This is a genomic window from Acinetobacter sp. ANC 3929, from assembly GCF_000369405.1.
Classification (GTDB): domain Bacteria; phylum Pseudomonadota; class Gammaproteobacteria; order Pseudomonadales; family Moraxellaceae; genus Acinetobacter.
Map to the genome: position 1 here is coordinate 238250 of NZ_KB849998.1, position 57671 is coordinate 295920.

Consider the following 57671-nt stretch of genomic DNA (forward strand, 5'->3'; position numbering starts at 1 on the left):
CCCCAGCTTATCATTTAATGAACGACATATCTTTCAGATTTGGTGGGTCTGACAAGACTTGAACTTGTGACCCCACGCTTATCAAGCGTGTGCTCTAACCAACTGAGCTACAGACCCTCAGATACATCTTCGAAGAACAACTTGTTGTGGATTCTTACCGATCGTCAATCTTTCGTTAAGGAGGTGATCCAGCCGCAGGTTCCCCTACGGCTACCTTGTTACGACTTCACCCCAGTCATCGGCCACACCGTGGTAAGCGTCCTCCTTGCGGTTAGACTACCTACTTCTGGTGCAACAAACTCCCATGGTGTGACGGGCGGTGTGTACAAGGCCCGGGAACGTATTCACCGCGGCATTCTGATCCGCGATTACTAGCGATTCCGACTTCATGGAGTCGAGTTGCAGACTCCAATCCGGACTACGATCGGCTTTTTGAGATTAGCATCCTATCGCTAGGTAGCAACCCTTTGTACCGACCATTGTAGCACGTGTGTAGCCCTGGCCGTAAGGGCCATGATGACTTGACGTCGTCCCCGCCTTCCTCCAGTTTGTCACTGGCAGTATCCTTAAAGTTCCCGACATTACTCGCTGGCAAATAAGGAAAAGGGTTGCGCTCGTTGCGGGACTTAACCCAACATCTCACGACACGAGCTGACGACAGCCATGCAGCACCTGTATCTAGATTCCCGAAGGCACCAATCCATCTCTGGAAAGTTTCTAGTATGTCAAGGCCAGGTAAGGTTCTTCGCGTTGCATCGAATTAAACCACATGCTCCACCGCTTGTGCGGGCCCCCGTCAATTCATTTGAGTTTTAGTCTTGCGACCGTACTCCCCAGGCGGTCTACTTATCGCGTTAGCTGCGCCACTAAAGCCTCAAAGGCCCCAACGGCTAGTAGACATCGTTTACGGCATGGACTACCAGGGTATCTAATCCTGTTTGCTCCCCATGCTTTCGTACCTCAGCGTCAGTATTAGGCCAGATGGCTGCCTTCGCCATCGGTATTCCTCCAGATCTCTACGCATTTCACCGCTACACCTGGAATTCTACCATCCTCTCCCATACTCTAGCTGACCAGTATCGAATGCAATTCCTAAGTTAAGCTCAGGGATTTCACATCCGACTTAATCAGCCGCCTACGCACGCTTTACGCCCAGTAAATCCGATTAACGCTCGCACCCTCTGTATTACCGCGGCTGCTGGCACAGAGTTAGCCGGTGCTTATTCTGCGAGTAACGTCCACTATCCTAGAGTATTAATCTAGGTAGCCTCCTCCTCGCTTAAAGTGCTTTACAACCAAAAGGCCTTCTTCACACACGCGGCATGGCTGGATCAGGCTTCCGCCCATTGTCCAATATTCCCCACTGCTGCCTCCCGTAGGAGTCTGGGCCGTGTCTCAGTCCCAGTGTGGCGGATCATCCTCTCAGACCCGCTACAGATCGTCGCCTTGGTAGGCCTTTACCCCACCAACTAGCTAATCCGACTTAGGCTCATCATTTAGCGCAAGGTCCGAAGATCCCCTGCTTTCTCCCGTAGGACGTATGCGGTATTAGCATTCCTTTCGGAATGTTGTCCCCCACTAAATGGCAGATTCCTAAGCATTACTCACCCGTCCGCCGCTAAGTGATTGTGCAAGCACAATCACTCCGCTCGACTTGCATGTGTTAAGCCTGCCGCCAGCGTTCAATCTGAGCCATGATCAAACTCTTCAGTTTAAAATCATTAGTAGCTTATGGCTACAAATCTTGGCTCATCAATTTTCTGACTAAAAATTCGCTCAAATAAACTTCGAGAAATTCTTACCATTCAATCAATGAAATATTTTCGATTGATCAACCAGTAAAAATCCACACAAGTTGTTCTTCTATTCTCTTAATGATCTTCTCGATGATTCGTCATCATCAAGCTAGGTCGGCTATATTACTCTAAATTTCTTTAAAGTCAACAGGTAATTTAGATATTTTCAAAACTTATTCTCAAACCCAAAAATTTAACCCTTAAGCCAAATCCTTGTTTCTCAACAAGTTTTTATCTGCATCACCGCCGATGGATGTGCATTCTACAGCATTTCCAACCAGACACAACCCCATTTTTCAAATTCTTTTAAATTATTAATTCAAGCGACTATTTTTTGAACTGAACAGTTACTTTTAATGCCTTTTCTTTGTGTTTAAGAACTTTTTTTAAACAATTAAGTCCAGTAGAATATGTCTCTTGCTTCACATTTTTTGGCACTTTTGATTGAAAATACGGTTTGGTCGTAAAAAAGCTCGTTCTATATTACTTGCTGCATTATTTGTTGTGAGCCCGCTTTGCTATGCCATTTCAACGCATAACTTCTATGAGCTGGCTTTATCTATATTAAGTTATAGTAAATGGTCGAACACCAGTCGCCCAACAATTTGTGTGATTGACAATCAAGATGCGGCAAATCAGTTTCAAAGTAATATTCGTCAGCTTGCTTATGAGTATCAAGTTCAGGCTGTGACTGCTAAAGACTTTCCCAAAACAGATTGTCATGTTGCCTATTTCACAGTAACGTCGCCGCAGCAGCAGCAAAATTTAATTCAGGCGTATCCGTCTCGCTCATTGCTTTCATTAAGTACCAATAACCCAGCCTGCGAAGTTGGTAGTATTTTCTGCTTATACAATAAGAAGACCTTTTCTACATTTAAAGTAAACTTGGATGCATTGAGCTATTCCAAAGTACATATTGATCCTCGTGTTTTACTCTTAGCGAAGAATGCGGGGTAAGCATAGTGATTTCAAACTTATATCAATCTACTTCCTTACACGCTTTATTCCGTAAATCACAATTTGCGATCTTTGCAATTACGTTTGTCATTTGCTCTTTTACTTTTGCCACCATTTCTATGTTTACAATGGAAACCTATGCAAAACAGAATTTGCAGCTCTTGAGCCAAACTGTCTTGGAACGCGTACAACCTGCTGTCGTGTTTAAAGATAAAGGGGCAATTGATCAAATCCTTGATGACTATACGAGTGAACATGCGATCCGTAGTATTCATGTGTATGATCCTCAGCAAAAATTATTGGCTGAAAGTACCAAAAAAGTCGCGCATACCTCAGTGATGCAGGATTTAATGGATCGATGGTTTTTACATGATCCAATTAAATTAATGATCGTTCATCATAAAAAGAAAGTTGGAGAATTGGTACTCTATGGTAGTTCAGAGAATATTTTACATTTTCTAAAAACCATTATTATTGGTCTTGCGATTTCAATGTTTTTTATTGTCATTGCTTTACTTTGGTCAGTAAACATTACTTATCGCCAAATTATGCAAGCGATTAAGCCCTTGACCCATATTGCGCAATTGGTCAGTGATCAAAAAGCCTATAATTTACGCTTTCCCAATAATCACATCCATGAATTTCAAAACTTAAATACGGTGTTTAACGAACTTTTAGAAGAAATTCAAATTTGGCATACGCATCTGCAAAAAGAAAATCGGCAGCTTTCATTCCAAGCACATCATGATCAGCTCACCAGCTTGCCGAATCGTCATTATTTTTACCAAGAATTATTTAACATTTTTGAAAACCCACAATACCGTCACAGTTCAGCTTTATTATTTATCGACAATAATAAGTTTAAAGTGATTAATGATGAATATGGACATTTAGCTGGAGATGCCGTTTTAAAAGAAATGGCGTCTCGCTTAAGGCTTTCTGTTCGCTACGAAGATTTTATTGCCCGTTTAGGTGGCGATGAATTTGCGATCATTTTGCATTCAATTCACCATACAGATCATTTAAGGACAATTGCTGAAGGGGTGCTCGCAAGTTGCGAACAACCTTTAGAGTTTAACGGACAAACGATTCATTTCGGTTTTAGCTTAGGGGTTGCTTTTTCTCAGTTTGCAGAGAATCCAGAGGATTTGATTATGCAAGCCGATCAAGCCATGTATAAAGCTAAGAGTTTAAATCCACATTGGTTTCTTTATAAACCAGAAATTTAGGACATGTTATGCGCGCTCACACCATTAAAATTTCATTTATAGCGTTACTCTGCCTAACATTGGCTGGCTGCTTGAGTTTTGGCCCGTTAAAGTATCGTCAGGTCAAAATGCTTAAGAAAGAAGGCTTCGTTCTAACAGATGAAGGCTGGACGCTTGGTCTTCCTGAACGTTTGTTATTTGACTTTAATACTTCAGAGATCAAACCTGAACATCAAAAAGAAATTGTTCGTTTGGTAACTCAATTGAACAAATATGACCTAGAGAAATTAAAAATCGTAGGCCATACCGATGATATCGGCAATCCAGAGTACAACCAAAAACTCTCTGAGGAACGTGCTCAAAGTGTTTCAACCATCTTTATTGCTCAGGGTTTCAAGCAAAATAATTTAACTGTGGTTGGTCGTGGTTCTCATCAGCCTTTTGTTCCAAATACCTCCGATGAAAACCGTGCCAGCAACCGCCGCGTTAATGTCATCATTATCCCATAAGCAAATCGCTTCAATAAAAAAGCCGACTTCATCTAGTCGGCTTTTTTATTTAAATCAATTCAATAATATCGATCGTTGGTGGAACACGAAAACGGAATGGCACACCAACCATCCCCGTCCCTACCGTGACAAAAACATCCGCATGTTCGTGTGTATAAAAACCTTTTTTGTGTCCCAAAATAGACACCCGTTTCATAATATAACTGGTAATCCATGGCAGCTCGATCTGCCCACCATGGGTATGCCCCGAAAGCATCAATGGACGCGTTGGTAATTCAGGTACCATATCTACCGTGTCTGGGTTATGTGACAAAATCAGCCAAGGTTTGTCTTGGGGTAACTCTGGCATAAAGCGCATGTTCGCCTTCCCTGCCCATAAATCTCCAATCCCAATCAAACGGAACTCATCAAAATCAACAATTTTCCCCTCAATATCTATGACATTGTTTTGTTCGAGTGCCTTACTCAATAAAGCCTGAATGGGAGGACCTGGATATTGTTCATCATGATTGCCAGGTACTGAATAAACAGGTGCCTGAATTTGCTTTAAAATCTCAAGCTCCTGTACCAAACGATTTTCAGGTTCATAGGTCCAATCACCAGCGACCACAACCAAATCAGGTTGTTCCTGATTGAGTTTCTTCACAATACTTTTTAATTGGCGCTCATGTCCTGAAAATAACCCAACATGCATATCTGCAACTAAAGCGACTTTAACTGGCTGGGTAAATTCACGTTTAGGATCTAAACGATATTGATGGTATTTAACATGAACTTGATGAGGTTCTATAAAACGCGCATAGATGAGTACACTACTGAGTAGCCCAATAAATGCGGCTTGATGTAAACTGTAATATCCAACCCAACCCGCAAAAATGCTAAAAAACCAAAGTGGGACTAATAAATAAGACAGATAAAACGCCAGTAAATGTACGAAGGCTTTAAAAGGATGTATGGTTTCGGTCCGTGCTTGATGAACCCAAGCTTGAATAAATGCCCAAAATGCCAGAACAGCAAAAATAAGGTAAAAACCAATAATCATAGTATCTGAATTCGACATTACAGCCCTCATTAACTTCACTTTAGGGACATACATCTCATCTTATATTTATCTTTTTCGATGAAATGGTATACTCGAGCCCAACTTTTAATCAGTAACGATTATGACGCAATTTTCTCATTTAAATAGCAAACATACAAAGATAAGTACAACCGCTTACAATAAAAATATGCTTGCGATTTATATCACAATTGCGCTCACAGCGACTGGTTGCAGTACCTTACCTAAACATAAAATTGAACCTGTCATACAAACCACCACACAAATTGACACCTCGCAAACGTCCTTAGCGCAAGTGATCAAGCCCTTACAGGAACAGCATCCTGACCTGACAGGCTATCATGTTTTATATGAGCCATTAGAAGCGCTGGCAGCTCGTCTGCGCCTGATTGACAAGGCCGAAAAAACCTTAGATTTACAATACTATATTTGGGACAACGACAAAGTAGGTGCATTGGCACTGCATGCCTTAATTCGTGCAGCGGATCGTGGTGTTCGAGTTCGGTTACTCATTGATGATAATAATGCGAAACATACCGAAGGCATTTTCTTCGCTTTAGCTCAACACCCAAATATTGAAGTGAAACTCTTTAATCCTTATCGCTTTCGCAAATATCGTGCCATTGATATGGTATTGGACTTAAAGCGAATCAACCGTCGTATGCACAATAAGAGTTTTATTGCCGATCATCAGGTCGCTTTGATTGGTGGTCGCAATATGACCAACCAGTATTACAATGTCAGTGATACGTATCAATTTTCTGATGTCGATGTCATGCTGTTTGGCACCGCAGTCAATGACATCTCTCAATCATTTGATGATTACTGGAATCATGAATATGCTTATGACGTCAAAGAAGTGGTTAAAGAAAAATCTCATCGCTTAAGTTATGAAAGTTTAAAACAGCAGCTTGATGAACACTATAAACGGATTACGGTACAAAACTATTTAGATTTAACCAGTCGTTCCCAAGCTGTTGATGCCCTTATGAATCGTGATATTTCTCTCGACTGGGTCAAAGCGGAAGTGGTTAAGGACTCGCCCGATAAAATTAAATCAAAAGCCAAAAAAGAAGAACATCTTAACTTCCAGCTCATTAATCATTTGGAACAACCTGAAAAGAACATCGATTTAATTTCTGCTTATTTTGTTCCTGAGAAGAAAGGGACAAAAATTTTAAGTGATTTGGCACAAGATGGTATCGAAGTCAGGGTATTGACCAATTCATTCAAAGCCAATGATGTTGCAGTCGTGCATGCATTTTATGGTAAATATCGCCAAGAATTGCTTGAAAATGGCGTGCAGCTTTATGAGTTCCTACCTGCTTTAGATAAAAATGATTTAGATAAACATACCGAAGATTTGGCGAAAAAAGCCAAGGTCAACCTTAAGGGATTGAGCCGTTCAAGCCTGCATGCCAAGTTGATGGCCTTGGATGAAAAACAAGTGTTCATTGGCTCATTTAACTTCGATCCACGCTCGGCCTATTTGAACACCGAAATCGGAGTACTACTCAACAGCCCGCCATTGGCACAAGCTGTACATACCACAATGGATCACAATCTAAAAACTTACGCCTATCGCTTGGTATTGGATGCCAACAAGAACATCACTTGGCAGCGTGAAACGCCACAGGGTCCTTTGGTCTATACCAAAGAACCGAAAATGAAATGGTGGCAAAGAGCGGGGATGAAAATCATCTCATGGTTACCCATTGAAGGTTTTATGTAGTTTCAGGTGTTTCTGGCAATACCGTCAGTACTTTTCGTTGTAATTGCGCCAAACCTGCTCGCATCTGGCGATCCACTTCTTTGGTTAGACTCTCGACAGTATGACCTTCTACAGGAATGGCAGGCAATGTCATTAAATGTGCCGTCACTTGAGGCATTTCCAAAACACGTTGTACATGTTCTGCAAAGGTCATCTCGCCAATAAACGGTGCAACCAAATCCAGTTCACCTTGTTGATTGACATAGCAAATCACACAAATCTGTACCGGTCGTTGCGCTTCGATTGCAGCACCAAGTAACCGCCCATGTACTTTCTTGACTTTGCTACCATCAGTTGTGGTTGCTTCAGGAAAGAATAGAACTGGAATATCTTGTTTTAAAAACGCTGCAATTTGCTCACGAATTCGGATTGAATCACCAGAGCCACGCTTAATAAACAGAGTACCGCCACCTTTTGCCAAATTGCCTAAAATAGGCCACTTTTCGACTTCGGCTTTGGCCAAGAAAAAGATCCGTGCGCCCGACCCCAGAACTGCGACATCCAACCAAGAAATATGGTTACTGACCCATAATGCAGGTTCTCGTGGAATCGTCCCATGAACCTGGACTTCAATATTAAATACTTCACATAAGCGACGACAGAAATACTGCACATAGCGTGTATTTACAGGGTTATTCGGATCTTTATATAAACCATGACGGTAAATGAGATAAAAGCCTTCACCGATCGTCTCCAGACCAGAGGCTAATTTTTTACTGTATAAACTAAATTTCGAAAACAAACTTAATGGTGTGTTATTTACTGCTGTTGCATGTTGAGTCATAAATTATTAAAACCGTACGCATATATGCACGAATGCATTGAATTCACCTGTTATATCATGACCATATCAGCTTGTAGAAGTTTCCACGATAACAAAAAACGAATGTGAGCATAATTTTTTTCAATTTTAAAAGATTTATCAGATCAAATATTGTAAATAAATCGAATTAATAGATTAATAAGGTGATGTGATGAACCCACAAACCACGACATCTGAATCCCAAACGACGATTCCATATGGTTATGCTTTGAGAATGTTTTTGGGATGGTCAATTTTATACATGGGAACCTTGGTCGGATTCATAGAGCTTTTACGTCGTAATGTCATATAAATCGAGTAAGTCTTTGCCCTTTGCTTGAAGTTTATTCTAGAATAAGACTTTAAGTATCAGGATTACAGAACAGCGTGGAAAATTTTGAGCAGCGTCAAAGTGGTGAACGGGCAATATTAGTCAGTGTGTCTGTTCAACTGCTCGATGATCTTGATGCTGAAGAGTTTCGATTGCTCGCTCAATCCGCAGGCGCTGAAATCCTTGAACATATTTCTGTGCAACGCAATAGGCCTGACCCTAAATTTTTTATTGGTTCAGGTAAAGTCGATGAGATTGCTGAGTTAGTCCAAGATCTCGAAGCAGAATTGGTTATTTTTGACCATTCCCTTTCCCCTGCTCAAGAACGAAACTTGGAACGTATCCTAAAGTGCCGAGTAATTGACCGTACGGGCTTAATTCTGGATATTTTCGCCTTACGCGCCCGAACCCATGAAGGTAAATTGCAAGTTGAATTGGCTCAACTCAAACATTTATCAACTCGCTTAATTCGTGGTTTTACAGGCAACCTTGAGCAACAAAAAGGGGGGATTGGGTTACGTGGTCCAGGTGAATCTCAGTTGGAAACAGACCGCCGCTTAATTCGAGTGCGGATTACTCAGCTCAAAGATAAACTGGTTAAAGTACAACAGACGCGTTTACAAGGACGCGCCGCCCGACAAAAAGCCGCTATTCCAACCATCTCGTTAGTCGGCTATACCAACGCTGGAAAATCAACTCTATTTAATATTCTAGCCAAAAGTGATGTCTATGCTGCCGATCAACTGTTTGCGACACTCGATCCAACCTTACGTCGTTTAGACTGGGATGGTATCGGTACGGTAGTACTGGCAGATACCGTAGGCTTTGTGCGTAATTTACAACATGACCTAGTTGAATCTTTCAAAGCAACCTTAGAAGAAACCTTAGAAGCAACCTTGCTGTTACACGTTATTGATAGCAGTAGCCCCAACATGTCTGAACAGATTGAAGCGGTAGAATCTGTACTTAAAGAAATTGGTGCTGATGCGCCTATTTTGCATGTCTACAATAAAATTGATCTCAGTGGTGATACTGCCAAAATTATTTATAAGACAAAGGACTTGCCTGATCGAGTCTATGTTTCAGCCCATGCTGGGCAAGGGCTTGAACTGCTTAGCCAAGCGGTACAACAATGTCTGATGGGGCAGTTACAAGCGTTTGACCTAGTGCTCAAACCTGCTTACGGTAAACTACGCACACAGCTTTATACGCTGAATGTGATTCAGTCTGAACATTATGATGAGCAAGGCGACCTGCATTTATCGGTATGTATTGCTCCACATAAATTAGAGCAACTCATTAAACAGGCACATTTGCCATTAGACGAAATTCTTGGAAAAAAAGCTTCCCAATTTCAGCGACCTTTGGAAGAATTTGAGATCGATCATCCAATATCTTAATTACGATCAGCCATCGTTCGAATAGACGAGAGTAAAAAGAAAATGAAACATATTGATTGGACAGCTTGGTTTGGCACGATTTCATTAATCATCGTCTATCGTGAAGGGGCTGTCGCAATCACAAAAGCCTTGGGTCACCCTGAACTGGGTAATTTGGTAGGGCTTATAGGCTTATTGCTCACCTTATTAATTTGGAGAAGATTCAGAAAAATCTCTAATCGTCTAATTGATACCAACAACAAAATTTTGAAAGAAAGTGCCTTTGCCTTTCTACCCATTTGTGCAGGTTCATTAATTATGCTGGTACATATGGGCAAAGAAATTCCTGCATTTTTGTTTATCTTAACGTTCAGTACATTATTGCCATTATGGATTTATGCCAAAATGGCGAAGCGTTGGTTATAAGGAGCTGATCTATGTCGATGGTTATCTACGGCTTCATCATTACGTTTATCAGTTATCTTATTGCCAAACCACTCAATCAAAAAATGCCTCAGGTTCCACTGATTGTGTTCGGCATGTTTATTGTCATTGCCTTGTTGGCTATTTTGGGTATTCCATATCAACAATACATGGATAACGTCAATGGGGTTTTCAATCATCTACTTGGCTATGTGACCGTTGCTTTGGCAATTCCTTTAGCCGCTATGCGCTATGATGATCTACCACTAAAATCGATGATCGGCATTCTTTGCTTTGCCAGTATTAGTGCTGTTGCCCTGCCAATGGGACTGGCTTATTTGCTGCATATGTCTGAACCTACCATTATGGCTTTTGCAACCCGTGCCGTGACCACACCAATCGCTTTAAACATTGCTACCCTACTCCATGCCCCTTTGATGATGGTAACACTGATTGTGATTTTATCAGGTGTGATTGGTGCAGCCTTCTCTCCATGGATTCTCAAACATATCCATGATGAGCGCGCTTCGGGTCTCGCTTTAGGTTTGGCTGCACATGCGATTGGTACAGCTCAGGCTTGGCAACGCGGACCTGTCACTGGCCGTTATGCAGCCTTCGGTATGGCAGTAAATGGTGTATTTACAGCCATTTGGCTCCCGACCTTTATTCTATCTTTATCTTAATATTTGCCTCAAATATCACATAAAGATTGAACTAGTTGTCAGATATCCTCCATAATGTAAGCTTAAACGTTAAAAGGATTTTTAATGATGAGCAAACAATTATTAGGTGCGTTACTTTTATCTGCGGTGAGCAGTTTTACTTTTGCAGAGGATATTACGGGGCTCTGGCAAAGTATTGATGACAAGACGGGGGCGCCTAAAGCATTGGTTGAAATTCGCAAAGAAGCAAATGGAACTTATGCAGGCAAAGTAGTTAAAATCACGCCACGCACAGGCTATACACCAAAAGAAACTTGTGTAGATTGTCCAGCACCCTATACCAACAAACCAATTATCGGTTTAGACGTAGTTACAGGTTTAAAATTTAGCGAAGGCTTAAACTATACCAATGGTCGTATTTTAGATCCGAATACTGGAAAAATTTACAGTATGAAAGCTAAATTAAGTGCAAATGGTAAACGCTTACATTTACGTGGCTATTTAGGGGTATCTGCATTGGGTCGTAATCAAATTTGGATTCGCGCAGAGTAAAATAAATTCTGTACCTGTAGTACGCACCTCCCTTTGATCAATTTGACCTCGGTTCTGTATCAAAAGCTTCTTCATTCAGTGAAGAAGCTTTTTTCATTATCAGTATAAAAAATTATTGAAACTTCAATTATTAAAAATTTACAACTGTAAAATAATGATTGAATCTGTCATTAGAAATCCGAAATAATAGGTCAACAATGATTGCAGCATGGATGCTTGAGCATGTCGACCAAACTAATTTCTTTTTTATTCTTAATTACCCTGAGCCATTTTACTTTTGCCCAAGACATTACAGGTATTTGGCAAAGTGTTGATGATGTCACTGGTGCACCGAAAGGACAGGTTGAAATTACCCAAGAAGCAGATGGTTCTTATACAGGTAAAATCATCAAAATTACGCCGCGTACAGGCTATACACCTAAAGAGTTTTGTACTGGCTGCCCTGCCCCTTATACCAATAAACCGATTTTAGGTTTAACTGCTATTACCAAACTGAAGCATAAAAAAGATCTGACTTATACGGGTGGGAAAATCTTGGATCCAAATAGTGGGCGTATGTATAGCTTAACTGCAAAACTCAGTACCAATGGACAACGTTTACACTTACGTGGTTATGTCGGTGTCTCTGTATTAGGACGAAGTCAAATCTGGATTCGTGCCAATTAAATTGAATCAATAAAAAAAGCCCTGTATTTCAGGGCTTTTTTTATTGATTCAATGATGTAAGGCTTAACGACCTTGCAACTTTGAATAGTCTAACAGTACATTTGCCGCTTCATTAATAAAAGTCTCTTCTTCAGGCAATGGTGGACGCAAATGTGCTTTCATTTTGGCACGCGACTCGACTAAGGCATCGATAGAAGCTTGATAGCTTTCCCAATTTGCATAAGGAGCTAAATTTGTTGCTATACGGCGTTGGTTTTCAGCATTCAAGGTTTGCTTCTCGAGATCAATCAACTCGGCACGACGTTGATTAATATCCAACACTACTTTCTTCTGGTCAGAGGTTTTTTTCGCAATCGCTTTACGCGCTTCTAAATATTTAAATTGAGAGTCTGCCGCAACACGTTGCTCCGAAGATTGGGACAATTTTGCTACATATGGCAGTACTGAACCTTCACGTTTAAATGGTGCGGTTGGAATGGTATCCCACTTCAAAGCATTCTTCGCTTTACGCTCACCGAACTCTTCATTGTAGATATCAACCAGTTTGATATCTGGAATTACACCTTTGTTCTGGGTACTTCCACCCGTAATTCGATAGAACTTACGCTGGGTTAACGTCGCTTGACCATAAGCTAGCGAATCCAACTGAACCTGTGCTGTCCCTTTACCTGTGGTGGTACTACCAATAATAATCCCGCGCTCATAATCCTGAATTGCCGCAGAGTAAATTTCACTTGCAGAAGCAGAGGCTAGATTGACCAATACCGCCATTGGGCCTGCATAGATTTGCTCACCGCCATCGGTATCTTCAAATACATTGACATTACCGTTACCATCACGGATTTGTACCACTGGTCCAGACTTGATCACCTGACCAAGCATACGTGCCACTTCTTCCAAAGAACCACCTGGATCGTTACGCAAGTCGACCAAGATCCCTTCTACTTTTTGTGCCTTGAGTGAATCTAAAGCTTTCGCTGTATCTTCAGAGACAGAGCGATACTCTGTTCCTGCACGACGTGAGCGATAGTCAAAATAGAAAGATGGGATTTCAAGTACCCCAAATAGATGTTTTTTACCATCACGCGTGATTTCAACCGTACGTGAACGTACACCTGCATCTTCTTCTTGAATAATGTCACGGGTTAAAGTCACATTACGTGCTTGGCTCATCGATGCACCAGCACCTAATAAACGCACCACCACTTTAGTGCCACGTTTACCACGAATCAGTCCAACAATTTCAGAGCTCGGCCAACCAATCACATCCACCATTTTCTCGCCATCTTGAGCGACACCAATGATACGATCACCTGATTTTACCTGACCAGATTTACTTGCTGGCCCACCTTCTACGATGGTTTCGATCTTAGTGTAATCTTCATTGCCACGTTCTGGACGAATCGATACCCCAATCCCTTCCAATTGCAAGGTGGTTTGACGATTCAACTCCATCGCATCAATTGGTGGATAATAGTTACTATGTGGATCATACGTTGCCAACATTGCATTCAATGTTTTATCGAGCACATCATCACTTTTCACACGACCAATACGCTCTAATTGACGGGTATAGCGTTTAGTTAATGTCTGAACTGGCGTTAAATCTTCTGGCCCTGTTAAATCCTGACCATTGGCAAGCGATGGATCTGCTTTTAAGGCTTTTTGCTTCGCCTGCTCTTCCTCTTTGCTAATGGTTAAATTGATCAACTGCGACACTAGCATTTGCTGCCAATGTTTTTGTTGTTCCGCCTCAGTTTTGAAATATGGCGCTTTTTCACGATCGGTATCGAGATAGACATCTTTTTGGTTTAAGTTCTGCGGCTTTTTCAGCTCAGCCAGCATAAACTCATAGAATTGTTTTAAACGGTCACGATATTGCCCATGAATCAAAAAAGGTCCTGTTAAATTACCCGCTTTTAATGAGCTACCAAAATTCGAACCATATTTCTTTTGATATTCTTCAACTTCACCACTTAAAAATAATGAATGATCTGGATCAAGACTATCCAAGTACATATTCAAAATACGGTTTGAAGTTGTTGCGTCTAGGCGCATATTTAAATAATGCTGGCGATCAACCAAGGTGGCTAACTGACGTGCGACCAATGCCTGCTCTTGTGATGGTTTGATGACGGTTGAAACGACAGGTGCTTCCGTCGCCGCAAATGCCTCATTCATAGTATGAGAGAAAAACAAACCACCAGTCGCAATTGCAACTGCACACGCTATCATTTGAAGTTTCATAAAATTTTGGTACTTCCTTGGATATGGCAATTATTACACGCTGATACTGTCAATATGAACACATTTCATTCGATACTTTACCAACTTGTAGAACTCATTGGTCGTCATAAATAAATGACCAACAAGCACTTATCATCAATATCATGTAGTTTTATCATATTCTGTACTGACAAAATGTAGCAAATCATTGCACAATTTAGCTATCGTTTTTTTCATCAAATTTTTCATCAAAATTCAAACGGAATCCTTATGATCGGCGCGTTGATGCTGGATATTGCTGGCACAGAACTTACTCAAGAAGATATTGAACTATTACAAGCTCCGCAAGTCGGTGGCATGATTTTATTTGCACGAAATATTGAATCCCCTCAACAAGTTCGTGCTTTAACCGACCATATGCGTCAAGTCCGTCCAGATATCCTGATTGCAGTGGATCAAGAAGGGGGTCGTGTACAACGTTTAAGACAAGGTTTTACTTTACTTCCAGCGATGGGCCGTCTAGGCGAGCATTACTTGGCTCAGCCAGAACAAGCGATTGAATTGGCTGAACAATGTGGTTGGTTGATGGCAATCGAAGTCCTCGCAGTCGGCATTGATTTTAGCTTTGCCCCTGTGTTAGACCTGAATGATGTCAGTGATGTGATTGGTGATCGTGGTTTTGCCAAAAATATGCAAGACATCGTACCGCTTGCAGATGCCTTTATGCGTGGTATGAAAAAAGCAGGCATGGCGACTACAGGCAAACATTTCCCTGGTCACGGTTCAGTCAAAGCTGATTCACATGTTGCTGCTGCAATTGACAGCCGTTCATATCAAGAAATCTATGACAAAGACATGCAAAGCTTTATCAAGCTGATGCCTCAGCTTGATGCGCTGATGCCTGCTCATGTGATCTATGATCAAGTCGATCCAAATCCCGCAGGTTTCTCACCGTTCTGGTTACAAGAAATCTTACGTAAACAACTTAAATTTGACGGTGTACTCTTCTCAGATGACTTGAGTATGCAAGCTGCATGTGTTGCAGGCGGTGCGGATGCACGTATTCAAGCAGCTTTAAATGCGGGTTGTGATATGGGCTTAGTCTGTAATGACCGTGCAGCAGCCTGTACTGCATTGGATGGAATTCAAACCTTGGCTTTACCAAACCAACAACGTTTAGAACGTATGCGCGGTAAAATTCCAAATATCCAAATCGGTACGACATTGACTTTAGACGATGAAAACTGGCACAACGTCAGAAAAGTCATTGAAGAATTTAAGAATTCGTTCTAACTTACTTCACATTAAAAAATATTTTTGCCGATATACGATACTCGGTAATGTCATCCGCAACCTGCGTGATTTCAAAAAGATAGATATAGTCTGTCTATATGCTGAAATTAATCACATGCAAGGAATGAACAGGTTTTGCGGATGACAATGCCTTTGGTTACTTTGGGCGAAACCAAAGTAACTCCAGCTGAAAGCTTATCCTGATATCAGATGAGGACTCGGCAAGACACCGTTATAGATATCGTTAAAAATAAGAATTAGGGAAAAGAGTCTAGGACAGATGACACAACAACTTTCGAAACATCGCCACATTTCATTTACAGCACACTATACAGGTTACATCTGGTATCAAATGGGGATCTCACATCCGGCACTGGCAACAGCAAAAGGAAAAACGCTGGCGGCTTTAGTTCATCCAATTGAAAGCTGGGCAGAGAAATACGTCGGTGGCAGCATGCGTAGCACACTGAAACAACGCCACAGCATGTTGGATAGCCACTTAAAAGAATTAATTGAGCAACATCTTGATTTACAAGTGCTTGAAATTGCATGTGGTCTATCGCCACGCGGTTGGTGGTTTAGACAACACTATCCAAGCATCACCTATCGTGAACTGGATTTGCCTGATATGGCAGCTACCAAACAAGCTGCACTACAACAAATTGAAAGCAATGTAGATGAAGTTCTTTCTGTCGATTTATTTACCGATGCTTTTGCAGCGGTATTTGAGGTATTTGATCCTCAACGTCCACTGGTGATTATGAGTGAAGGGCTGATCAATTACTTTGAAAAACCCATGTTGCAGCAACTGATTCAAGCGATTGCCACCTACGGTCAAAACTTTAAAGAACTGCATTATTTAACAGATATTTACCCTGAACCCACTCAGAATAAATTGGCAACCATTATCTGGAACAGCAGCCGTTTACTAAAATGGATGTCACGCAGTGCATTTAGCTTTCATTTTAAAACACCTGCCGAAGTCGAACATTTTTTCCATGAAGCAGGCTTTAATCAAGTTGAAGTCCTTCAACCGAAGCAATTCTTTGAACACACCACTTTAGAAAACAAACAGCAGCATTTAGGTGATTTAGTTTGGGTCATCCAAGCCAGCAATAAGTAAGCTCAATAAAAAAGGGAAATGGTCAATAACCACTTCCCTTTTCAAATCTTCGGTTCTCACTAAGCTTGTTTTTGACGCTCAATAAAACGCGTTAAACGATCCGCAATATCAAAGCTACCATGTTTAAATAAGATGCGCAGTCCTTGCTCAGTTGCATCAAAAGTTAAACATTCAATTTTAAACTCACCTTCTTCATCAGCTAAATGTAGCGCTAAATCACGTGGATGCCGGCTAACAAAATCAAGCTGTTCAATATCTTTCAGTTTTAAATAAACACCAAAGAACGTGATATCGACAACATTCACTGCCGCTTCAGTCGCTAAATGACGGTGGGTCAATTTAGTCTCTGGATGCAAAACAGCAATACGTTCTTCACCACGACGTTCGATTTGCTGCATTTGTTCACGCGTCATCGGGATAATGCCATCCAGATTATCGATAGATTCCCCTTTTAAGAAAGAAGTGAACAAGTTCATGGTTTCTTTACGGCGCTGCAATTGTGGCACATGATCTGCGTTGGCAATCAAAGCAAACTGCATATCTTGGCATTGCAAAGCAAAATCGGCATTTTCGTGTGGCAACGTAAAGCTGTCATACTGCCCTGCAGCCACCAATGTTTTACATTGTGGTACTGGCACATCACTTAAGCGCAATAAACGGTTGCAGTTAATTTCATAACGTTCACGCTCAGTTGCACTAAATTCTGCCATTTGTTTGAAGAACAAACGCTTAGCTGTCGGTGACATGCGGGTTTTATCAAGCTTGGCATGATTGACTAAATACAAAATCACAGCTTGACCAAACTCATCCATGCGATCTTCACGCATTAAATGCAAAGATTCTTCCAGCAGCATCCGCCAACTTTTGCGTGTCTTCTGCATGACGCCCATCAATACCATACGGTCAATCAATTCTGGACGTTGGTGTGCAAATGAAGATGCAACCACCGAACCCAATGACATGCCCATCATTGAAACTTTATCCAGTCCAACAATATCGAGCCATTGACCAAGCATTTTAGATAATTCTGGGAGTTCCAAAATTCCAGCAGATTCACCCGTATCAACATTACGAATCTGTTGATTCGCCCCCATTGACGGTAAATCGATGAGAATAACGGGTCCACTCTCAAAGAGTTGCTCAACACAATACTTATAAGAGTTAAAATTTTGAAATGCGCCCCCGACAATTACAATCGGCGTATTGTAGATCGTTTTCGGATCTGCAATTGCCATATATTCAATTTTCCAACCATCGATCCATGTGGTGCGCGCTGGCTGTTTAAAACTGTTTTTATTGTAAATGTCGAAAAAACCAAAGCCTGTGTAGGTATGATTTATATCCGAGTCCATTTGGATAATGGAATTCATGTCCTTCCTCCATCCTTGTTTATTTTTTTGTTGCAAGCATCTCATTTTCAGCGAATTCAACTTGCAAGTTAACAAATTTATAAAATTTGTATTACATTTATCCTATACTTTTTCATTCTATACATATGCACGTTTTATACGCAATCATTTCCTTAACCACTTATCTTGTTTAAAGCACTAATCTTTTGCAAAATATGTAATCTTGACTTTATATTCAATATCTTCATCACACTAAAATAAAAACTTTTGTGCCAATTAACGCTTCATAATTTTTTGAATTGTCAGTTCAGCCTATTCATTGTTCAGCATTTGACTGTTACTATCTTTATAAATACATGCAAATATCAAAATGCTATGCAAGACTCTATTCAAGACTACATGCAACACGTTGGTACTCAAGCACGTCAGGCATCTCGTGTTTTAACGAGTGCATCGACTCATTTGAAAAACCACGCCTTGTCTGCAATTTATACGGCTTTGGAAAATAATCAAGCACAAATTTTAGCAGCCAATCAAATTGATATGGACAATGGTCGTCAACGTCAACTCGACAGCGCTTTGCTCGATCGTTTAGAACTAACGCCAGCTCGCTTCAAAGGTATGCTGCAAGGTCTGAAAGATGTGATTGGATTGGTTGACCCAATTGGTGAGATTACAGATCTTGCCTATCGTCCATCTGGCATTCAACTTGGAAAAATGCGTGTGCCTTTGGGTGTGATTGGGATGATCTATGAATCAAGACCGAACGTGACACTAGAAGCAGCATCATTAGCCTTAAAATCAGGGAATGCCATTATTTTACGTGGCGGTTCAGAAGCCCTTGAATCAAACAAAGCCATTGCCATTGCCATTCAGCATGGCTTACAAATTTCAGGCTTGCCTGAACATGCTGTTCAAGTGATTGATACCCCTGACCGTGCTGCGGTTGGTCATTTGATTACCATGAGTGAATTTGTCGATGTGATTGTGCCACGTGGCGGTAAAAGCTTGATCGAACGAATCAGCAATGAAGCACGTATTCCTGTGATCAAACATTTAGATGGCAACTGCCATGTGTTTATTGAAGCACAAGCGGACTTACAAAAAGCGCTGCCGATTGCACTTAATTCAAAAACGCATCGCTATGGCGTTTGTAATGCCATGGAAACCTTATTGGTGGATGAAGCGATTGCGGAAGAGTTCTTGCCACGGATTGCTGAACTGTATGCTGAAAAGCAGGTTGAACTACGTGGTTGTGCTGAAACACAGCGTATTTTAGGAGTCTCTGTGAAGACAGCGACGGAAGAAGACTGGTATACCGAATATCTCGGCCCAATTCTTGCGATCAAAGTAGTTACAGGTATGGATGAAGCGATTGAACACATCAATAAGTATGGTTCACATCATACAGATGCCATTATTACTGAAAACTTTAGTCTAGCCCGTGAGTTCTTGGCGCGCGTTGATTCAAGTTCAGTGATGATCAATGCTTCAACCCGCTTCGCTGATGGCTTTGAATATGGTTTAGGCGCAGAAATCGGTATTTCAACCGATAAAATCCATGCCCGTGGCCCCGTTGGTCTTGAAGGCCTAACCTCACAAAAATGGATTGTTTTCGGTGATGGTCAAATCCGCCAATAACTAAAAAGCGGATTCTGACACACAAACACGATAAAGGTCATTTATTTGATCTTTATCGTGTTTTTATATATTTACATACAAAAAATAATGACAAATTCAACAGATCAATCAAAAGAACGACTCATTTCCAAACTATACTGAATAGGTTGATTTATAAACGGGTTGTATAGGCTAAAGTCTATCTTCGCCAATACGAGATCCCATGTTAAAACATTGCGCTTGATTCCACTGCCTCATGCGTTGCAGCAAGATCAAAGTGTTCATCATAAAATTTAAAATCTGTTAGGTGTTCAAACGTGGCTATATCTGTATTAGTAATTAACTGTGGTTCATCATCAATCAAGTACGCGCTCATCTCAGAACGTCGTGAAGACCGTATTTATGGTTTGGCAGAGAATTTAGGGGCAGCCGACGCTCGTATTAAAGGAGTTACCTTGGGTGGTGAACCATTAGAGCTTTCGATTCCGTATGCAGATCATGCCAAAGCCCTTGAAACCTTGCTGGCACGTTTAGCCAATTATAATCCACAAGCGATTGGACACCGCGTCGTACACGGCGGCAATATCACCAAAGCAGAGCTTTTAACACCTGAACTGGTTAAGCGTATTGAAGAAGCGACACCACTTGCTCCACTACATAATCCTGCACATTTGATTGGAATTGAAGCCACCCTACGTTTGTTCCCACAATTACCTCAAGTTGCTGTATTCGATACCGCTTTCCACCAAACCATGCCTGAGCGTGCTTATCGCTATGCACTGCCACAATATTTATATACCGAACATCAAGTGCGTCGCTACGGTTTCCACGGTACCAGCCATGCGTATGTGACCGAACGTGCAAGCGAACTCGCAGGTCATAAAAATCAGGGCGGCTGGCTCAGTGCACATTTAGGTAACGGTAGTTCGACCTGTGCCGTATGGAATGGTCATAGTGTCGATACGTCAATGGGCATGACCCCACTTGAAGGTGTCGTCATGGGAACACGTAGTGGTGATGTCGACCCAAGCCTACATTTATTCCTTGCCAGTAATTTAGGCTGGGATATTCAAAAAATTGACAGCATGTTAAATAAAGAAAGTGGCTTACTCGGCTTGTCTGGTTTATCTAATGATATGCGTACGCTGGTTGAAGCTTCTGAAAATGGCCACGAAGGCGCAACCCTAGCCATTGAAGTATTCTGCTATCGCTTAGCCAAGTCTTTATCGGCTTTAAGTTGCGGTTTACCGCATCTTGATGGTTTAGTATTTACTGGTGGTATTGGCGAAAACTCAGCCTATGTCCGTGAAAAAACCTTGGGCTACCTCGCGCACTTTGGTTTGCAGTTCAGTAAAGAGAAAAATAATGCATTGCCGCGTGGCACGGAAGGCCGTATCGACAATGGTTCAGGTCCACAAATTTGGGTGATTCCGACCGATGAAGAAGGTCGTATTGCCAAAGAAACACGCCAAGTGCTTGAACACACGATTTAATCAAAATATTAGATAATTTTAAGGTCACTATGAATACGATTTTACTCATCCCGACAGGTGAAGGTGTTGGCTTGACTTCAGCCTGTTTAGGCATGATTTACGCGCTTGACTGTAAAGGTATCAATGCCGGTTTCTTAAAACCTTACTCTCAAATTGCAGATACCACGGTTGACCGTACCACGACGTTATATCGTCATTTATTTCAGCATTCATCCGCTGAACCCATTACCTATGAAAGGCTGACGCAACTCATCGCCTTAGGCGAAACCGATGAACTTCTTGAGGAGGCAGTTGCGCTACATCGTCAAATTTCAGCGGATCATGATGTGATTATCGTTGAGGGATTGGTACCGAATGGACAAGATCATTTTGTCAGTGAAATCAATGCCGCACTCGCACAAGCACTCGATGCACAAGTGGTTTTGGTCAGCACAGCTGATTTAGCAGACCCGCGTAAAACAGCAGAAAGAGTTGACGCCCATTTACGCCAGTTTGGCGGCGCAGCATCAGCACGCACTACTGGTGTCCTGTTTATGCGCACCAAGGGACTACCAGAAGGCACTGCTGCAATTCCACTCACACTTGATCCAAGTTTACGTCTCGATCAGCAAATCGATGCATTTGCATTGGAATTACAACGCTATAACCGCTTCATGGGAACTGATGAATTACCGATTATTGGACTTGTGCCCTTTAGTAATACACTCAGCGTCCCGCGTAGTTTGGATATCGCATCCATTATCAAAGGCACTTGGTTACATCAAGGTGAAGCTAAACAACGTCGTATTTTGCATACCAGTTTAATCGCTTCGAATATTGAATCTGAACTGCATAAATTTGTTGCGGGCGAATTGATTATTAGCGCATCACAACGCACCGATGCGATCTTGGCTGCTAGTCTTGCCAGCAGCAATGGTACGCCTTTAGCGGGTTTAGTGCTGACTGAGCAAGCAGCTCCAGCAAACAATGTGCTTGAGTTCTGCCAAACTGCGATTAAACAAGGACTCCCAATCTTACATACGTCTTTAGATACCTTAGAAACAGCACAACTGCTGCATCGCTTTGGTAATGAAATTCCAATTGATGATACTGAACGTGCCGAGCAAGTCACGCGCTTTGTATCGAGTCATTTAGACAGCAATTGGCTGGATCAACATACCCAGAACAATCTGCACCCTCGTCTGTCACCTTCAGCATTCCGCTATGAGTTAGTACAAAAATCCATTGCTGCAAAAAAACGAATCGTCCTGCCTGAAGGTGATGAGCCTCGTACCGTACAAGCTGCTGTCATTTGTCAAACTCGTGGTATCGCACAATGTATTTTATTGGCGAAACCTGAATCGGTTGCCGAGGTTGCAAAAGCACGCGGTATTCAGTTGCCAGCAGATTTACAAATCATTGATCCAGACACTATCCGTGATCAATATATCGAGCCAATGGTGGAGCTGCGTAAAGGTAAACTTGATGCGCTACAAGCCAAAGCACAACTGCAAGATACCGTAGTGCTTGGTACCATGATGTTGGCTTTGGATCAGGTCGATGGTCTCGTTTCTGGTGCGATTCACACCACCGCCAATACCGTGCGTCCTGCATTTCAGTTAATTAAAACTGCACCGAATTATTCATTGGTGTCATCAATCTTCTTTATGTTGTTGCCCGATGAAGTCTATGTGTATGGTGACTGTGCGATTAACCCAGATCCAAATGCCGAGCAACTTGCTGAAATTGCGATTCAATCCGCAGACTCAGCCAAAGCCTTTGGACTAGATCCGCGTATTGCCATGATTAGCTATTCTACAGGTACTTCGGGTACAGGTGCCGATGTTGAGAAAGTGGCTGAAGCCACTAAAATTGCTCAACAGCGTCGCCCTGATTTACTGATCGATGGTCCATTGCAATATGATGCTGCTTCGGTTGAAAGTGTAGGTCGTCAAAAAGCACCGGACTCGCAAGTGGCAGGACGTGCCAATGTGTTTATCTTCCCTGATCTGAATACAGGTAATACCACCTATAAAGCGGTACAACGTGCTGCCAATGTCGTGAGTGTCGGCCCGATGCTACAAGGCTTAAATAAACCTGTGAATGACTTGTCTCGTGGTGCATTGGTCGATGATATTGTGTTTACCATTGCTTTAACTGCGATTCAGGCCAAACAACAAGATTAAACCTCCTATTCAATCGAAATTTAAAAAGCCCTTTTGATTAAAAGGGCTTTTTAATTAGCGGTATTGAGCCAACCAAATCGTATGTCCCGTACATTCAATATCTTCAGCAATCATTTTAATCAGCTTAAACCCATTGTCTTGCAGCAAAGTCTGATATTCCTCCGCTGAGAGACTGGCATGGTACAGTGGCTCTCCACATAACAAACCAATCGCCTCACCCTGCTCAGGACCACTACTAAACATTAAAGCGGTCCCTGATTGCGCATATTTGGCAAAACGCTTAAACATCTTACGTTGATCATCGGGTGTGAGATGAAAGAAACTATCCCAAGCTAAAATCCCTTGGAACTTGTGTCCAGTGAGATATTCCCGAAAATCCTGCTGCACCCAGACCTGTTTAGGAAAACTTAGCCGTGCGGCCTCAATCATTTGGTCCGAAGCATCTACACCTGTTATCTGGTAGCCTTGCGCAATAAAATAGGCAGCGATCGGCTGCCCTGAACCACAGCCCAAATCCAAAATATTTGCCGAGCTTGGTAATAAGCTTAGAAAACGATCAAGCCAAACTTTTTCAGATAGTCCCTTGCCTCGTAGTTCAATCCATTCACGAGCATGTTTCTGATAGAGTTCAATAATATTCTGCGCTAGATGTTCCTGTGCCATTTGATTGCCTATATCGTAAATCACCAATTCCAGAACCATCAATTTATCAGAGAACTCAACAAGACTCAGGCTTACTCATGGTCTGAATTTTCTTGGTTTGCGGTCCTTTCACAAAGAAAATTGCGTTACCACTTAAAATCAAAATGACACCAATCACGGCATTCATTTGCCAGTGATAATCCTCCCATACAGTCGAAATTACTAAAGCGACCAATGGAAATAACAAGGTACTATACGCTGCCTTACCTGCGCCAATCCGCCCCACTAAATAGAAATATGCAGTAAAACCAATCACCGAACCAAAGATCGCTAAGTACAATAAAGCACTGATTGCACTGAATGGCATACTTGGGAAAAAGTCATCCTGTCTCAACCATGAAATCACAGCCATCAACAACGAGCCATACAACATGGCGTACGCATTGGTGGTAAAAATATCCAGCCCATGTTTTTGATGGCGAGTACTAATCATATTCCCCAAAGAAAAACCATAAGTTCCTAAAATACACAGCCCAATCCCCATCAATGTATTGCTATTTAACATGGTGCCCACCACGTCATGCCAAAATAAGGCAATAATGCCAAGTACACCGAGTAAAGCTGCTGAATAAAAACGTGTCGATACTTGCTGAGCAAAAAATAATTTAGCGTTAATGGTGTTAAAAATTACTGCCATGGAAAAAATCACGGCCTCTAAACCGCTACTGACGTATTGCACCGCATAATAAAAACAGACAAAGTTAAACCCAAAAATACAGCAGGCTTGTAACATACAAAACAGATGATCTTTGCCTGCCAGTTTCTGTAACTTGCGGCTCAAGGCGACGAAAGCAAATAACACCATTGCAGAAATAAAAAAACGCCAAAACACCGCAACACTGGCCGAAATTCCACTTTGCTGTTGCAGCGTAATTGCAATCCATGTTGTTCCCCAGATCACCACAACCAAAGCATATAACAGCGCATTCATATCATTAGAACCAAACTCAATTACCTCGACGACTATTTTGCTGCTTTTGCGGTCATGATTACTTGCACCATCTTGCGGTGATTGTCATGGATTTGCGTTTTTCTAGGAACTTTTTGATCAGATGACAAAACTGGCTGAACGTTCTACACTAAACTGGATCATATTTGGCACTGCGTATAGAAGATGAAATATCAGATTCTAGATCAATTACAACAATACAAAGCGCAATTGCTCGACTCGGTTGAACTGGGTTCGGGTATGCAGTTGGCCATGTGGCAAAATAATCAGGATCGTGTCAGTGTCTGTAGCAATCACCATACTTTGAGTATGTATATTCAAGGCGGTTATGAAAGTTACCAAAAGACGCCGCAGGGCTGGCACAACGGTGGCGGCCCAGATCGGATGTGCCTGATGCCACAGGATTTTGAGTCGACTTGGGATCTGCGTGATCCACTCAGATTTGTACACCTTTACTATACTGAACAGCACCTACAACGAGTGGCTGAACAAGTGTGGGATCGAGAACCTAGCCAGATTATTTTAAATCCGCAGATTTTTGTGGCAGATGCACAAATTTCCATGATTTATCGCCACTTCTTACTCAATGATGCATGGCAAAACCGCGAAAATCACTTGCAGATGAGCACCGCTACCACGCTGCTACTCAATCACCTGATCAAGAATTATAGCCATGCACAATGGCAAGCACCCGAAGTTAAAGGTGGACTCTCCCCTTACGTGCTGAAGCAGTTATTAGAATGGATTGATCAACATCTCCATCTCAGCTTGACCTTGTCTGATCTGGCTCAGCAAGCGCAACTCAGCGAGTATCATTTTGCCCATATGTTCAAGCAATCCATGCAAATGCCACCGCATCAATATGTGATGCAACGCCGCCTAGAACTAGCACATCAAGCCCTTGAACTCACCACAACCAATTTGACTGAAATTGCGACTCAATATGGTTTTAGTTCCAGCAGCCATTTTAGTCATCGTTTTAAGAAACAGTTTGGCTATTCTCCATCCCAAATCAGAAAAAACTAATATCCAAAGACGATCTCTTGTTGCTGTAATTTAAATCGAAGATTCACTTTAGACCTTTAGCCAAATATACGCTAAAACTCCCACATTCATTCCTTTTTGTCATATAATTTAGCCCGCCAGCTAATCGCCCGCTCAAGAGAAATTTGATATGACAACGATCATCAAACAAGATGACTTGATTACATCAATCAAGGATGCCCTGCAGTTTATTTCTTACTATCACCCACAAGACTTCATCCAAGCGATGAGCCGTGCATATGATCGTGAAGATAACAAAGCCGCAAAAGATGCTATTGCACAGATCCTCATCAACTCACGTATGTGTGCTGAAGGTCACCGACCAATCTGTCAAGATACCGGTATTGTTAACGTTTTCCTTGAAGTTGGCTTAGATGTTAAATTCGATTTAACCATGAGCTTGGATGATGCAGTCAACGAAGGTGTACGCCAAGGTTACCTAGAAAACTCAAACGTACTTCGTGCTTCAGTTTTAGCAGATCCAGCTTTTGGTCGTAAGAATACCAAAGACAATACGCCTGCCGTAATCCACTACAAACTCGTACCTGGTAATAAAGTCGATATTACGGTGGCTGCAAAAGGTGGCGGTTCAGAAAATAAATCTAAACTTGCGATGTTAAACCCATCTGATTCAATCGTGGATTGGGTACTTAAAACTGTTCCGACCATGGGTGCAGGTTGGTGTCCACCAGGTATGCTCGGTATTGGTATCGGTGGTACTGCTGAAAAAGCCATGATGCTTGCAAAAGAAGCACTCATGGAAGAAATCAACATGGACGAATTACTTCGTCGCGGCCCACAAAATAAGATGGAAGAACTCCGTATCGAGATCTTCGAGAAAGTAAATGCATTGGGTATTGGTGCGCAAGGTCTTGGTGGTTTAACCACTGTTCTGGATATTAAAATCAAGGATTACCCATGCCACGCAGCAGGTAAGCCAGTCGGTATGATTCCAAACTGTGCTGCAACTCGTCATGCACACTTCCAGTTAGATGGTTCAGGTGTTGCGCATATTCAAGCACCAAAACTTGAAGACTACCCTGCTGTGACTTGGGATTCTTCTCAATCGAAGCGTGTCAACCTTGATACCATTACACAAGAAGAAATGAATGCCTGGAAACCAGGTGATACATTATTGTTGAACGGTACGATTTATACAGGTCGTGATGCAGCCCATAAACGCATGGTCGACATGTTAAATAATGGCGAAGAACTGCCAGTCGATCTAAAAGGTAAATTCATTTACTACGTAGGTCCTGTTGATCCAGTTGGTGATGAAGTGGTTGGTCCTGCTGGCCCTACAACCGCAACCCGTATGGATAAGTTTACTCGTCAAGTTTTAGAAGCGACTGGTTTGTTCGGTATGATCGGTAAAGCAGACCGTGGTCCTGCTGCAATTGAAGCAATCAAAGATAACAAAGCAACGTATCTGATGGCCGTTGGTGGTGCAGCTTACCTCGTATCTAAAGCAGTACGTGAAGCGGAAGTGGTTGCTTTTGCTGACTTAGGTATGGAAGCAATCTACAAATTCGTAGTTGAAGATATGCCTGTCTCTGTTGCTGTTGATGTGAATGGAACATCGATTCATGCGACTGCACCAAAAATCTGGCAAGCGAAAATTGGTAAAATTCCAGTGGTTGATGCAGCTGCATCATAAATAATATTCATACAATTCAAATAGCCGAATCATCGTATTCGGCTATTTTTTTGCCTACCGCTTCTGCTAAATTATAAAAAAGACGAGAACAATAAGGCGATCTATAGATGAATAAATACATGTTCAACGTGGTGATTGGACTTTGCCTTCTCGTTAGTATACAAAGTACTTTTGCAACCCCTGCCCAAAGTAAATCTGTCAAAGAACTGATCAGACTCAGCGACCTCGAACATGTTTTAAGCACCTCATTGGATGAGATGCAACCCGCACTTGATCTTGAGGCAGAAAATATTCTATTACGCGTTTTAGGCAAAGAGAGACTCACCACCACACAAGAACATCTTGCAGTGTTGGAATTGAGCCAATTATTGAAAGAGACCAGCTCCAAAGCCTTTGCTCGCCCAGAAACAGTTCGAGCAATAGAGAAAATTTATGCCGATAACCTGAGCGAAGAAGAAATACAAGCCTATTTAAAATTTATCAAAACACCTGAAGGCAAATCGATTAATCAAAAAACATTGCAAATAAGCACCAATGTTTTCAAATATATGAATAACTTAAGCCAAAAAACCTTAAATGATCCAGCACAAAGTTCACAATTGAAAGAGCAGTTCCTCACCATCATTAAACCTTTAATTCAAGATGAGTAACTGCTCAACCAAGATTACCAAGTCAATGGATTCCAAAGCTTAAATGGCTTAACCAAATGTACCTCTGACTTTTCATCATACTTTGCTGGTTTTAATTCTTGAGGTTTTGAGCGAACCTTGCCTGATGCATCTTGAGCGACAAAGTTATAGCTGGATGATTTTAATCGTGTGAAGGCAATTTCCTGATGTGCCACCTTGTCTGGTGTAATCATGAATGGACCTGTGTGCTCACTGCGAGAAATCTTATTTTCTTCATCGTATTTAATAAAATAAGTTTGTGCGGCATCGACCGTAAAGTCTAAATATTTCGGCTTTTGGAAATGCAATCCTACCAAAGGACGACTCACACTTAATCGATAAGTTCCCGCTGGCAGCTCGACCCAATAATAATGGTTGTGTAATAAGCTCGGAATACGATGACCATTGATAAATAAATTGGCCGCAGCAATTTCCTGACGGTTCCAACGTGTATCTGGACGATATAAATAAACCACCGCAGCTTGTTCATTTTGCGGTTTGATTGGCGCGTAATATTGGCCTAATTTTTGATTAACCCAACCGCCAACAGAGAAGCCGCCGACATGATATTGATCAAATAGACCTGGTTCTTTTTCTGTATCCACAGCTGGTAAGGTTGCAGTCAGCGCGATTGGTTTTTCTTCAACTGTCTTATGACTTTGACAGCCAGCCAATACCCCTGCACAACATAATGACAATACTAAATAACGCATGACATCCCTCAAGGCGTTTTCTTGGATTTATTTTTAACAGCGCAAAACTATGCACATTTTTTCAATTTTTTAAGATTAACACCTCAACGCCTAATTGCAAATAAAAAAAGCATGAAAAGCCAAGCCTTTCATGCTTTTTTAGATGAATGAGAATTAGGCTGATTTAGAATCAATCACCTTCAAATCCTTCTTTTCAGTTGCTTCCGGTGTACCCACTTGTGGTAAACGCTCTGCTTTGAATGTTGGTTTAGCCGTACCATTAATGGCAGCTTCATTCAAAATAACAGTACCAACATCTGTACGACTTGGTAAGTCATACATCGTTTCAAGTAATACGTTTTCCAGAATAGAACGTAAACCACGCGCCCCCGTATTACGTTCAAGTGCTTTCTTCGCCACGGCACGTAATGCAGACTCTTCAAAAACAAGATCTACATTTTCCATGGTGAATAGGTATTGATATTGGCGTGTTAATGCATTTTTAGGCTCTGTCAGAATCTGCATTAATGCTTCTTCATCCAGCTCTTCCAAAGTTGCAATGACTGGCAAACGACCGATAAATTCAGGAATCAAACCGAATTTAACTAGATCCGTTGCTTCTACTTGACGGAACAACTCAGAGACTTTTTTACTGTCATCTTTATTCTTCACATCTGCTGTGAAACCAATCCCACCTTTCTCTTGGCGCTGTTGTACGATTTTTTCCAAGCCAGAGAATGCACCACCACAGATAAACAGGATATTGGCTGTATCAATCTGGATGAATTCTTGCTGTGGATGCTTACGACCACCTTGTGGTGGAATAGAGGCAACCGTACCTTCAATCATTTTTAACAATGCTTGTTGTACGCCCTCACCAGACACATCACGGGTAATTGAAGGATTTTCAGATTTACGAGTAATCTTATCAATCTCATCAATATAGATAATGCCTTTTTGCGCTTTTTCTACATCGTAATCCGCTTTCTGCAATAACTTCTGCACGATGTTTTCAACATCTTCACCCACATAACCTGCTTCAGTTAAAGTGGTTGCGTCTGCCATCGCAAATGGGACATCCAGTAAACGAGCCAATGTTTGAGCAAGTAATGTTTTACCTGAACCAGTTGGTCCAATCAGCAAAATATTACTTTTTGCGATTTCAATGTCTTGATGACCGTGAGTCGATTGACCTACTTTTAAACGCTTATAGTGGTTATATACCGCAACAGATAAGGTTTTCTTCGCAACATCTTGTCCAATCACATATTGGTCTAAGGCAGCACGTATTTCGTGTGGTTTTGGCAGGGCTTTGGTTGCCCAATCACCTGCTTCAACTTGTTGACTGGTTTGAACGAGATCTAAGCAGACATCTACACACTCATTACAAATATATGCGTCCTCACCAGCAATCAATTTTCCAACTTCAGATTGCGTCTTACCACAAAATGAACAATGTTTTTGTCCTTGAGGATGTTCGGACATATTTACTCCACAACTTAAATCTTAAACTTAGGTCCTAAAAAATCAGGGACGTTTGCTCAGTACTTCATCGACTAAACCATATTCTTTGGCTGCTTGTGCCGTCATGAAATTATCACGATCTGTATCACGCGCAACGGTCTCGTAATCTTGACCACTATGTTCAGCCATCAAGCGATTCAAACGCTCTTTAATGAATAGAATTTCACGCGCGTGAATTTCGATATCAGAGGCTTGTCCACGGAAACCACCTAAAGGTTGGTGAATCATCACACGTGCATTTTCAAGACAGTAACGTTTGCCTTTTGCACCCGCATTCAATAAGAATGCACCCATTGATGCTGCTTGTCCCATACAGTAAGTCACAACATCTGGTTTGATAAACTGCATGGTATCGTAAATCGCCATACCTGCAGTCACCGATCCGCCTGGTGAATTGATATAAAGGTGAATATCTTTTTCTGGATTTTCGGCTTCAAGAAATAACATCTGCGCAACGATTAAGTTCGCCATGTTATCTTCAACTTCACCCGTTAAGAAAATAACACGCTCACGTAATAGACGTGAAAAAATATCGAATGAACGCTCACCGCGAGATGATTGTTCAACGACAACAGGAACTAAAGCATTTTCAATTGTTGGAACATACATACGTTTACTTATTCCTAAATTATTGTGACTCGATCTATGCCAACAATATGAGGGATAATCAATGAAATTGCAAAAGTTTCAATCTGAAATATTCGATTATTTAGACTAAAATCTGGCAATTTTTCGACAAATTAACACTTTGCTAACAGAGGGTTTGCAGACTTTACATCGAGACTCTAAGCAAGGGAGATTTTCTGATGATGCACAGCATGGTTTATTAAATTTCACACCTATGCTCAAAGCTCTGCAAGCCAAAGTCTTACTGTTTTAAATCATCATGAAATACAAAATTCTAAACCCTAAAGAAAAAGGCGCATTAAGCGCCTTTTTCTTGAATCAACTTTTTAAAAGATTAGCCACGGCGAGCTTGTTGTTCTTTCAATAAGTCTTCATAGCTGATCGCAACATCTTTTACTTTAGCTGCAGCTAAGATGTGATCAACCACTTGGTCTTCTAACACAACAGCTTCGATTTGAGCACGTTGTTGTTGGTCATTTTTGAAGTATTCAACCACTTCTGTTGGATCTTCATAAGAAGAAGCCATGTCATCGATGTAAGCATTAACACGTTCTTGGTCAACTTCAAGTTTAGCGTCAGCCAATACTTTGCTTACCAATACGCCAAGCTTCACTGATTTTTCAGCTTGCTCTTTGAACAATTCATCTGGAAGCATGCTGCTGTCAAATGCGCCTGCACCTTGAGCACCAAACTGTTGAGTGAATTGCTGGATCATTTGTTGACGTTGACGGTCAATTTCTTGAGCAACCATTGAAGCAGGAACTTCAATTTCGTTTGCAGCAACAAGTGCATCAAATGCAGCTTGTTTAACTTGGTTACGAAGACCGTTGCGAACTTCACGTTCCATATTCTTACGAACGTCAGCTTTTAACTTGTCTAAGCCTTCTTCTTCAGTCAAACCAAAGATTTTTAAGAATTCAGCATCAATCTCTGGAAGTTTTGCTTTTTCAACTTGCTTCACAGTGATTTTGAACTGAGCTGCTTTACCCGCTAAGTTTTCAGCTTGGTAATCTTCTGGGAAAGTCACGTCAATCACTTTCTCTTCGCCAGCTTTCATACCAACGATACCATCTTCAAAGCCTGGAATCATACGGCCAGAACCAAGAACAAGTTTAAAGTCTTCAGCAGCACCGCCTTCAAACTTCTCACCGTCAACAGTACCTTCGAAGTCGAAAGTCACTTGCATGTCTTTCTTTGCCATACCCTTAGTTACAGCCCAAGTTTGACGTTGTTTTTGCAAGTTTTCGATCATAACATCAACGTCTTTATCGTTGATTTCTGATGCTTTACGTTCAACTTCCAAGTCAGCAAAAGCTTTCACTTCTACTTCTGGATAAACTTCAACAGTCGCTTCAAAAACTAAAGCATCATCTTTGTTTTCAACTTTTTCAATGTTCGGCATACCGACCGCATTGATTTTTTCTTGTTGAATTGCTTCAAATACGGTGTCACGAATGATGTCATTCACAACTTCTTGATAAATGCCCGCACCATATTCACGGCGAACAACATTCAAAGGCACTTTACCTGGACGGAAGCCGTTGATCTTCACAGTTTTGGCAGTGCGCTGTAAGCGAGCTTCAAATTGCTCGTTAACACGGCTCGTCGGTACAGAAACATTTAAACGACGGGCAACGCCCGAAACCGCTTCAGTCGTTACTTGCATGGCTTCCTCGATATTAGTTAGTAATAACAATTTTTAAAGTGCCACATTATATGACAACTTTCTGGATATACAAAATCGGATGCTAAAAAAGCAAATATATTTTCGATTTTATCAAAAATCACAGCTTTCTTAAATCAAGCTTAAAATAAACGTTATTTTTTGTTGTTAATGATAAGTATTATCACTATACTTTGCATTCTTTTTGAACGGTTGTTCTCTTTTTCTCGTCCAGCTTTGGAACTCTAGTTATGAGTAAATTTAATTTGAATCCCCTTTCATTCACATTACTTGGGGCAATGAGCACATCCGCTTTTGCTGATACAACGGCAGCATCTGAAAATACCAACACACACCAACTTGCAACCATTGTGGTATCGGCAGCTGGTTTTGAACAAGATATTAAAAATGCACCCGCCTCAATTAGCGTCGTGACAAAAGAAGATATTGAAAAGAAAAATGCAACCAGCATTGCGGATCTACTTGCAGATGTTCCTGGTATCGATATCCGAGATGGTATTGGGAAAACATCTGGTCTAAACATTAAAATGCGTGGCTTGGGCAATGAATACAGCCTTATTTTGATTGATGGACGTCGTCAAACCACCTCATCCGATGTCACACCCAATGGCTTTGGCGAGTCAGCAAATGGTTTTTTACCACCACTTGCTTCAATTGAACGGATTGAAGTGATTCGTGGACCAATGGCTACACGCTATGGGTCAGAAGCCATGGGTGGTGTGATTAACATTATTACCAAAAAAATTAGCAGTGAATGGAATGGTAATGTCACCGTCAGTGGCAATGTAATGGAACATGGTGGTGAAGCCGACTCATGGAAAACCAGCGTCGTCGTAAATGGTCCGATCATTCAGGATAAACTAGGCCTACAGCTACGTGGTTCTTATTTAGATCGTCAGAAGTCTGAACGCATTCCGGGTACTTCTGGCCGTGATCCACGCCCAAATGCAGCAGACATCTATGATGTCGGTGGTAAATTATCATTTAAATTAAATAACCAAAATAATTTCTGGGTCGATGGTTTTCACTCAAGCCAAACCTATAAGAATGATGATAACCGTTTAGGTACACTTGATACGCCTGCTCGTGCCAATGGTTATAAGGACAAACTAGAGTTCAAACGTGATCAAATTGCTGTAGGCCATAATGGTGACTATAGTTTTGGTCAATGGAACTCTTATGTCAGCCAAACAAAAACAGAAACGATTGGCCGTACAATTCCTAGAAATACGTTCCCTGGTAATGCCGCTGGTGGTCAAGATCGTACTTTAAAGAATACTGATTTCGTCGCCGACTCACATGTGGTGATGCCAATTGCTGATCATAAGTTAACGGTTGGTGCCGAATATAAAGAAGCTAAAATTGCTGATGATATTGCAGGTCTTGGCGCAACATTCAAAAAAGACTCATTCTCTGTCTATGCAGAAGATGAATGGCGCATCCTAGATAACCTTGGCTTTACGCTGGGCGGTCGTTATGAAGATCATTCTGGTTTTGGGGGGCAATTTAGCCCACGCGCATACCTCGTTTGGAATGCAAATGACGAACTTACATTTAAAGGTGGTGTCAGCACAGGTTATAAAGCACCTTCGGCAAAAGCACTTCATGATGGTGTTATTAGTGTCAGTGCTCAAGGTGCTTCTTTTGGAATTGGTTCTCCTAATTTAAAACCTGAAGAATCAACCGACTATGAGCTAGGTTTCAACTATAACAATGGTAATTTAGATCTGAGTACCACCACATTTTTTACCAAAATTAAAAATCGGATTACTGAAGGCTCAGCATTACAGAACTGTTTCTCCGCAAGTAATCCTAATCAACCAGGCTGTGTGAGCTATGGGTCACATATCACTCAGGATAGTTTTTCACAAAGTATCAATGCGGATGAAGCCGAAACTAAAGGTGTCGAACTCAGTGTAAAATATAGCATTATTCCTGAATGGGATATTAAGGCTGCATATACCTATATGGAGACCGAGATTACCAAAGGTAAGAATAAAGGTTCATATCTGAGTAATGTCCCTAAGAATGCATTTAATATGACCTCAACATGGCACATTAACGATGCATTTGATTTATGGTTACAACATGAATATAAATCAGAGCGTAAACGCTACGACATCGCACAAACTACAGGTGATGATGCTCTAATTTACAATGCGACCAATAATAAGTTGAAGGCTTATAACTTATTCAACTTAGGTGCTAGCTATCGTGTGAATAATCAATTGCGCTTCAATGGTGCGGTGAATAACCTGCTCGACAAAGATTTCACCAGCAATGGTTCTTATATTGATACCAATGGAAACCCAGCCTCTTATTATGACTATATGGTGATTGGCTCAGGAATGTCAGGCACTTACCTTGCAGGCCGTAACTACTGGTTATCTGTCTCTTATGACTTCTAAATAACCGATATGCTGTAATAAAAAAACCTGCACATGCAGGTTTTTTTATTACTTATTCCGCTATCACACCTTACTTTGCAAAGTGATAGTTTAGTCAGTACCTATACACAGAGACTTTAATCTCAATATTAAAATTACGATTACTTTTCAATCAGAGAGTTTATCATATTCATTAATTTTTAACTTTCACCCCCCTCTTCTCTTTCTTATTAAAAATAACAAGCTGATATTCAAAAGTTTTCATATTGACTGGATATAAAAGTTAAAACTCACTTCACTTAAATGAAAAAAACCATAGAATCTAAATTAAAAATTAACAGCAAAAAAACAATCGCTTTTTTAGATTAAATAAAAAAATCAACAAATTAACAACATTTTTGAACAATTAACGAGGGAAAATTATTTAAGTTTCCATTGTAATAATTAGAAACAATTGAAAAAATCAATCCAAAATAAATGAATATAGAAATGACAATGATTATCCTTTGCATAAATTTTTACATAGTTTAGGCGTGCCCATGTCTTTTATTAAATCACGGAAGAAGCTCGTTTCTTCTGCAATTGCGTCATCACTCTCAGTAATTGCAGTACCAGCGATTGCACAAGATCAGGCAGTACAACTCCCAACCATTCATGCTCAAGCTGATAAAGAACAAAGTCTTAAAGTAGATAAATCTGGAAATACTAAGTTTGTAGCACCGCTTTTGGACACTCCAAAATCAGTTTCTGTGATTTCAAAGCAACTGATTGAAGACACACAAGTTACAACTTTAAGTGACGCACTTCGTACTGTTCCTGGCATTACATTAGGTGCTGGCGAAGGTGGTAACCCAAACGGTGACCGTCCATTTATTCGCGGCTACAACTCTGAAAGTTCTATGTATATGGATGGTGTACGTAGTTCAACATCTCAAAATCGTGAAATGTTTGCTATAGAACAAGTAGAAATTACTAAAGGTTCTGCCTCTGCCCTAGGTGGTGCTGGCACATCTGGCGGTAGTATCAACATGATTTCTAAAGTTGCCAAAAAAGGCGATGCTTTAGAAGGTTCGATTTCTGGTGGTACAGACAACTATGCCCGTATTACTTTAGACGGGAATAAAGATTTTGGTAATGGCATTGCTGGTCGTGTAGTAGTCATGGGTCACCAAAATGAAAAAGCCGGTCAACATGATGGTGCTGAATATAAACGTGCAGGTATCGCGCCAAGTATTAGCTTTGGTTTAGATTCTGCTACTCGTGGGACTTTGAGCTACTATTACTTAAAAACAAATGATGAACCAGATTCTGGTATCCCATATCAGTACGATACAACCAAGAAAGCAACCGCAGGTAAACCTGTAGATGTTAAACAAGGCACTTATTACGGTTGGAAAGATCGCGATTTCCAAAAACAAGAAAATCAGATCGGTACCATTAAGTTAGAACATGATTTAACTGATAATCTGACCCTAAGTAATACAGCTGTCTACAGTAAATCTAAAAACGACTATCTATGGACTCAACCAGATGACAGCCAAGGCAATGTCGTAAATGGTCAGGTTTGGCGCCGCGTCAATACCAATTTAACCAATACCGATGCCTTTACTGATCAATTGGCATTAACTGGTAAATTTAATACTGGTTCACTGAAGCATAGTTTTAATGCTGGTGCGGAATACTCGAAGCAAGATTCAGATCGTGGCACCAACATTGTTACCGATCCCAGCACTGCAAAAATTGGCGGGAGTGGTGCAAACAATGCTTGTTCATTACCAAATTCAAATGGGTGGTGTACTAGCCTAAACAACCCTAACTCTGGTGACACATGGTTAGGAAATATACAAAAAAATCCTAATGTCACGAATATCACCTCAAAAACTCAATCAGTTTATGTTCTAGACAACATCACAATCACTCCAGAATGGTTACTTGACCTCGGTGTGCGTTGGGACAAATTTGAAACTGATATGAAGTACAATAAAGATTCAGGATCAGTTAAAGCTGGAACTAAATACAACTCAAGCAATGATTTCTTCAACTACCAAGCCGGCCTTACTTTCAAACCAGCTGAAAATGGTGCGATTTATATTAGCTATGCAACTTCAGCCAACCCAGTCGGTGTAGATGCAGGTGATGGTTCAGAAGGGATTAGTGTCCCTGGACGCAATACCACAGATGAACAATCTCGTGCGATCAACAACCTGAAACCTGAAGAAGTTAAAACATACGAAATTGGCACTAAATGGGATTTATTAAATAATAAATTAAATCTAACTGCTGCTATTTTCCGTACTGAAAAAGAAAATACACGTGCTTTAGATACTGATGGTTTCACAAGAAACATTGGTGAAACACGTGTTGATGGTATTGAGCTGGGTGCGAATGGTAATATCACAGATAAATGGGCTGTATCTGCTGGTTATACTTATTTAGACAGTGAAATTGTAGATGCGGGCTTCGCTAAAGATAGCAGTGGTAAATATGTACCAAGTCCAACCAATGGCAACCAAGTTCAGAACGTCGCGAAGAACTCAGCAACGCTTTGGACAACATATAAAGTATTGCCTCAGCTTACTTTAGGTGCTGGTGCAGTTGCGATGGATAAAGTCTATGGCGATGCAGCAAATACAAAATGGGTTCCAGGTTATGTCCGCTATGATGCAATGGCTCGTTATAACGTTGATAAAAATGTTGACTTACAGTTAAACATCAATAATTTATCAGACAAACGTTACTTCACGAAAGCCTATGCATCTCACTATGCATCAGAAGCTGAAGGGCGTAGTGCAGTATTGTCTGTAAACTTCAAATACTAATCCCATTCATAAAGCCCATAATTTAATTATGGATTTTATTGAAAAAATAGCCTCATAATGAGGCTATTTTTATCATCATTGTTTTTACAAAGGTAGTTGTCGTGATCCATCATATTCCTAATGTATTAAGCAAAGAACAAGTTCAGTACTTTCGCGAAGAAATGGATAAAATCGAATGGGCTAATGGAAAAGTTACGGCAGGTACCCTGTCTGCTACCGTGAAAAATAATCAGCAACTGCCTGAAGACCACCCTTTAACCCATCATCTCAGTAACATCATTTTAGAAGAACTAGGCAAACACTCCCTGTTTCTCTCAGCAGCTTTACCGCTGGATATTATCCCCCCACTTTTCAATCGTTATGAAAATCAGGAATCTTTTGGATTCCATGTTGATAATTCAATTCGTCGAATTCGTGGCACTAAAGAACGCTTACGTACCGATTTATCTTGCACTTTGTTTTTATCAGAACCTGATGAATATGAAGGCGGTGAACTCGTCATCGAAGATACTTACGGATATCATGAAGCCAAATTACCCGCGGGCGATATGGTGCTCTACCCTTCATCTAGTCTGCATGAAGTGACCGCAATCAGCAGTGGGTGTCGAACGGCCTCCTTCTTTTGGGTACAAAGCATGATCCGTGATGATGCAGAACGTAATATGTTATTTACACTAGATCAGTCTATCCAAAATCTGCGGATGCAGCTTGGTGATACTCATCAAGAAGTGATTAAAATGACCAATCTTTATCACAACCTCATGCGAAAGTGGGCTGAGCTATAATTCGTACACTTTTCAAAGCTTAGAGATAAAAACAACTTTTTTATCTCTAATTGATAAAACTACGGGAAATTTTTCCCATTAAAATTTAAATAGTGCAAAAAACAGGGAAATATTCCCCATTCATTCCAATTAAAATGTTTTATAGAGCTTTGCAGTCGTCTGTATTTTCACCTAGACTGATTACGGTTAGATGATTAAGATAACTGTAAAATTAAATAACCCATATGAATGGTAGATGATGAAAACAAATCGCGGCTTTACCCACCCGTCTCATACAACACATCTCGCTGCACTTCTCCTGATGCTGCGCCTCGCGCGCGTATAAATTTTTCGCCTACATTTTTAGGCGTTGGATCCCCGAATTCGCTTTAAATTAATTCTTATAGACACCATATATATTTGTAGCACGTTGCCTTTTATTTGACTCAGCAACCATGCTACGACAAGGAGTTTTCTCATGATGTTGGCTGACCCAAGCAAAAAATACCGCCGTATGTACCAGCGAGTGGATTTACCAGATCGTCAATGGCCGAATAATGAAATCAATCAAGCGCCTATCTGGATGAGTACCGACCTTCGTGACGGTAACCAAGCAATTTTTGAACCAATGAATATGGAACAAAAATTAAAAATGTTCCATATGTTGGTCAAAATCGGCTTTAAACATATTGAAATTGGTTTTCCATCAGCTTCCCAAATCGACTTCGACTTTGCACGCAAATTGATTGAAGAAGATTTGATTCCTGAAGATGTGTATATCGAAGTTTTGGTTCAAGCACGTGACCATTTGATTGAGCGTACCTTTGAAGCCTTAGTCGGTGCGGAACGTGCTATCGTGCATATCTATAATTCAAACTCTCCGACTTTCCGTAAAAAAGTCTTGAATGTCGATGCCAATGGTTCTAAACAGCTTGCCATTAATGCGGCTACCAAAGTCAAAGAATATGCAGCGCAATACCCTGCTACAGACTGGATTTTCCAATACAGCCCAGAATGTTTTTCGGCAACTGAATTAGACGTTGCCAAAGACGTCTGCGATGCTGTGACTGAAATTTGGGAAGCTTCACCAACCAATAAAGTCATCTTGAACTTGCCTGCAACAGTTGAAGTATCTACACCGAATGTCTATGCAGATCAAATCGAATGGATGCACCGTAACTTGGCACGTCGTGATGGCGTGATTATCTCTGTACACTGTCATAATGACCGTGGTTGTGGTATCGCAGCCTCTGAATTGGCGATTATGGCAGGTGCTGACCGTGTTGAAGGTTGTGTGTTTGGTAATGGTGAACGTACGGGTAACGTTGATGTTGCCGCGATTGCCTTGAACATGTATACCCAAGGCGTTGCACCAAACTTAGACTTCTCCAATATTAATGAAATCATTGCAACAGTTGAAGAGTGTACAGGTTTACCTGTGCATCCTCGTCATCCATATGCAGGTGATTTAGTCTTTACCGCATTCTCTGGTTCACACCAAGATGCAATTAAAAAAGGCTTCGAATTCCAGAAAAACGAAGATATTTGGGATATGCCATACTTACCAATCGATCCAAAAGACTTGGGTCGTGACTACGATGCGGTGATTCGTGTCAATAGCCAATCAGGTAAAGGTGGTATTGCTTACTTGTTAGAATCGAATTACAACGTTGCATTGCCACGCCGCGTACAAATTGAATTCAGTCAGATCGTACAGCAACATACCGATGAAAATGGCACAGAAATTAGTGCACATGAGATCTGGAATTTATTCGAAAGTACCTATGTGGATGTGAAAAATAGCCATTATCAAACTAAACATTATCAATTGTCCGATATCAATGGCACACAAATCATCGAATTAGACATTGAAATTGAAGGTGAAATTCAACGTTTACGCGGTGAAGGTAATGGCCCGATCTCAGCCATGTTGAATGCTTTACAGCTCCCAATTGATGTTGTCAGCTACGAAGAGCGTGGTATCAGCTCGGGGGCCAATGCCAAAGCCCTTGCCTTGATTGAGCTTCAAGTGAAAGGTACAGGTAAGAGTGCATTCGGTGCTGGGGTTCATGACAATATCGTGACTTCGTCAATTGAAGCCATTATTGCCTGCACCAATCGCTTGATTGAGCAAGGCGTTTTGACCACGGATCAAGTGGCTGCTGCAGCTGTTTAGATAAGTGAAATATCACATAATCGTCAGTAAAGCTGAGTTGTAATATCAGAAAAAATGACTTTTGAAAGGATACCTGAATTGGTATCCTTTTATTATTAATGATTGATTATAGGGCGAATCATTCCAGTGTCTTTTCCATCGGATTCAGTGGGTTTAGTCACACCACAAAAGTTTCAATTTGAACAACCTTTAGAACTTGAATGTGGACGAGTTTTACCTCGTTTTGATTTAATGGTTGAAACCTATGGAACACTCAATGCAGATCAATCGAATGCCATCCTAATTTGCCATGCACTTTCAGGACACCACCATGCTGCGGGCTTTCATCATGAAGACGATAAAAAAGCTGGTTGGTGGGACAGCTGCATTGGGCCAGGAAAAGCAATTGATACCAATCACTTCTTTGTTGTTTCCTTAAATAATATCGGCGGTTGTAGTGGCTCTACAGGCCCAACCTCACCGAATCCTGAAAATGAAAATCGTCCCTATGGTCCAGACTTTCCATTGGTTACAGTCCGTGATTGGGTCAAAACCCAAGCTATGCTGTCCGATCGTCTTGGAATAAAGGTTTGGTACGCGGTTATTGGCGGCTCTCTGGGTGGCATGCAAGCGTTACAATGGTCATTGGACTATCCTGACCGATTGCAGAAATGCGCCATCATCGCCAGTGCGCCAAAATTATCAGCCCAAAATATTGCCTTCAACGAAGTTGCACGCCAATCCATTCTTTCCGATCCCGACTTCCATCATGGTCGTTATTTAGAAAATGATAGCTATCCAAAACGTGGTTTGATTTTGGCACGCATGGTCGGCCATATCACCTACTTGTCTGAAGAAGCCATGAAACAAAAATTTGGTCGTGATTTGAAATCAGGCAAATTTATGTATGGTTTTGATGTCGAATTCCAAGTTGAAAGCTATTTACGCTACCAAGGTGAACAATTTAGCCGCAATTTCGATGCAAATACTTACTTGATTATGACTAAGGCTTTGGATTATTTTGACCCTTCTCGTGAATATGAGCATTCTTTAACGAAGGCAATGAGTCAACCAAAATGCAAGTTTCTGGTCATTTCATTTACCACAGACTGGCGTTTTAGTCCAAGCCGCTCACAGGAATTAGTCGATGCTTTGATTGATAATCATAAGCCTGTCAGTTACTTAGATATTGATGCTGAACAAGGTCATGACTCTTTCTTATTTCCAATTCCACTGTATGTGAAAACGCTACGCGCATTTTTAGGTGGAGAACAACAGTTGCAATCGACACCGCAGGAGCAGCACTAATGCGTATAGATCAACGACTCGCCGAAAAGTGGATTAACCCGAACTCTAGCGTGTTAGACCTAGGGTGTGGTGATGGTGAATTGCTGGCTCATATGAGTAAACAGCACAATATTCGTGCCTATGGTCTAGAAATTGATCAAGAAAAGATTGCAATTGCCATCAGTCGAGGGTTAAATATTATCCAACAGGACTTAAACCTCGGTTTAAGCCGTTTTGCCGACCAGTCTTTTGACTCTGTGGTTATGGCACAAGCTTTGCAAGCTGTAGATGCACCCGATGTATTACTTCGTGATATGGTGCGTGTCGGCAAACAGGCGATTATTACGTTTCCAAACTTTGCATATTGGAAGACACGTTCTTTTCTTGCATTGAAAGGGAAAATGCCTGTTTCGGAAGCTTTACCTTATATGTGGTATAACACCCCGAATATTCATTTATGTACTTTCCGTGACTTTGAAGCCTTGTGTGCTGAGAACCGGATTAAAATTATTAATCGACTTGCCGTTAATGGTGACCAACAAGGTAGTGTGCTCAGTAAGCATATGCCGAACCTATTTGGTGAAGTCGCAATTTATCGAGTGAGCGCTCTATGAAAAAGACATTAATCAGCACATTTTTATTTGGTCTGATCAGTATACAAGCGCACGCTGACTATGTTGCTCAACCCCAATCGGTTGCAACACAGGCAGCGCGATATTCAGTGATGGGTATCAATGAGCTACAAAGCGCAGCAAAAGCTGGTCAAGCAGGTGCACAGTTTTACTTAGCAACACGTTATCAATATGGTAAAGACGTTGCCAAAGATGAGAAACAAGCGTTCTCTCTTTTTAAAGCAGCAGCGGATCAGGGCTTATCTGCCGCACAGTTAAATGTGGGCCGTATGTATGCGGATGGCATGGGTACGAAAAAAGATGATGCTTTAGCACGTAAATACTTTGAGAAAGCAGCCAGTAACGGCGATAACCGTGCTAGCTTTAATCTCGCGATGATGGAAGAGCAAAAGAAAAACTTTGTCGGTGCTTATCAGTGGTATGAGCTTTCAACTCGTGACGGTATGCTCGATACTAAAGTGATCAGTCTTTCTGAAGGTAAGAAAACCGCCTTGGCTGCGAACTTAACCCAAGAACAGATTCGTACCGCACGTGACCGTGCTGATAGATGGATTCAAGCGCAATAATCTGATTTAGATCTATTGATTGATTTAAAACCGACTTGTGAGAGTCGGTTTTTTTATTTAAGGCATACAGCTTATGCAGATGAATCATAGGATATAAATTAAAAATGCATTCATTTCCAAACTTACTAAAGCAACTTCACAAAATTGAATTTGATTATGAAGATGGCAAAGGTATTGATTTTGAACCTTATGAAAACTTTTTATCAGAAAAAGAGACTAATAAATGGTTAAAAGCTTGGACTGGAAATAGTGAAGTCAAAGGAGATTCACTCTTAGTCTTCGGACAAGATGGAACTGGAGGATATGCTGCCTTTTGGCTTATTAATAAAGAGCAAGATATTCTCAAACAGCCAATTGTTTTTCTGGGTTCAGAAGGAGAGATAGGCGTAGTTGCAAATAATTTCGATGATTATCTATGGCTACTCGCCCAAAAGCATGGGCCATTTGAAGCCATCTATTACCCAGAAAATAGTAAAAAGGTAAATCAAGCATTTTTAGATTTTGCAAAAAAATGCTCAAAGTCTGAATATAGAGAGGTTTTAGAAATTATTAAAGATGCAAAAAATACTCACCCTGACTTTGAAACATGGATCGAAAGTTTAATCCGTTAAAAGAAATATTTAGTACAATTTACATTATTTAGAATATTGAGATTTACATTCATGTCCCCTCTCCATTGGCTCAGCCAAGGCAGCCTCGTCCTTGCAAGTAACAACAAAGGTAAAGTTGTCGAATTTGAACATCTCTTTCAACAACTCAACCTTCCTGTCGAAATCATTCCTCAAGGCAAACTGGATATTGAAGATGCGATTGAAGACGGTCTCAGCTTTGTTGAAAATGCCATTATCAAAGCACGCCATGCGTCTAAACTTTCAGGTAAACCTGCGCTAGCAGATGACTCCGGACTGTGTGTACCAATTTTAGGCGGTGCACCTGGGATTTACTCGGCACGCTATGCGGGTGAGCACGGTAATGATGCAGCTAATAACCAAAAATTAGTGGCTGATCTTGCGCCTTTACGCAAAGACGGCGAAGCCATTGAAGGCATGTTTGTCTGCGTATTGGCACTGGTCACCCATGCTGAAGACCCACTCCCACAAATTTTCCAAGGCATCTGGAAAGGTGAGATTTTAGAAGCAGCACGTGGCGAAAATGGCTTTGGTTACGATCCTTTATTCTGGCTACCTGAGCTGAATGTTTCGAGCGCTGAACTCAGTAAAGCTGAGAAGAATAAGATCAGCCATCGTGGTCAAGCCATGCAGCTGTTTAAAGCAAGTCTAGTTTAAAATACTAAAGTGCCCTGCTAAATGAGGGCACTTTTTACATGTAATAAGATGCCATACATAATAATGACCAGACAGCTCACCATTGTTCCTGCTGCAATATATCGAGCGGATACACCTGTGCCTTGATAATGAGTTTCCAACGCCACAATATTGGCTGCCGGTGGTAAACAAAATAATAAAAATAAAACAGGGAGCAAAAATTCAATATTTGGAATCGGGATAAAATAATAGGTCAATGTACAAATCAATATACCAAACAACATTTTTACGATGAGTGCACGCGTACTAAAAATCAAATCCGCAACATGTACACGCGTATGTCGTAACCACATACCCAAGATACACATCCCCGCAAAGCTCATACCAAATTTGGCAACATCATAGCTCCACTCTAAGACCAGATTTCCCTCTAAGCTCTGACATCCTATACCCCATAAAATCAATGCGATCAATAATGCGAGCACAGGCGGTGACTTTACAACCTTACGCAGTGTTGCAACATAGTCAGTTGGCCCTTCTGAAACGGCAGCAACTGCCCAGATATTGCCAAACAGTGAACCACCAATATATAACGCAATCATGGCGGCGCTGACCTGGTCGCCAAAGAGTGCAATGGCAAACGGAAAACCCAGCCAGCCAATATTGCTATAACTCGAACAAAGTGCCTGTAAACGATCTTTAGAAGAATAAGCAAACACATAAAATAGCAGGACCGATGCAGTGAAACTAAACAGAATCAAGGCAAAACTACCCGCCTGATAAAACACCATGTTGTAAATAATGACCACAGGAATAAACAACCGCGCCAATAAGGAAGAGAGTATCTTCTTTAGCTGTTCTGCGAATTTAAATTGAGCCGCCATTAGCCCGAAAATAAAAGCACTTATTGGAAGGAGAAAGGTCATGTCGATCTGGTTTTTATCACGTATTGATATGGCGCCTATGCTAGCACTATTTACCATTTGGTAGACGCAGTGTCTTAAAACTGCAATATAAGTGTCACATCGTTGTCATGCCAAGCTGTTGAGATATACCCAAAGTTTTATAGGAATAGAATAATGGCTGGTTTATCAATTTGGCATGTACTGATTTTTGCAATTGTAGTCATTCTACTTTTTGGTACATCTAAACTTAAAAACTTAGGGAAAGATGTCGGTGGTGCGGTAAAAGACTTCAAAAAATCAATGAAAGAAGAAGAAGCTGCGGCGCCTTTAAATGAACCGCGTACCATTGATGCTCAAGTTAAAACGACTGAAAGCTCAGTAAAAAGCTAAGCGAGCACGACTATGCTGAATTTGGGAATGACCGAGATTTTTTGCTTTGCAGTCATTGCATTGTTGGTCCTCGGTCCTGATAAATTGCCAGAAGCTGCTCGGTTTGTAGCGAAATGGTATGGCAAAATTAAAAAGTTTATCAACAACATTCAGAATGAAATCGATCGCGAATTACGCCTTTCTGAGTTCCGCGAAGAAATGCAAAAAGAAATTGATAAAATTACTGAACTTGAACGCAGGATGCAACAACAGCTAGATGCGCTTAAAAGTACACCAACGCCATCCGATGCTGAGCCAGTACAAGCAGAGGCCAATAAACCAATGGTGACTTATGCCTTAAGGTCTCAGCAAGCGATCATTCCTTTCAGTCTTGAATATCAAAAGCAATTACCTTTCAACCTTGAGCCACCCAATGTAATGGCTCAAAAGTTTGATACAGAATTAAAGATTGCCGTATGAGCCAATTACCCTCTACTTCAGTGACTAATGAAGAATCGCTTCAACAAATGCCTGTGATGCAGCATTTAATTGTACTCCGCCAATATCTCTTCAAAATTGTTGGGGTAACGATTTTTCTTTTTTTCTGCTTGTTACCTTTTCGAAACCAAACTTATCAATCGCTTTCTGAGCCATTAAGACAACAGCTTCCTGCAACCTCAACCATGATTGCAACCGATGTGACGGCAACCTTCATGGCACCGTTTAAGCTGAATCTATTTGTCGCATTTATGTTGGCAATGCCTTACATCATTTATCAAATTTGGTCGTTTATCAAACCTGCGCTTTATGACAAAGAACGCCACTTGGCAATACCTTTACTGCTAGGCAGTATTGTGCTGTTTTATTTAGGCGTGGCCTTTGCTTATTTCATTACCTTACCGGCAATTTTGCATTTCTTCATTAGCGTTTCACCTGAAACCGTTGCGCCGATGACAGACATCAATAGTTATTTAAGCTTCTGTTTAAAACTTTTCTTGGTATTTGGCTTCACCTTTGAAATCCCAATTATTACCTTGGTGCTGATTTTAATTGGTGTCGTTAGCACCCAAACACTGATCGAAAAGCGTCGTTTTATCGTCGTGGGATGTTTCTTTGTTGCCATGTTTGTGACCCCACCCGATGCTTTGTCGATGATTATGCTGGCCGTTCCGATGTGGATGCTATTTGAATTGGGTTTATTATTTGGAAAAATACTGGAAAAAAGAAAAGCTTCAGATTAATAAGTACAAAACTAAATCCTCGAAAATATTTCGGGGATTATTTTAATCCTATATTTATTAAATAGTTAAAAAATCTAAATTGTCTTTAAACTGCCTTCAAACTGTCAGAAAATTGTCATCTCCGCTTCATAGAATCGATCAGGATTTATTTAACATATATTAAAGATACGGATTTACTATGACAGCCAATACCAATCAGCCAAGTCGTCGTGATATTTTAAAATGGTTCGCGGGTGTACCGTTTTTACCACTCGGGGCAATGAGCACAGCAGCAGTTTTAGCGGGCTGTAATGATGACAATGATAACGACAGCATCGTTACACCAACACCAAAGCCAATTAACTTCAAAAATGCAACCTTTACAGGTATGCCTGCACCAGCAACTGTAGCAGCAATGGCAACAACGGCCTGTTCATCAAGACTTTCTATTAACTGGGATGACGGCAGCAAAACTGACTATCAACTCGCTTATAAGCCATTTTTCTTAACAGGCACAAAAGTACCAGATGGCAAAGGTGGTCAAATCATTGCTGGCGGTTACTTTGATATCAACAATCAGCCTATTATTGATAAATCAGTTGAAGGTAAAGAGCGCCAATATTTTTCTGACTGCCCAGATGGTAGTTCGTTAATTAGCTTTAAAGAAGCAACAGGTAAAGACTTTACTGATGCAGATAAAAAAGCATTAGGCGTAACAGGTAATCCTGTTTTCCATGTGGTTCAATTCGAATATCTTTCAAAAGATCAAAATGGTGGAGATACTTACGGCAAGTTGTCTTCTCCAATTGCAGTCTTAACTTTAGATCAAGATCCAAAAACAGGTCATTTATCGCTGATTAAATACCATAATGTTGATACTTCTAGTGCACATGGTCTTTGGATCACATGTGGTGCAAGTCTTTCGCCATGGGGGACTCACCTTTCAAGTGAAGAGTATGAACCAGATGCCTTTGACCAAAAACTAGGTCAGTCATTATCGACCTTGAAAGCTTTCAGTAAAAATATCTACGGCAATGAAGCGACAGCAAATCCATATAACTATGGCCATTTGCCTGAAATTATTGTCAAAGCTGATGGTACAGGCACTGTGAAAAAGCACTACTGTTTAGGTCGTATTTCACATGAACTGGTACAAGTATTTCCAGATAACCGCACAGTATTAATGGGTGATGACTATACCAATGGCGGTTTATTCATGTTCGTTGCAGATAAAGAAAAAGACTTATCTGCAGGCACGTTGTATGTTGCAAAATATACAACGCCATTAACCGACTCAACAATTGGTAAGATTTCGTGGATTAGACTTGGTCATGCAACCAGTGCTGAGATTGAAAATCTCATCAAGAGCGGTATCAAAGGGACGGATATTTTTGAGTCAGTATTACAGATTGCAAAATATCCAAGTGATGCAACGCCTGAAGAGAAAAAAGCAATCGATGCAACTAACCCAACAGCGGAACAAAAGCTATTGGCCGATGCTGCAAAAGCACGCATAAAACCTCAACAAGCAGAACAAAAATTAGCTTTAGAAGCCCAAGGTTTTAAATTTACTTATTTGAGTAAAACAGGCGTTTACTTAAAATTAAAAGACAATAGCGATAAAACTAAATTAGCAGCAGCTTTCCTAGAAACTCACCGTTATGCAGCTTATGTTGGTGCATCAATGGCATTAACCAAGAATGAAGGCACAACTGTCAACATCGCTGACAAGCGTGCATATTCAGCATTGGCGAATATTGTCGACTCAATGGTTGAAGGGGGTAGCGGCTACTTGGCCGAGCATAATGTAAAATTCCCGAAATTGACGGCTGGCGGTATCTTGGAGCACAAGTTAACGAGTGGACAAAAAGACACTACTAATACAGCAATTAATAGTGAATGGGTTCCAAGTGAATCAAGCCTATTACTTAAAGGTAAGGATATTAGCTTCGATAACTTAGGTAATACAGCTGACCCAGAACAAATTGCAAGCCCAGATAACTTGAAGTTCTCTGAAAAGTTACGCACCTTGTTTATTGGTGAAGATTCAGGTAACCATCTGAATAACTTCTTATGGGCATATAACGTCGACACCAAACAGTTAATCCGTATTTTATCGACACCAGCAGGTGCGGAATCAACAGGCTTACATGCAGTTGATGAGGTGAATGGCTGGACGTATATCATGAGCAACTTCCAGCACCCTGGTGATGAATGGTACCGCTTCTACAAAGACAATACTGACGGTTCTCGTAGCGGTCTAAGCACAGCTCTACTCGCTCAGCTTGATGATGCCATTAATAAAAACTACAGCAACAAATTCGCTGCTGCAGTTGGCTATATCACCGCTGACCCAATTGCCCCATCTGTTGTGAAAAAAGCTTAAATCTGCGCTTTTTTCTCACAAAAAAATGCCGACAAATATCGGCATTTTTTATTCAATGAAGCAATCTCACTGCACTACCCACACTTGTTTGAATACAGAGAAAAATCACAGCAAACGATAAATTTTATTTCAGCCACTTTTCCTGTTTGTAAATAGGTGAACAGAACAATGCTCGTTTTTCTCTCATGTTTCTTATTATAAAAAAGCTCCTTCAAAAGGAGCTAAATCAAACCAATCAGGCTGTCTATCATTAATCACCAAAATCTGAATAATCTTTACTGGTGAATTTGCTATATTTTTTCCAAGGTTCTGCCATGTTCACTTGTTGAATGTTTGCTTTCATAATGTCATAGCGCAAACCATCTAAGCTACGAATATCAACACGTTTCGCAATATTGTTCCGATTATCCCATTCCACACGAATCTTGTTCTTCTTATTTTGGGTTTCATACCACGTGCTGTTGCTATCCTTTTTGGTGACCTTCATCCCTTTTAAGGTTTTGGGATCAAGTAGCGAATAAACACATGACCAACAGTTACTTAAGCCCAGCATATCTACATCCGCATCTTGCAAATGTACGACTGTTTTATCTTCGACCAAAACCAAATTCAGTTTGGGCTGTTTTTTCTGATCAATAAAATAATGTTGCGCCGCTTCAGCTAAATCTAAGTGTTTATGTCCATCCTTTTCATCACCATGCTGATGCTGTTTCGGCAATACACGTTCAATCCAGATATTCTGAGTATCACGATACATCCGTTCCTGAAATACACTGGTACGGGTCACACCATCATTGCCAATATTTTGAGACTCACGTGTAATACTGGCACTCAATAACGGTGCAGCATGCAAAGACGTCATTCCCAAACTGAGCAATACCGAACTCATTACTAGACGCATGTTATTTCCTGGATAAAAAAAACCTCAGTCATAGTGACTGAGGTTTTTTGCAATATGATGAAAATATTGAATAAAGCGTTTATTTAAATCCAAATGCTTCTTTTAATTTACTGAATACCCAAGCATTTTCACGTGTACCTTTAAACACTTGTGAGCCAGCACCCTCAGCAAATAGTAGGACATCCCCACCACCATGTGTTTCAGAACCAGGACTACCGAGTTTAACGCCGACTTGTTGCAAGTAATCATCTGCCGCCGCTTCATCATCAGTAATATCAATACGTGAAGTTGGGCGTGGTCCACCACCATTACCAAAGACCAACGTGGTTGAAGTTTTACCCTTCGCATCAAAGTTAGGTGCATGCTTCTTACCATCAGCCAACACACGCGTGCGCGTATCTGTTGCTTTGGCTTCTTGATAGCTATAACTTAAACCCAAGATACCTGGGTTGGTCGCAGTTGTTTTTCCAGTACGCGCGGTATAACCATTAAAGGTCATGGTATGGTCATGGTCGGCAGTCACCACGATCAAGGTATTCTTTAGCTCAGGATCCGTTTTCTTGATTTTATCCAAGGCTGTCTTGATCGCATTATCAAATGCAATGGTGTCGTGTAGTGCACGTTTGGCATTGGTTCCATGTAAAGCATGGTCAATACGACCACCCTCAACCATCAAGAAAAAGCCTTTGCCCGCGGTATCTTGTGCCTGTAGTAAATCAATCGATTTTGCTGTCATTTCAGCTAGAGTTGGCTGGTTTGGCGCAGTTCTCGCGCGATCCAAATCATATTCTAGATGTGAGGTTGCGGAATAAAGACCAATATACTTTTTATTCAATGGTGCTGCATCCATCTCTGCTTTGGTCGCACCTACAGTATAATTTTTAGCCTTCAACTCATTGAGTAAATTACGCCCATCAATACGCCCTTTTTTATTGTCGGTCGCATTAAAAGGCGTGAAATGATTACGTCCACCACCCATTAATACATCCACACCATCTAGCAATTTTGTATTGTAACCTACCCCACCTGGAATCACCTGACGTGCAATCTCAAACTGTGCATTACGATTACACACATGAGCGAATGTCGCAGCGGGAGTTGCATGGGTCAACTCGGTGGTGGTAATCGCCCCAACTTTTTTACCATTGGCTTTGGCAAGTTCTAAAATTGTTTCCGCAGGACTACCAGCAGCGACACTTGAGCCTGGTGTTGGGCAATTGTTAATGGCATTCGATACTTTAGTTACACCATCTGGCGCAGTACCTGCACTTGGTTCAACTGCGATGGTTCCAGGTGTCATCCCAATCACTTCATTTCGGGTTTTCTTCCCCGTCATATAGGCCGCCATAGAAGGCGCACTGTCTGTGGTTTGACCATCTTCTGAATATGTCTTAATTCTGACGGTACGGCGCAAGGTGTCCATGGTTAATTTACCAGATTCACCGTAGCCATAAATTCGGCTTGCCGTGACTGTGGTTGGCCCCATACCATCACCTAAAAAGAAAATGATATTCTTGGCTTCACCCGCAGCCTGTGCACCCGTACTTGCAGCAAGTAATGCAACAGTTAAAGCAGAGGCTTTCATACCGAACTGACCTAATTTAAATTGTTTTAACATCATCGTTCTCCAGTCTGTTGTTATTTATCTAGGCCAATGGCTTTACGAACTAAGTTAAATACTTCGATATTTTCTAGACTACCGTGGAAGTTGTCTGAGCCGACACCGATTGCACCAAGGAATACATCGGTACCGCCATGTGTTTCGCTATCCGCAAAACCAGTTTGCACCACGGCTTCTTGTTGGAAATCATCTGCAGCCGTACCTATACACCAACCCTCTTTGTCAATGTCCGTTCCACGGCTATCGGTATATTTACCTGCTGGGCCTGCGACTGGATTACAGCTATCGTTATCCACTAACTTACCACGTGCTTCAAGACGGTTATCATCTAGGCGCTTTTTACCAGTACCAAAGCCAATAATTGGATACGGTGTTCCGTTTTCATCAGTGGCATAGCCAGCTTTGTTATAGTTTTTAACCAAACCTAATACGCTGGTCTCAGCACCTTTTACATATTTACCTGTACGTTTCGCATAACCATTCAAGACCATGGTATGGTCATGGTCAGCAGTCACCACGATCAATGTATTCTTGAGTTCTGGATCTGTTTTTTTAACTTTATCAATCGCTGCTTTAATCGCATTATCAAAAGCAACTGTATCTTGTAATGCACGTTTTGCATTGGTGTCATGTAAGGCATGGTCAATACGTCCGCCCTCAACCATCAAGAAGAAGCTTTTATTTTTCGCTTGTAAGACATCAATTGCCTTGGTGGTCATATCTGCAAGACTTGGCTCATCAATCTTCTTATTGGTACGATCTAGGTCATAGTTCATATGACTGGCATTGAATAAGCCCAATAATTTTTTGGTCTTGGTTGGATCGATTTTGGTCAAATCACTACCCGTTGTAACAAAGCTATAACCTTGATCTTGCATTTCTTTGACCAGATCACGACCATCAGCACGCTTACCACCTGATACAGTCGTTGGTTTAAACTGGCGTAAGCCGCCACCCAAGACCACATCCACACCATCATTTAATTTGGTGTTATACGCCCCCCATCCAGTACCCTTCCCTGCAGGAACCAGTTGCGCTGCAATATCATTTTCAGCATCACGATGACAAACATGTGCATAGGTCGTTGCTGGTGTTGCATGGGTAATACGGGTTGTAGTTACGAGTCCCGTACCCATGCCTTGTGCTTTGGCAAGTTCAAGTAAGGTTTCTGCAGGTTTCTTGCCTTTATTCTCTGCAACATCATCACAGGTACTGGTACCATCTGCTTTCGGTGGAGATGCGATCGTTCCTGTCTGCATGGAAATGACTTCATTTTTCATTTTCACGCCAGTCATATAGGCAGCCATTGACGGTGCACTATCCGTCACCTGACCATCTTCTGAAAAAGTACGAACAAACGCTGTTTCTGGGAGTGTATCTATGGTCAAATCACCATCTTCACCAACAGAATAAATACGCGATGCAGTTAAGGTGGTAATCCCCATCCCATCGCCTAAAAAGAAAATGACATTTTTCGCTGTTGGTGTTTTTGGTACTTCTGCTTTTTCATTATTATCATTATCGTTACAGGCGACCATCCCACCCGATAAGACTGCTATCAAACTGACCGCCAATAGCTTTTTGGAAAAGCTCATCTTTGATAAGAACATAAAATATCCCCAGATTTATTGTTTGGACGTAATTTCGTTGCATAGACCATAACAATGCTGGGTGACCCTTTTATGTCACCTTGATGACAATATTATTTCATCTTGTTGTTTTATATAAAAATTATGTTATAACATATCAAGTCAATCAACTAACGTAATTTGAAGATCAACAATTTTTCCATGCTGCTCACCCTGTTGAGTTTTTTCCAGCCAATGCCATTGTGTTTGCGTCAGTCTTAAAAAATTAGAGCATCGTGTGCCATAAATTGGACTTTGAATAAAGGTTGAAGACAGCAAAGCTTCCATGTCTGTATTGATTCCCGTATCGGGTAACAGATCTGGAATGACTTTTCTCTCGTCTTCTAAAATATCCCAAGCAGCATTGTTTAATGTTAACGCTGATACTTGTGACTGTTGTAGCATCGGTAGAAATTCTTGCGTAAAGCGCTGACGTAAATGTCTGGTTTTCTGCCAATCTTCAGACATGAGTCCATTTGAGACCACGTAGACACCATTGGCGAGGACTTGTGGAGCTTCACCACGGTTGCTCATATAAACGGCTTGTTCTGTATCGCCAACAAACACATTAAACCCCGCATAGTCCTGTTGCTGCTGTTCCAACTGTCGTGCAAAACGAATCGGAGCCAAATCACTTTCTAAAAAGGATTGGATCAAATGCCCTCGCGAAGTTGTATATTTATTTTGATCTCGCCCATTGCGAAAATTGGTGACAATTGCCCAACGCCCCGACGCTGTAACCCCCATCCAGGTGCCACCCGACTGTAAGTCCTGCCCTGCAAAAATGTTGCTGTTTTCCCATGGATGCAAAAGCGAACTTGGCCGATGATAAAATTCATCACGATTTGAAATAAGGCACAGTGGCATCTCATCTAGCACTTGCCATGCAAAAGCGACAATACACATAGATTCTTTTTCTCACATATTCGGAACATTGATCTTTCACATTGAATGTACAACATTTTTAACATCATTCCGCTACAATCTGCTCAAAATATAAAATTGAGGAACAGCAATGCTGACCTATCCAAATATTGATCCGGTTGCGCTGAGCTTAGGACCAGTCAAAGTGCACTGGTATGGACTGATGTATCTCTTGGCTTTTCTATGTGCATGGGGTTTAGCATCATATCGCGCTAAACAACGAGATGGCTGGACAAGTGACATGGTTTCTGACCTAGTCTTTTACGGCGCACTTGGTGTGGTCCTGGGTGGTCGTGTCGGCTATGTCCTGTTTTATGAATTTGATAAATTCCTAGAAAATCCACTGTGGTTATTCCAAGTCTGGACAGGCGGCATGAGCTTCCACGGCGGCTTCCTTGGTGTCATGATTGCAATGCTATTTTGGTGTAAAAAATACCAAAAGACTTGGTTCCAAACCTTGGATTTTATTGCCCCATGTGTACCAACAGGTTTGATGTTCGGACGTTTTGGTAACTTTATTGGTGGTGAACTTTACGGTCGTCAAGTCCAAGATCCAAGCTATCCATTTGGCATGATTTTCCCAGCCGATCCATTAGGTCTAGTTCGCCATCCATCACAAATCTATCAAGCACTCTGTGAAGGTTTGATCCTGTTCATCGTACTTTGGTGGTTCAGTTCTAAGCCTCGCCCACGTATGGCGGTTTCAGCGGTGTTTCTCGTCGGCTATGGTATTGCTCGCTTCTTTATGGAATTCTTCCGCGAACCCGATGCAGACCAAGGCTATATCCTCTTCGGCTGGATGACAAAAGGGCAGATCCTCAGTTTCCCAATGATTATTATTGGCCTATGGATGATCTGGTACGCCTATCGTAAAAACATCTATGATTGGCAATTAAAGAAATAACAGAATGGGAGCGAATGCTCCCATTTTTATTTCCACAATGAAGCCAGTTTATCGCTTGATCGGAAACAGCGTATAGTAAATTGATCCAGATGAGGAGCGATGCAATCCATGAACAAAGTCAGGGCATTCCAGCTTTAAAAGCCACGAACTATTCCTTTGCCTGTCTCCCACAACTTCATCAACACCTTGTCATCCAAATTAAAAAATCTCTCGGGCTGAGTTTTAACGACCAAGATCAGCCACATCGCGTCTGTTTTGCCAACCAAAATGCAGAACTATAAAATGCCTATAAACAAGTTTTTACAGCACTTGATCTGCTGGATTATATCTATGTAATTTTAATCTCAGACCAGCAAAATGCAGAAAAAGTACAACTACAGCATCCTGCCTTGGCTTCAACGCCCTTCCCAACTGACAGTCTTATTTTCTGGAGATTGGTCGCAACAGGACGGCAATATCGATATGCTCTGGCTTAAAGTTTTCCAGCCAAAGCTTTCACCACATCACCTAAACGTTTCCCCTGCGCTTCACATAAGATTTTTTCATCTTGGCTGATACTTTGATCATGTCTTGGCCCGCTGACATGGCTTGCGCCATATGGTGTTCCACCGGTTTTGGTATTGGATAATGCGGGGATTGAATTTGGTAATCCCATAATCATCATGCCGTGATGAAACAACGGTGGTAACATCGTCAATAATGTACTTTCCTGTCCACCATGCATCGAACCCGAAGAGGTAAACACACAAGCAGGTTTATTATGCAACGCACCATTTAACCATAAACTGGTGGTTTGATCCCAAAAGTACTTCATCTCACTGGCCATATTGCCAAACCGTGTGGGTGAACCCAGTGCTAATCCAGCGCAATGTGTCAGATCATCTAAACTACAATAAATATCACCATCTTCAGGAATACTGGCTTCCGCTTGAGTCACAACTGGGGCCAAATTCGGTACGGTTCGAATGCGAGCAGTAACGCCAGCGGCTTCAATTCCATCGGCAATCAGATGCGCCATTTGCTTGGTGGAACCGTATTTACTGTAATAAAGAACAAGAACGTAAGGTTGCATCACTTTCAAGAATTTTGTTAAAAAGAACACTATACGACATTTTTTACTTTTTAAGCTGTAGTAAATCCTGTGATTGCACCGGATTTTTATTAAAAATAACTAGGATAGAACCCATGATCTTAAAGCGTTATCTAAAAAATCTGCCCTTTTTAGAGAAAACATGGTTTCAATTTATTGTGTTTGTGTTACGACGTTTCGAAGCAGATCGCTGCCGAGAACAAGCGGGAGGACTCACCTACACCACACTGTTTGCTGTAGTTCCGATGCTGACTGTGTTTTTGGTGATTATTTCTTCAATCAAAGCGCTAGAACCCGCCAGACAACAACTGCAACAACTGATTTATAGTAACTTCTTACCGAAAAGTACCATCGCTTTTGACAAAGCTTTAAATGCTTTTACTGAAAAATCCAGCAACCTGACTATTATTGGTGTGCTATTCCTGTTTATCACCACAGTACTGATGCTGACGTCGATTGAAAATGTATTTAATCGGATTTGGCGTGTCAAAGAAACTCGTACAGGTTTAGTCGGATTCATGCGTTATTGGACCATTATTTCACTGGGACCCATTATTTTGGGCAGCGCCTTTGCGCTGTCCTCTACAGTGGCTTCAATGAATATTCTGAGTAATAACTTTGCTGGTTATCAGTTAGATGGCTCATTCCTGTTATGGCTGATCTCTTTTGTTTTAACCATTGTCGGTTTCTTTATTTTATATTGGACCATTCCCAATCGGACTGTTCCTGTGTTTTCAGCCTTCATCGCAGCTTGCTTTAGTGCCACTGTCTTTGAAGTTTTAAAACGCTTTTTTGGCTGGGTAATGAGCAACTTCACCAGTTATGAAATCGTCTATGGTGCCTTTGCGGCAGTCCCGATTTTCCTTCTATGGATCTATTTATCTTGGAATATTATCTTATTGGGTGTTGAAATCAG

49 protein-coding genes, 2 tRNA genes, 1 rRNA gene and 1 pseudogene (2 of these 53 running past the window's edge) are annotated in these 57671 nt (G+C 41.2%); 34 read left to right on the plus strand and 19 right to left on the minus strand.

The genetic code is table 11. The annotated features are described in order from the left end of the window. The 3 genes from F909_RS15145 to F909_RS15135 all read right to left on the minus strand — a co-directional run. Nucleotides 1-4, minus strand: a tRNA-Ala gene (locus F909_RS15145); it reaches 72 nt to the left of the window's first position. 36 nt (nucleotides 5-40) lie between these two features. After that, nucleotides 41-117 (minus strand) — tRNA-Ile (locus F909_RS15140). Between the two features lie 59 nt (nucleotides 118-176). Beyond that, nucleotides 177-1714 (minus strand): 16S ribosomal RNA (locus F909_RS15135). Nucleotides 1715-2240: 526 nt separating this feature from the next. On the opposite strand from F909_RS15135, the gene F909_RS15130 reads away from it, so the two are divergent. The 3 genes from F909_RS15130 to F909_RS15120 are packed head-to-tail and all read left to right on the plus strand — an operon-like array spanning nucleotide 2241 to nucleotide 4470. Beyond that, nucleotides 2241-2753 carry a regulatory sequestration protein YfiR gene (locus tag F909_RS15130; RefSeq protein ID WP_005146952.1) on the plus strand — a complete coding sequence of 171 codons (513 nt, stop codon included), beginning with the start codon at nucleotides 2241-2243 and terminating at the stop codon, nucleotides 2751-2753. A 5-nt stretch (nucleotides 2754-2758) separates the two neighbouring features. Then, a complete protein-coding gene (locus tag F909_RS15125; protein ID WP_005146954.1) occupies nucleotides 2759-3982 on the plus strand; it encodes a diguanylate cyclase DgcN/YfiN in 1224 nt (407 codons plus the stop codon). 8 nt (nucleotides 3983-3990) lie between these two features. After that, entirely contained in the window at nucleotides 3991-4470 is a 480-nt protein-coding gene (locus F909_RS15120; RefSeq protein ID WP_005146958.1) for an outer membrane lipoprotein YfiB, read from the plus strand. A 49-nt stretch (nucleotides 4471-4519) separates the two neighbouring features. Here the strand turns inward: F909_RS15120 and F909_RS15115 are convergent, their stop codons facing one another. Further along, entirely contained in the window at nucleotides 4520-5530 is a 1011-nt protein-coding gene (locus tag F909_RS15115) for a metallophosphoesterase (RefSeq protein ID WP_005146959.1), read from the minus strand. Between the two features lie 169 nt (nucleotides 5531-5699). Here F909_RS15115 and F909_RS15110 point away from each other — a divergent pair, with 169 nt between their 5' ends. Continuing rightward, nucleotides 5700-7262, plus strand: coding sequence for a phospholipase D family protein (locus F909_RS15110; protein ID WP_228129388.1), 1563 nt, complete (start codon nucleotides 5700-5702; stop codon nucleotides 7260-7262). Here the strand turns inward: F909_RS15110 and F909_RS15105 are convergent. Then, nucleotides 7255-8085, minus strand: a complete 831-nt coding sequence (locus F909_RS15105; protein WP_005146966.1) for a lysophospholipid acyltransferase family protein — start codon at nucleotides 8083-8085, stop codon at nucleotides 7255-7257. The genes F909_RS15110 and F909_RS15105 overlap by 8 nt on opposite strands. 190 nt (nucleotides 8086-8275) lie before the next feature. Between F909_RS15105 and F909_RS21235 the strand changes: the two genes are divergently transcribed. The 6 genes from F909_RS21235 to F909_RS15080 all read left to right on the plus strand — a co-directional run bounded on the left by F909_RS21235 (nucleotide 8276) and on the right by F909_RS15080 (nucleotide 12116). Continuing rightward, a complete protein-coding gene (locus tag F909_RS21235; protein ID WP_005146968.1) occupies nucleotides 8276-8416 on the plus strand; it encodes a hypothetical protein in 141 nt (46 codons plus the stop codon). 74 nt (nucleotides 8417-8490) lie between these two features. After that, nucleotides 8491-9834, plus strand: a complete 1344-nt coding sequence (gene hflX / locus F909_RS15100; RefSeq protein WP_005146969.1) for a ribosome rescue GTPase HflX — start codon at nucleotides 8491-8493, stop codon at nucleotides 9832-9834. Nucleotides 9835-9876: 42 nt separating this feature from the next. Then, a complete protein-coding gene (locus tag F909_RS15095) occupies nucleotides 9877-10239 on the plus strand; it encodes a hypothetical protein (RefSeq protein WP_005146970.1) in 363 nt (120 codons plus the stop codon). A gap of 11 nt (nucleotides 10240-10250) precedes the next feature. Beyond that, on the plus strand, nucleotides 10251-10919 hold the full coding sequence (locus F909_RS15090) for an LrgB family protein (RefSeq protein ID WP_005146971.1): 669 nt from the start codon (nucleotides 10251-10253) through the stop codon (nucleotides 10917-10919). Nucleotides 10920-11006: 87 nt separating this feature from the next. After that, nucleotides 11007-11450: a DUF2147 domain-containing protein gene (locus F909_RS15085; protein ID WP_032877687.1), complete on the plus strand. Its 444-nt coding sequence runs from the start codon at nucleotides 11007-11009 to the stop codon at nucleotides 11448-11450. Nucleotides 11451-11672: 222 nt separating this feature from the next. Continuing rightward, nucleotides 11673-12116: a DUF2147 domain-containing protein gene (locus F909_RS15080; RefSeq protein WP_005146973.1), complete on the plus strand. Its 444-nt coding sequence runs from the start codon at nucleotides 11673-11675 to the stop codon at nucleotides 12114-12116. Between the two features lie 63 nt (nucleotides 12117-12179). Here the strand turns inward: F909_RS15080 and F909_RS15075 are convergent, their stop codons facing one another. After that, nucleotides 12180-14363, minus strand: coding sequence for a carboxy terminal-processing peptidase (locus F909_RS15075; protein WP_005146980.1), 2184 nt, complete (start codon nucleotides 14361-14363; stop codon nucleotides 12180-12182). Between the two features lie 249 nt (nucleotides 14364-14612). Between F909_RS15075 and nagZ the strand changes: the two genes are divergently transcribed. Both nagZ and F909_RS15065 read left to right on the plus strand, forming a co-directional pair. Beyond that, the gene (gene nagZ, locus F909_RS15070; RefSeq protein ID WP_005146982.1) at nucleotides 14613-15635 is read left to right on the plus strand and encodes a beta-N-acetylhexosaminidase; all 1023 of its coding nucleotides are present in this window, start codon (nucleotides 14613-14615) and stop codon (nucleotides 15633-15635) included. A 280-nt stretch (nucleotides 15636-15915) separates the two neighbouring features. Beyond that, a complete protein-coding gene (locus F909_RS15065) occupies nucleotides 15916-16758 on the plus strand; it encodes a class I SAM-dependent methyltransferase (RefSeq protein ID WP_005146985.1) in 843 nt (280 codons plus the stop codon). A 59-nt stretch (nucleotides 16759-16817) separates the two neighbouring features. Here the strand turns inward: F909_RS15065 and F909_RS15060 are convergent, their stop codons facing one another. Beyond that, on the minus strand, nucleotides 16818-18128 hold the full coding sequence (locus F909_RS15060; RefSeq protein ID WP_005146987.1) for an alpha/beta fold hydrolase: 1311 nt from the start codon (nucleotides 18126-18128) through the stop codon (nucleotides 16818-16820). Between the two features lie 354 nt (nucleotides 18129-18482). Here F909_RS15060 and F909_RS15055 point away from each other — a divergent pair, with 354 nt between their 5' ends. The 3 genes from F909_RS15055 (at nucleotide 18483) to pta (ending at nucleotide 23385) form a co-directional block, all read left to right on the plus strand. Then, nucleotides 18483-19748, plus strand: a complete 1266-nt coding sequence (locus tag F909_RS15055; protein WP_005146990.1) for a glutamate-5-semialdehyde dehydrogenase — start codon at nucleotides 18483-18485, stop codon at nucleotides 19746-19748. 296 nt (nucleotides 19749-20044) lie between these two features. Continuing rightward, nucleotides 20045-21220, plus strand: coding sequence for an acetate/propionate family kinase (locus tag F909_RS15050; RefSeq protein ID WP_005146991.1), 1176 nt, complete (start codon nucleotides 20045-20047; stop codon nucleotides 21218-21220). A gap of 29 nt (nucleotides 21221-21249) precedes the next feature. Then, entirely contained in the window at nucleotides 21250-23385 is a 2136-nt protein-coding gene (gene pta / locus F909_RS15045) for a phosphate acetyltransferase (RefSeq protein WP_005146992.1), read from the plus strand. A 54-nt stretch (nucleotides 23386-23439) separates the two neighbouring features. Here pta and F909_RS15040 read toward each other — a convergent pair whose 3' ends face one another. Both F909_RS15040 and F909_RS15035 read right to left on the minus strand, forming a co-directional pair. Then, on the minus strand, nucleotides 23440-24048 hold the full coding sequence (locus F909_RS15040; protein ID WP_005146993.1) for a class I SAM-dependent methyltransferase: 609 nt from the start codon (nucleotides 24046-24048) through the stop codon (nucleotides 23440-23442). Between the two features lie 55 nt (nucleotides 24049-24103). Further along, nucleotides 24104-25018: a DMT family transporter gene (locus tag F909_RS15035; RefSeq protein ID WP_005146994.1), complete on the minus strand. Its 915-nt coding sequence runs from the start codon at nucleotides 25016-25018 to the stop codon at nucleotides 24104-24106. Nucleotides 25019-25201: 183 nt separating this feature from the next. On the opposite strand from F909_RS15035, the gene F909_RS15030 reads away from it, so the two are divergent. From F909_RS15030 to F909_RS15020, 3 genes are all read left to right on the plus strand, one after another. After that, complete coding sequence (locus F909_RS15030; protein ID WP_005146995.1) at nucleotides 25202-26062, plus strand: helix-turn-helix transcriptional regulator; 861 nt, start codon at nucleotides 25202-25204, stop codon at nucleotides 26060-26062. A 148-nt stretch (nucleotides 26063-26210) separates the two neighbouring features. Beyond that, nucleotides 26211-27737: a fumarate hydratase gene (locus F909_RS15025; protein ID WP_005146996.1), complete on the plus strand. Its 1527-nt coding sequence runs from the start codon at nucleotides 26211-26213 to the stop codon at nucleotides 27735-27737. A 107-nt stretch (nucleotides 27738-27844) separates the two neighbouring features. After that, the gene (locus F909_RS15020; RefSeq protein ID WP_005146997.1) at nucleotides 27845-28387 is read left to right on the plus strand and encodes a DUF2059 domain-containing protein; all 543 of its coding nucleotides are present in this window, start codon (nucleotides 27845-27847) and stop codon (nucleotides 28385-28387) included. 14 nt (nucleotides 28388-28401) lie between these two features. On the opposite strand, the gene F909_RS15015 is transcribed toward F909_RS15020, so the two are convergent. From F909_RS15015 to tig, 4 genes are all read right to left on the minus strand, one after another. Beyond that, complete coding sequence (locus F909_RS15015; RefSeq protein WP_005146999.1) at nucleotides 28402-29118, minus strand: DUF2846 domain-containing protein; 717 nt, start codon at nucleotides 29116-29118, stop codon at nucleotides 28402-28404. Between the two features lie 153 nt (nucleotides 29119-29271). Beyond that, nucleotides 29272-30582 carry an ATP-dependent Clp protease ATP-binding subunit ClpX gene (clpX, locus tag F909_RS15010; RefSeq protein WP_005147000.1) on the minus strand — a complete coding sequence of 437 codons (1311 nt, stop codon included), beginning with the start codon at nucleotides 30580-30582 and terminating at the stop codon, nucleotides 29272-29274. Between the two features lie 42 nt (nucleotides 30583-30624). Then, nucleotides 30625-31230, minus strand: a complete 606-nt coding sequence (gene clpP, locus F909_RS15005) for an ATP-dependent Clp endopeptidase proteolytic subunit ClpP (protein WP_004775790.1) — start codon at nucleotides 31228-31230, stop codon at nucleotides 30625-30627. 352 nt (nucleotides 31231-31582) lie between these two features. Continuing rightward, complete coding sequence (gene tig, locus F909_RS15000; RefSeq protein WP_005147001.1) at nucleotides 31583-32914, minus strand: trigger factor; 1332 nt, start codon at nucleotides 32912-32914, stop codon at nucleotides 31583-31585. A 248-nt stretch (nucleotides 32915-33162) separates the two neighbouring features. On the opposite strand from tig, the gene F909_RS14995 reads away from it, so the two are divergent. From F909_RS14995 to rdgB, 9 genes are all read left to right on the plus strand, one after another. After that, entirely contained in the window at nucleotides 33163-35340 is a 2178-nt protein-coding gene (locus F909_RS14995; protein ID WP_005147002.1) for a TonB-dependent receptor domain-containing protein, read from the plus strand. A gap of 518 nt (nucleotides 35341-35858) precedes the next feature. Next, nucleotides 35859-38138 carry a TonB-dependent receptor gene (locus F909_RS14990; RefSeq protein WP_005147004.1) on the plus strand — a complete coding sequence of 760 codons (2280 nt, stop codon included), beginning with the start codon at nucleotides 35859-35861 and terminating at the stop codon, nucleotides 38136-38138. A 101-nt stretch (nucleotides 38139-38239) separates the two neighbouring features. Further along, nucleotides 38240-38923 (plus strand): Fe2+-dependent dioxygenase, encoded by a 684-nt coding sequence (locus F909_RS14985; protein WP_005147006.1) that lies wholly within the window; start codon nucleotides 38240-38242, stop codon nucleotides 38921-38923. Nucleotides 38924-39380: 457 nt separating this feature from the next. After that, the gene (gene leuA, locus F909_RS14980; RefSeq protein ID WP_005147012.1) at nucleotides 39381-41078 is read left to right on the plus strand and encodes a 2-isopropylmalate synthase; all 1698 of its coding nucleotides are present in this window, start codon (nucleotides 39381-39383) and stop codon (nucleotides 41076-41078) included. A gap of 126 nt (nucleotides 41079-41204) precedes the next feature. Further along, a complete protein-coding gene (gene metX, locus F909_RS14975; RefSeq protein ID WP_005147014.1) occupies nucleotides 41205-42365 on the plus strand; it encodes a homoserine O-succinyltransferase MetX in 1161 nt (386 codons plus the stop codon). Continuing rightward, complete coding sequence (gene metW / locus F909_RS14970) at nucleotides 42365-42958, plus strand: methionine biosynthesis protein MetW (protein ID WP_004804210.1); 594 nt, start codon at nucleotides 42365-42367, stop codon at nucleotides 42956-42958. Before metX ends, metW begins: the two co-directional genes overlap by 1 nt. Continuing rightward, the gene (locus F909_RS14965; RefSeq protein WP_005147015.1) at nucleotides 42955-43542 is read left to right on the plus strand and encodes a tetratricopeptide repeat protein; all 588 of its coding nucleotides are present in this window, start codon (nucleotides 42955-42957) and stop codon (nucleotides 43540-43542) included. The genes metW and F909_RS14965 overlap by 4 nt, the downstream gene beginning before the upstream one ends. 104 nt (nucleotides 43543-43646) lie before the next feature. Then, nucleotides 43647-44153 carry an SMI1/KNR4 family protein gene (locus F909_RS14960; protein ID WP_005147017.1) on the plus strand — a complete coding sequence of 169 codons (507 nt, stop codon included), beginning with the start codon at nucleotides 43647-43649 and terminating at the stop codon, nucleotides 44151-44153. A 51-nt stretch (nucleotides 44154-44204) separates the two neighbouring features. Beyond that, nucleotides 44205-44828 (plus strand): RdgB/HAM1 family non-canonical purine NTP pyrophosphatase, encoded by a 624-nt coding sequence (rdgB, locus tag F909_RS14955; RefSeq protein WP_005147019.1) that lies wholly within the window; start codon nucleotides 44205-44207, stop codon nucleotides 44826-44828. 17 nt (nucleotides 44829-44845) lie between these two features. On the opposite strand, the gene F909_RS14950 is transcribed toward rdgB, so the two are convergent. Continuing rightward, complete coding sequence (locus F909_RS14950; RefSeq protein WP_032877690.1) at nucleotides 44846-45733, minus strand: AEC family transporter; 888 nt, start codon at nucleotides 45731-45733, stop codon at nucleotides 44846-44848. Nucleotides 45734-45886: 153 nt separating this feature from the next. On the opposite strand from F909_RS14950, the gene tatA reads away from it, so the two are divergent. From tatA to F909_RS14930, 4 genes are all read left to right on the plus strand, one after another. After that, a complete protein-coding gene (gene tatA, locus F909_RS14945; RefSeq protein ID WP_005147023.1) occupies nucleotides 45887-46102 on the plus strand; it encodes a Sec-independent protein translocase subunit TatA in 216 nt (71 codons plus the stop codon). Nucleotides 46103-46114: 12 nt separating this feature from the next. Continuing rightward, a complete protein-coding gene (tatB, locus tag F909_RS14940; RefSeq protein WP_005147026.1) occupies nucleotides 46115-46561 on the plus strand; it encodes a Sec-independent protein translocase protein TatB in 447 nt (148 codons plus the stop codon). Then, nucleotides 46558-47322 (plus strand): twin-arginine translocase subunit TatC, encoded by a 765-nt coding sequence (tatC, locus tag F909_RS14935; RefSeq protein ID WP_005147028.1) that lies wholly within the window; start codon nucleotides 46558-46560, stop codon nucleotides 47320-47322. Before tatB ends, tatC begins: the two co-directional genes overlap by 4 nt. A gap of 178 nt (nucleotides 47323-47500) precedes the next feature. Further along, nucleotides 47501-49687: a PhoX family protein gene (locus tag F909_RS14930; RefSeq protein ID WP_005147031.1), complete on the plus strand. Its 2187-nt coding sequence runs from the start codon at nucleotides 47501-47503 to the stop codon at nucleotides 49685-49687. 250 nt (nucleotides 49688-49937) lie between these two features. On the opposite strand, the gene F909_RS14925 is transcribed toward F909_RS14930, so the two are convergent. The 4 genes from F909_RS14925 to F909_RS14910 all read right to left on the minus strand — a co-directional run bounded on the left by F909_RS14925 (nucleotide 49938) and on the right by F909_RS14910 (nucleotide 54743). Further along, nucleotides 49938-50588 (minus strand): hypothetical protein, encoded by a 651-nt coding sequence (locus F909_RS14925; RefSeq protein ID WP_005147033.1) that lies wholly within the window; start codon nucleotides 50586-50588, stop codon nucleotides 49938-49940. 79 nt (nucleotides 50589-50667) lie between these two features. Further along, complete coding sequence (locus F909_RS14920) at nucleotides 50668-52206, minus strand: alkaline phosphatase (RefSeq protein ID WP_005147034.1); 1539 nt, start codon at nucleotides 52204-52206, stop codon at nucleotides 50668-50670. Between the two features lie 20 nt (nucleotides 52207-52226). Then, a complete protein-coding gene (locus tag F909_RS14915) occupies nucleotides 52227-53819 on the minus strand; it encodes an alkaline phosphatase (RefSeq protein ID WP_005147035.1) in 1593 nt (530 codons plus the stop codon). Nucleotides 53820-53960: 141 nt separating this feature from the next. After that, nucleotides 53961-54743 (minus strand): NRDE family protein, encoded by a 783-nt coding sequence (locus tag F909_RS14910; RefSeq protein WP_005147038.1) that lies wholly within the window; start codon nucleotides 54741-54743, stop codon nucleotides 53961-53963. A gap of 109 nt (nucleotides 54744-54852) precedes the next feature. On the opposite strand from F909_RS14910, the gene lgt reads away from it, so the two are divergent. Both lgt and F909_RS0120175 read left to right on the plus strand, forming a co-directional pair. After that, nucleotides 54853-55665, plus strand: a complete 813-nt coding sequence (lgt, locus tag F909_RS14905) for a prolipoprotein diacylglyceryl transferase (RefSeq protein WP_005147039.1) — start codon at nucleotides 54853-54855, stop codon at nucleotides 55663-55665. Between the two features lie 160 nt (nucleotides 55666-55825). Next, a pseudogene (locus F909_RS0120175) lies at nucleotides 55826-56141 on the plus strand (hypothetical protein). Here F909_RS0120175 and wrbA read toward each other — a convergent pair. Then, entirely contained in the window at nucleotides 56138-56737 is a 600-nt protein-coding gene (gene wrbA / locus F909_RS14900; protein ID WP_032877766.1) for an NAD(P)H:quinone oxidoreductase, read from the minus strand. The pseudogene F909_RS0120175 and the gene wrbA sit on opposite strands and share 4 nt — an antisense overlap. 113 nt (nucleotides 56738-56850) lie before the next feature. Here wrbA and F909_RS14895 point away from each other — a divergent pair, with 113 nt between their 5' ends. Beyond that, nucleotides 56851-57671, plus strand: the 5' portion of a protein-coding gene (locus F909_RS14895) for a YihY family inner membrane protein (RefSeq protein WP_005147041.1). The gene runs 430 nt beyond the window's last position; only the first 821 of its 1251 coding nucleotides appear in the window; its start codon is at nucleotides 56851-56853; the stop codon falls past the right edge of the window.

Excerpts from the sequence above, each read along its gene's own strand:
- F909_RS15120 (WP_005146958.1), top strand. The coding sequence starts at position 3,991 with ATGCGCGCTCACACCATTAAAATTTCATTTATAGCGTTACTCTGCCTA.
- F909_RS15115 (WP_005146959.1), bottom strand. The coding sequence starts at position 5,530 with ATGTCGAATTCAGATACTATGATTATTGGTTTTTACCTTATTTTTGCT.
- F909_RS15110 (WP_228129388.1), top strand. The coding sequence starts at position 5,700 with ATGCTTGCGATTTATATCACAATTGCGCTCACAGCGACTGGTTGCAGT.
- F909_RS15105 (WP_005146966.1), bottom strand. The coding sequence starts at position 8,085 with ATGACTCAACATGCAACAGCAGTAAATAACACACCATTAAGTTTGTTT.
- F909_RS21235 (WP_005146968.1), top strand. The coding sequence starts at position 8,276 with ATGAACCCACAAACCACGACATCTGAATCCCAAACGACGATTCCATAT.
- F909_RS15095 (WP_005146970.1), top strand. The coding sequence starts at position 9,877 with ATGAAACATATTGATTGGACAGCTTGGTTTGGCACGATTTCATTAATC.
- F909_RS15090 (WP_005146971.1), top strand. The coding sequence starts at position 10,251 with ATGTCGATGGTTATCTACGGCTTCATCATTACGTTTATCAGTTATCTT.
- F909_RS15085 (WP_032877687.1), top strand. The coding sequence starts at position 11,007 with ATGAGCAAACAATTATTAGGTGCGTTACTTTTATCTGCGGTGAGCAGT.
- F909_RS15080 (WP_005146973.1), top strand. The coding sequence starts at position 11,673 with ATGTCGACCAAACTAATTTCTTTTTTATTCTTAATTACCCTGAGCCAT.
- F909_RS15075 (WP_005146980.1), bottom strand. The coding sequence starts at position 14,363 with ATGAAACTTCAAATGATAGCGTGTGCAGTTGCAATTGCGACTGGTGGT.
- nagZ (WP_005146982.1), top strand. The coding sequence starts at position 14,613 with ATGATCGGCGCGTTGATGCTGGATATTGCTGGCACAGAACTTACTCAA.
- F909_RS15065 (WP_005146985.1), top strand. The coding sequence starts at position 15,916 with ATGACACAACAACTTTCGAAACATCGCCACATTTCATTTACAGCACAC.
- F909_RS15060 (WP_005146987.1), bottom strand. The coding sequence starts at position 18,128 with ATGAATTCCATTATCCAAATGGACTCGGATATAAATCATACCTACACA.
- F909_RS15055 (WP_005146990.1), top strand. The coding sequence starts at position 18,483 with ATGCAAGACTCTATTCAAGACTACATGCAACACGTTGGTACTCAAGCA.
- pta (WP_005146992.1), top strand. The coding sequence starts at position 21,250 with ATGAATACGATTTTACTCATCCCGACAGGTGAAGGTGTTGGCTTGACT.
- F909_RS15040 (WP_005146993.1), bottom strand. The coding sequence starts at position 24,048 with ATGGCACAGGAACATCTAGCGCAGAATATTATTGAACTCTATCAGAAA.
- F909_RS15035 (WP_005146994.1), bottom strand. The coding sequence starts at position 25,018 with ATGAATGCGCTGTTATATGCTTTGGTTGTGGTGATCTGGGGAACAACA.
- F909_RS15030 (WP_005146995.1), top strand. The coding sequence starts at position 25,202 with ATGAAATATCAGATTCTAGATCAATTACAACAATACAAAGCGCAATTG.
- F909_RS15025 (WP_005146996.1), top strand. The coding sequence starts at position 26,211 with ATGACAACGATCATCAAACAAGATGACTTGATTACATCAATCAAGGAT.
- F909_RS15020 (WP_005146997.1), top strand. The coding sequence starts at position 27,845 with ATGAATAAATACATGTTCAACGTGGTGATTGGACTTTGCCTTCTCGTT.
- F909_RS15015 (WP_005146999.1), bottom strand. The coding sequence starts at position 29,118 with ATGCGTTATTTAGTATTGTCATTATGTTGTGCAGGGGTATTGGCTGGC.
- clpX (WP_005147000.1), bottom strand. The coding sequence starts at position 30,582 with ATGTCCGAACATCCTCAAGGACAAAAACATTGTTCATTTTGTGGTAAG.
- clpP (WP_004775790.1), bottom strand. The coding sequence starts at position 31,230 with ATGTATGTTCCAACAATTGAAAATGCTTTAGTTCCTGTTGTCGTTGAA.
- tig (WP_005147001.1), bottom strand. The coding sequence starts at position 32,914 with ATGCAAGTAACGACTGAAGCGGTTTCGGGCGTTGCCCGTCGTTTAAAT.
- F909_RS14995 (WP_005147002.1), top strand. The coding sequence starts at position 33,163 with ATGAGTAAATTTAATTTGAATCCCCTTTCATTCACATTACTTGGGGCA.
- F909_RS14990 (WP_005147004.1), top strand. The coding sequence starts at position 35,859 with ATGTCTTTTATTAAATCACGGAAGAAGCTCGTTTCTTCTGCAATTGCG.
- leuA (WP_005147012.1), top strand. The coding sequence starts at position 39,381 with ATGATGTTGGCTGACCCAAGCAAAAAATACCGCCGTATGTACCAGCGA.
- metW (WP_004804210.1), top strand. The coding sequence starts at position 42,365 with ATGCGTATAGATCAACGACTCGCCGAAAAGTGGATTAACCCGAACTCT.
- F909_RS14965 (WP_005147015.1), top strand. The coding sequence starts at position 42,955 with ATGAAAAAGACATTAATCAGCACATTTTTATTTGGTCTGATCAGTATA.
- F909_RS14960 (WP_005147017.1), top strand. The coding sequence starts at position 43,647 with ATGCATTCATTTCCAAACTTACTAAAGCAACTTCACAAAATTGAATTT.
- rdgB (WP_005147019.1), top strand. The coding sequence starts at position 44,205 with ATGTCCCCTCTCCATTGGCTCAGCCAAGGCAGCCTCGTCCTTGCAAGT.
- F909_RS14950 (WP_032877690.1), bottom strand. The coding sequence starts at position 45,733 with ATGACCTTTCTCCTTCCAATAAGTGCTTTTATTTTCGGGCTAATGGCG.
- tatA (WP_005147023.1), top strand. The coding sequence starts at position 45,887 with ATGGCTGGTTTATCAATTTGGCATGTACTGATTTTTGCAATTGTAGTC.
- tatB (WP_005147026.1), top strand. The coding sequence starts at position 46,115 with ATGCTGAATTTGGGAATGACCGAGATTTTTTGCTTTGCAGTCATTGCA.
- tatC (WP_005147028.1), top strand. The coding sequence starts at position 46,558 with ATGAGCCAATTACCCTCTACTTCAGTGACTAATGAAGAATCGCTTCAA.
- F909_RS14930 (WP_005147031.1), top strand. The coding sequence starts at position 47,501 with ATGACAGCCAATACCAATCAGCCAAGTCGTCGTGATATTTTAAAATGG.
- F909_RS14925 (WP_005147033.1), bottom strand. The coding sequence starts at position 50,588 with ATGCGTCTAGTAATGAGTTCGGTATTGCTCAGTTTGGGAATGACGTCT.
- F909_RS14920 (WP_005147034.1), bottom strand. The coding sequence starts at position 52,206 with ATGTTAAAACAATTTAAATTAGGTCAGTTCGGTATGAAAGCCTCTGCT.
- F909_RS14915 (WP_005147035.1), bottom strand. The coding sequence starts at position 53,819 with ATGTTCTTATCAAAGATGAGCTTTTCCAAAAAGCTATTGGCGGTCAGT.
- F909_RS14910 (WP_005147038.1), bottom strand. The coding sequence starts at position 54,743 with ATGTGTATTGTCGCTTTTGCATGGCAAGTGCTAGATGAGATGCCACTG.
- lgt (WP_005147039.1), top strand. The coding sequence starts at position 54,853 with ATGCTGACCTATCCAAATATTGATCCGGTTGCGCTGAGCTTAGGACCA.
- wrbA (WP_032877766.1), bottom strand. The coding sequence starts at position 56,737 with ATGCAACCTTACGTTCTTGTTCTTTATTACAGTAAATACGGTTCCACC.